This window comes from Janthinobacterium pasteuri, from assembly GCF_051380775.1.
Classification (GTDB): domain Bacteria; phylum Pseudomonadota; class Gammaproteobacteria; order Burkholderiales; family Burkholderiaceae_D; genus Janthinobacterium.
Map to the genome: position 1 here is coordinate 115,344 of NZ_JBNYXS010000011.1, position 57,333 is coordinate 172,676.

The window sequence follows — 57,333 nt, forward strand, 5'->3', positions numbered from 1 at the left end:
ATGGGCGATTTTCTTGCCATCGCGATAGGCTTCGCAATTGACGACGGCGGCGTGGGTACTCAGGTCCATGGTGATTTTCTGATATGGGCGGCAATGCCGGGCGGCCAGTATAGCGGAGACCATGATAACCATGCCAGCCGAGTGAGCGCATGGACATGCGGGTACGCCAATACAAAAATTTGAAACAAGGATAATCGGGATTGAACGACCTCGGCGGCCTATACCGTCGACATGACCGCATTCAAGGCGCGCCGCAATTCTTTCAGCCGGGGCGGCTTGCCCAGCACGCAGTTGACGTGTTCGGGGTAGTCACTGTCGGCCGCCAGGCGCTGGCCCCAGCCCGTAAGCATGATGATGGGCGTGGCCGGCGAGCACTGACGCACCGCGCTGGCCACCTTGCGCCCGTCCACGTGGGGCATGCCCAGGTCCGTGATGACCACCGCAAAGTGCGCGTGCCGGTCGCGCGCGGCGAGGAAGCAATCGATGCCGGCCTGGCCCCCGTCGGCGGACACCACCTCGTGGCCGTCGATTTCCAGGATGTCGCGCAGGGATTTGAGCACCATCGGGTCGTCGTCCACCACGAGGATGCGCAGGCGCGGCGGCACTGCGTGGGCCGCCTCGGGCGCGATCTCCCCTTCGCCCGCCGCGCAGGCAGGAAAAGCCAGACGCACCGCCGTGCCCTGCCCCGGCGCCGTGAGGATGTCGATGCTGGCACCATGGCGTTCCATCATGCCGTACACCATGGCCAGGCCCAGGCCCGTGCCCCGCTCGCCCTTGGTGGTGAAAAACGGTTCCAGGCAGCGCCGGCGCGTATTGTCGTCCATGCCGATGCCCGTGTCGCCCACCTCGATCTGCACCTGGCGCGCCGCCTGGCCGGGCATGCCGATACAGCTGGTGCACACGGTCAGGGTGCCGCCATCCGGCATGGCGTCGACGGCGTTGAAGACCAGATTGGTCAGTGCTTCGCGCAGTTCACCCACGCTGCCGGGCAGCATGGGCAGAGCGTCCGCCAGCTCCGTGCGCAGGGCGATGACGATGCCGCGCTGCTGCGGCATGTCGCTCCAGCGCGCGCGCGTCAGGTCCAGCACCTGCTGCACCACCAGGTTGGCATTGATGGGGGACAGCGCCAGTTGCGGTTCGCGCTGGCGGTAGAATTCGCGCATGCGCGCCACGGTGGCGGCCACGTCGTCGATGGCGCGCTCGATCACTTCCAGACAATGCCGGCCCTGCGGACTGAGACTGGTTTCCGTCTCCAGCAAGGACTCTGTGTACAGGGCCACGGGCGAAATGGCGTTATTGATGTCGTGCGCGATGCCGCTGGCCATCTGTCCCAGCGCGCGCAGGCGCTCCTGCTGCATTACCGATTGCTGCGTCTGGCGCAAATCGTCATACGCGCGCTGCAGCGCGCCGTAGAGCTGTACCTGGTTGGCGGCCAGCGCCACGTGTTCGCTCAGCTGGCTGAGGAATTCACATTCGCCGCTGGTAAAGCTGTGTGCGGCATGGCGCGCCACGATCAGGATGCCGAAGACCGTGTTTTCGGCCAGCAGAGGCGCCATGACGAGGGCGCGCAGCCCTCCTTGCGCCAGCCGCTGCGGAAACGGAAACGCCACCTCGGCGATGTCGGCTTCATACACGAGCTTGCCGCGCACGCAGCTCGACAGGCCATTCTCGTCGATGGGGATGTGCGCGTGTTCGCTCATCATGAACGACTGCGCCAGCGCTTCGCTGCGCACGCCCACGCACGTCACCTGCAGCGCGTACTGGGATGGCTCGTACAGGCAGATGCAGCTGAAATCGATGGGCAGCTGGTCTTCCAGGCTGCGCACCACCACCTGGAAAATGCTGCGCAAGTCCTGCCGCTCGCCGATCGAGCGCGTGATCTGCTGCAGCAGGTTCAGGCGTTCGAGCTGCTCATGCACCTTGCGCTCGGCCAGCTGGCGCTCGGCAATCTGCGTTTCCAGGGCGGCATTCGTGTACGCCAGCTCGTCGCGCGAGACGGTGGTGCGGCGCAGCTTTTCCGTCATGCCGTCGAAGGCGCGCGCCAGGTCGCCGATTTCATTCCTGGTGTGCACGCCGAGCGCAAAATCGAGCTTGCCGGCGCCGACGATCAAGGTACCCTGGCGCAGCTTTTCCAGCGGTCCCGTGACGCTGCTCACCGTGAAATAAATCAGGCCGGCCACCAAAGCGATAATCATGCCGCCAAACAGCATCACGGCCACGTTGGCCCGCTGCTGCGCATCGAGCACGCCTTGCCGGCTCAATTCGGACAACAGCATTGCGTCCGAGATCATGCCCTGCACCTTGCCCATGATCTGGCCGGACAGGCGCGACTCCAGCTCGCCGAGCACCTCGCGCCGCTGCGGGTCCTGTCCCAGTTCGCGGTGATTCGCCACAAACAGCTCGAACAGAGCGCCCACGCCGGCCAGGTCGCCCTGCAATTTGCGCAGCAGCGCGCGCTCCTCGCCGGTGCTGAAGGCGGGCGTGGCCAGCAGGCCCGTGGCCAGCGATTCACTGCGCAGCTGCCACTGGGCACGCGTGCGTGCGCCATGGTGCAGCGCATATTCGATCGACAGGTAGCGCAGCGACGTGACCGCTTGCAGGATATCGCCGGCGGCCTTGTTCTTCGCCAGTTCGCGCTGCATCGCCATGGTGGTGGAGAACAGCACGGCGACGATGATGGCTACCAGCACCACGCAAAACAATTGGGCCAGCTTGAAGCGCGTTACGATTTTCACGGTGGCTTTCTCAATGAATGACCGTCACGGCCGAAGGCGCCACGGCTTCCAGGCCATCGAGGTAGACGGCATCGAGGAAGTTCGGCATGTCGCCGTTCCCGGCCAGGCGGTTCTTGATGGCCCAGCGCGCCTCGTCTTCCAGCGCCAGCAGCAAGCCCTGGTCGAGCACGATACCAAACTGATAACCGTGCCAGGCCGCCTGCAGGCGCGCCGCCTCGCTGGCCGACGCCGTGGAAAACAGGGCGCGCGCGGCGTCGGGCTCGTCGCGGCAAAAACGCGCGCCGGCGAGCAGCGCGCGCAGCACCTTGCGTATCGTCGCCGGATGACTGCGCACATAGTCGCCCGTGCCGGCCACATTGAACAGGCCCGCATACACGTCCTCGCCATAGAAGATGGCCGCCTTGCCCCCGATGGCATGCGTCATGCCCGTCAGGAACGGTTCCCAGCCGGCCGCCGCGTCGACCTCGCCCCTGGCCAGCGCCCCGGCCAGCTGGTCCGGCGTGTAGTTGCGCAAGGTAACTTCAGCGGGCATCAGCTTCTGGCGGTTCAAAAAAGCGTCCAGCGTGAACTGGCCGGAGGTACCCAAAGTGACGCCGATGCGCTTGCCCTTCAGGCTGGCGGGGGTGGACACGCCGCGGTCCAGGCGCCCCACGATACCGTGGTCACGCTCGGCCTCGAAGATGCTGGCGATGATGACGACGGACTGGTTCTGCAGGCTGGCCAGCACCACGGGAATGTCGGACACGGTTCCCAGGTCGGCCCTGCCCTGCAGCACGGCTTGCATCGACGCCTTGCCCGACGAATACGGCTGCAGCAGCGCATGGATGCCTTCGCGCGCGAAATAGCCCTGCCCGTGCGCGGCCAGGACGGGGCAGCTGCCCACGTATTCCGCATTCACGGCAAAGCGCAGCTCTTCCACGGGGCCGGTCGGCGCAGCGGAACGGGCATTGAGCCGCCAGAGGGCTGCACCGGCCAGCGCCAGCAACAGCGCGAAGGACGCCAGCCAGATCGCCCGGCGCACCGGCGCTGTGCCGTTCATGCGCTACGCTGCGCTGTGGCCGACTCCAGCGCGCTGTTGATGGCCTCGGAAAACGCCGCCACGTCGATCGGCTTGGTCAGGTAGCGGTAGAAGCCCGCCGCCAGCCCCTGGCGGATATCGCCCGGCCCGGCCACGGCCGTCAGCGCGATGACGGGAATATGCGCGGTGCGGGCATCGGCGCGCAGCAGCTGCATGACTTGCGTGCCGCTGATGTCGGGCAGGTCGCTATCCATCAGTATCAGCTGCGGCAGGTGGCGGCGTGCCAGGTCCAGGCCAGTCTGGCCGTCGCCGGCCGACAGCAGGTCGAGGTCGGGGCGAAAATGGATCAGGCCCGCCACCAGCGCCAGATTCAGGGGATTGTCTTCCACATACAGCAGCGTCTTGCGGTCCGGCAGCCGTAGCGTATCTGCGGGCCGGGCAATGGCGGACCGGCGCGCACTTTCCTGCGGCGGCTGGCGCGCCGGGCAACTGGCGATATCGAGCCAGAAGGTGCTGCCGCGTCCGGGCGTGCTGTCCACGCCCAGCCTGGCCTGCATGGCTTCGGCCAGACGCTTGCTGACCACCAGCCCCAGGCCCGTTCCCTCTTCGTCGCGCGCATCGCGTCCCAGGCGGTTGTACGGCTGGAACAGCGCCTCCAGCTGCGCGCTACTCATGCCGCCGCCCGTGTCACGAACGGACAGGCGCAACTGCCACGCATCGACGGGCTGGCAATCGACATGGATCTCGCCCTGCTCCCGGTTGTATTTGACGGCGTTCGACAGCAAATTGAGCAGCACCTGCTTGAGGCGCGTGCGGTCGGCCAGCACGTGCAGGCCGCCCGCTTCCACGAACGTCAAGGTGATGCCGCGCTTGTGCGCCAGCGGTTCCATCATTTGCCAGCATTCGTGGTAAATGTCGGCCAGCCCCACGGGTTCCATGGACAGCGACATATTACCCGACTCGATCCTGGCGATATCGAGGATGTCGTTGATCAGAGTCAACAGATGCCGGCCCGCGCCGAAGATGTGCGAGGCAAAGGTTTTCTTTTCCTGCGCCGTCGAGGGGATGGAGTCGGACATCAGCATCTGCGAAAAGCCCAGGATGGCGTTGAGCGGCGTGCGCAGCTCGTGACTCATGCTGGACAGGAAATTGGTCTTTTCCTGGTTCGCCCGCTCGGCTACTTCGCGGGCCAGCTGCAAATCCTTGTTCATGGCGTCGAGTTCGGCCGTGTGCTGGCGCAGCAGCAATTCCAGGCGCGCATTGGCGATGCGCAGCTGGCGCGTTTCCAGCGCCCGCGCCAGTATCAGCAGGATGCCCGACACCTTGAACGGCTTGACGACATAGTCGAGCGCGCCCGCCTTCATGGCCTGCACGGCCGAGGCGATCGTGCCTTCGCCCGTCATGATGATGCAAGCCAGGTGCGGATCGATCAGGCGCGCCGCTTCCACCACGGCGATGCCGTTCATGCCCGGCATCATCAGGTCGACCAGCAGCAGATCGAACGATTCGTTGGCCAGCAGCGATAGCGCCGCCTCGCCCGAAGCCAGGCCCGTCGTGTCGTAGGCCTGCCCGCGCAGGGTGTCGCACAGCGCGCGCACATGCGCCAGCTCGTCATCGACGATCAGTATCCGCGGCGGCATTGATGAGCTGTTCATGCATTCTCCTGGCGGCATGACCTTGCGGACCGGGAACTTGCCCCGCAACATGCGTTCCGAGCATAGCACTTGAAAATTACTAAAAATGCACGCTTTGTCACGCGTCACGACGCTAGGCCATCACTGGCAGCCCCCGCAGCAACTTGTCCAGGGTCAGCGGATAGTCGCGCACCCTCACCCGCGTCGCGTTATACACGGCATTGGCAATGGCCGCCGCCACGCCGCAGATGCCCAGCTCGCCCACGCCCTTGGCTTTCATGGGCGAGGACATGGGGTCCGTTTCGTCCAGGAAAATGACGTCCTGGTGCGGAATGTCGGCGTGCACGGGCACTTCGTAGCCGGCCAGGTCGTGGTTGACGAAAAAGCCGCGGCGCCGGTCGAGCGCCAGTTCTTCCATCAGAGCCGCGCCCACGCCCATGGTCATGGCGCCGATCACCTGGCTGCGCGCCGCTTTCGGGTTCAGGATGCGGCCCGCCGCGCACACGGCCAGCATGCGGCGCACGCGCACTTCGCCCGTGTCGCCGTCCACGCCGACCTCGACGAAATGCGCGCCAAATGTCGATTGCTGGAATTTTTTGTCGAGGTCGCCGTATTCCATGTGGTCTTCCGCCACGACATCGCCATGGAAGGCGGCAGCAGCAAGTGGCACGCTGCGCTCGCCCTGGCTCACTTGTCCATCAGAAAAGCGTGCTTCCTTTTCATCAAAGCCCAGCTTGCCGGCGATGGCCTGGCGCAGGCGCACGCAGGCCGCGTACACGCCGGCCGTGGAACTGTTGCCACCCCACTGCCCGCCCGAACCGGCAGAGACGGGAAAATCCGAGTCGCCCAGGCGCACGACGACACGGTTCAAGGTCACGCCCAGCATTTCTGCCGCCGTCTGGGCGATGATCGTGTAGCTGCCCGTGCCGATATCCGTCATGTCCGTTTCCACCGTGATCATGCCCTTGCCATCGAGGCGCACGCGGGCGGCGGACTGCATGACGACGTTGTTGCGGAAGGCGGCCGCCACCCCCATGCCCACCAGCCAGCGGCCCTCGCGCCGCATGCCCGGCTGCGCTTGGCGCTCCTTCCAGCCGAATTCCACGGCGCCCGTGCGCAGGCAATCGATCAGGCGGCGCTGGGAAAACGGTCTGCCCGGTTTTTCCGGATCGACCTTGGTGTCGTTGAGGATGCGCAAGACGATGGGGTCCATTTTCAGCTTTTCCGCCATCTCGTCCATGGCGATTTCCAGCGCCATCAAGCCCGGCGCCTCGCCCGGCGCGCGCATGGCGTTGCCTTCCGGCAAATCGAGCACGGCCAGGCGCATGGCCGTCATGCGGTTCGGCCCTGCGTACAGCAGGCGCGTCTGCATCACGGCCGTTTCCGGCTGGCCGCCTTTCAAGTCGCCCGACCACGATTCGTGGCCGATGGCCGTGATCTTGCCGTCGCGCGTGGCGCCGATGCGCAAGCGCTGGATGGTGGCGGGCCGGTGCGTGGTGTTGTTGAACATCAAGGGACGCGTCAGGGCCACCTTGACGGGGCGCCGCACCGCGCGCGCGCCCAGCGCGGCCAGCAGGGCATCGGCGCGCACGAACAGCTTGCCGCCGAAGCCGCCGCCGATATACGGCGAGACGATGCGCACCTGCTCTTTCGGCAGCCCCAGAGTGCGGGCCAGGTCGCCCCTGCCCCAGTCCACCATCTGGTTCGCCGTCCAGACCGTCAGCTTGCCGCCCTCCCAGGCGGCAATCGAGGCGTGCGGCTCCATCATGGCGTGCGACTGGTCAGGCGTCGTATAGCTGGCGTCCAGGCGCACGGGGGCATTCGCATAGGCGAGCGCAAAATTGCCCGTCTTGCTGTCTGGCTTGCCGTCCTTCGGCTTGGTGGCGCTGCCCTTGGCCTTGGCCAGGTCGAAGGCGCCCGGCTGCTCGACATACTGAACGTCGAGCAACTGCGCGGCCGAGCGGGCTTGCTCGAAGGTTTCCGCCACCACCAGCGCGATGGCCTGGTGGTAATGCTCAATCTCCGGGCCGCCCAGCAGCTTCGCCGTGTTCATCTTGCCTTTGCCCAGCTTGCCCGCCGAACCGGCCGTCACCACGGCCAGTACCCCCGGTGCACGCCGCGCGGCGCTGGTATCGAGCGAGGCGATGCGGCCCCTGGCAATCGCCGCGCCCACCACGTAGCCGTAGGCGGCATGCGGCGCGGCGGCGTTTTGCTCATACGCGTACGGCGCCGTGCCCGTGGTTTTCAGGGGGCCGTCGATGCGGTCCGTGGGACGGCCCACGACTTTCAACTGGTCGATGGGGTTGGTGGTAGCAGGTGTCGTGAATTTCATGGCCTTAGCCTTTCTTCGCTTGTGCTTCAGCCATCACGGCAGCGATCGTGCGCTGCGCCAGGGTCACCTTGAAGGCGTTGTCGGCGGTGGGGTGCGCGCCGGCCAGCAGGCGTTCGCTCACGGCGGCGGCCCCATCGGGCATCGCTTGCTCTGCAGGAGCGATTCTCCACGGCTGCGGCGCCACGCCGCCCAGGGCCAGCCTGCCCGTGCCGTTGGGTAAAATAATCGCTGCGACGGACACCAGCGCGAACGCATACGAGGCGCGGTCGCGTACCTTGCGGTAGACGTGCGTGCCGCCGATCGGTTTGGGCAAGGTCACGCTGGTGATCAGTTCGCCTGGCTGCAGTACAGTTTCCAGCTGCGGCGTGTTGCCCGGCAAACGGTAAAAATCGGCGATGGGGATGGTGCGCACGGCGCCGTCGGCCCGCACCGTATCGATACTGGCATCGAGCACGCGCATGGCCACGGCCATGTCGCTGGGGTGCGTGGCGATGCAGGCAGCGCTGCCGCCCAGGATGGCCAGGGGCCGGCTGAAGCCGCCAATTGCCGGGCAGCCGCTGCCCGGCACGCGCTTGTTGCACGCCTGGTTCGTGTCATAAAAATACGGGCAGCGCGTGCGCTGCAGCAGGTTGCCCGCCGTCGTTGCCTTGTTGCGCAATTGCGCCGAAGCACCGGCCAGCAAGGCGCGCGATAGCACCGCGTAATCGCGGCGCACCGTGGCATGCGCCGCCAGCGCCGTATTGCGCACGAGGGCGCCGATGCGCAAGCCGCCGTCGGCCGTCGTCTCCACTTTATCCAGCGCGAGGCCATTCACGTCGATCAAATGCGCGGGCGTTTCAATCTCCAGTTTCATCAGATCGAGCAAATTCGTGCCGCCGGCGATGAACCTGGCGCCTGGCGTGCGCAAGGCGGCGGCCGCCGCTTCGGCCGGCGTGGCAGCCTTCTGGTAACTGAACACTCTCATGCCGGCCTCCCCGCCACCTCGGAAATCGCCTCGATGATGTTGGAATACGCGCCGCAGCGGCAAAGATTGCCGCTCATGCGTTCGCGCAACTCTTCCGGCGTCGCCTGCGGGGCAGCGTTCAAGTCCGCGCTGACGTGGCTGGGGATGCCCTCGCGAATCTCTCCCAGCGCGGCGACGGCAGAGCAGATTTGCCCCGGTGTGCAATAACCACATTGATAGCCGTCATGCGCAATGAAGGCGGCCTGCATCGGGTGCAGCTTGTCGGGCGTGCCGAGTCCCTCGATGGTGGTGATGCGGGCGCCCTCATGCATCACGGCCAGGCTCAGGCAGGCGTTGATGCGCTGGCCGTCCAGCATGACGGTACAGGCGCCGCACTGGCCGTGGTCGCAGCCCTTTTTAGTTCCCGTCAGGTGCAGGTGTTCGCGCAAGGCGTCGAGCAAGGTGGTGCGCGTATCGAGTTCCAGACTGTGTCGCCGCCCGTTGACGTCCAGGCTGACGTGCATCAGCACGGGCGGCGGCGAGGCACCGGCCTGGCTGGCCGCAGTTACGGCTTCCGCCGCTCCCGCCACGCCGGGCACTGCCACCGCCGTGGCCGACAGCGCGCCGGCGATCAGCAAGCCGCGCCTGCCGGCATTGATGTGATTACACTCTGTCATGTCGTGCTTCCTCCTGGCTGTGGACTGGCTGGGTGGGCGCATGCAAGCCCGAGTGCCAGTCTGGCGGCAGGAGATTTACGCGTCTGTACGCGAACGAACGTTCAGCCTCAGGCTGCGCCGGGTCGTGCCGACGCCGCCCTGCGCCGCGTAACCGGTGTGACGGGCGCAATGGTCGAGCGCCTGGCGCAAGGCCGTATCGACATTACGCAATGACATGCCGTGCCGCTCGGCCACTTCCTGGCGGGTCAGCTCATCCACGCGCAGCGCTTCGAGCACTTGCCGGTGGCGCCGCGGCAACAAGTCGACAGCCTGCGCCAGCCGGCGCACGTCCGCCTGCAGTTCGGCCAGGCGTTCCGGCCCCGCCGCCGTATCGGCCAGGAAATCGACCAGGCCAGCGGCGCCATCCCCATCGCCCTCGTCCGCATACAGCCAGGCGCGGTTGCGGCGCAGGCTGTCCATGGCCGCATTGCACGCCACGCGGAACACATAGGCGACGGGGCTGTGCGCCAGCGCCGCGCCACCCCATGCCGTGCACGCGCCCAGGCGCAGCCAGGCGTCGTGCAGGCTGTCGCTGGCCAGCTCGGCGCAACCCAGGTGGCGCGTCAGGCGCCGGTGCAAGCCCCGGTAATTGCTTTCCAGCACAGCCTGCATCTGCCTGCCCTGCCCCGGCAACGACGCTGGCGCTGGCGCCATGTCGTTGGCCGCCCGCAGACGGGGCCGGATGGCGGGCCCGTACCAGGCCATGCCAGCCGCGCGCAAGGGCAAGGGTTCGGCCATGCGGGCCATCATGGCGACAACCTGCTGCGCTCTTGCGCCGTCAACTGGCGCGTGGCCGATTCCGGCAGCGGGCCCAGGCCCAGCACGCGCACGGCGCTGCGCGGGTTGTAGTCGGCTGCCTCGATGCGCGCGCCGTCCCGCGGCATCGCTTGCGCGCTGTCGGGCGGTGCGTCACTGCCAAAGCCCAGCACGCGCACCGTGAACACGGATGGCTGCGCCGAACGGGTGGCGGCGCGCTCGCGTTGCACCACCTCCTGCGCCGCCGCCGTGGCCTGCGTGGCGGCCGCGCTGGCATTCGTCATGGCGGCCACGTTCACGGACGCCACCGTCGGCATGCCCTTCGCTTCGCCCTTGACCTGGATGTTCGCCGCGTTCATCACCGTCAGCGCGGCCAGGTTGACGTTGCCCGAGACGCGGATGCCCGCCTCGCCAGCGTCGATGGTGCCCAGCGGCGCCAGCAAGTCCACGTCGCCGGCCGGCACTTCCGCGATCGGCGCCAGGGTGGCGATACCGGCGCCCGTGCTGGGCACGTCGGACGACAGGGTCACGTTGCCCCAGTTGTCATACACGCGCTTGGGCGGCGTGTAGACGATGGTCGACTTCGAACCGCGCCCCGCGTTGATGTCGCCCTGCGACGACCAGCCGAGGATATCGCCGCCAAACGTCGTCATGACGCGGCTCTGGCCCAGCAGGATGCTGCCGTGCGAGAACAGCTCGATATTGCCGCCTCCCTTGGTGATGACACCCGAGGTCGACGGCGGTGCTTCGCCTTCGATGCCGAACACCTGCTTGCCGCCCGGCGTCAGCAGCTCAATATCGCCGCCGAAGTTGGTATGCACGTAAGCGCTGCGGGGAACGATGCGGTCGTATTTTCCCGAGCCCGAGTTGAAGAGAGCAAACGTGCCTCGATACATGACGATGTCGCCAGCATAGGAAATTGCCTTGCCGCTGGCGTCCGTGGCCGGCGCCAGGCCCGCGATGGCGTTGCGGCTGCGCAGGAAGCTGCCATAGCGCGAACTGTCCGCATCGTTGTACTCGCGCCCGCCCGCCTTCAGTTCCGCAAAATACACATTGCGGGCGAACACGCGCTGTTGCGGCTCCGGCAATGCCAGGTAGTAGGCCAGCGCCTCGGCGGCCGTGCCCTTGAAACCGTAGCGCTCACCGAGCCAGCTCGCCAGTTCGCCCTCGTACGATTTCACCACCTTGCCTGCCTGGTCGGCCAGCGGCACACCCGTCTGCGCCACGTTCGCCGGGTCCAGATAGGGCTTGACGAAGCGCAAGTAGTCGAGACCGGCCGCGCCCACGCCCGCCTGCATGGCGATGCCGGCACCCGGACGCTTGTCGCCCGCCACGACGGGGCCGAGGCTGACGACGCTGCCCTTGTCCTGCATCAGGATATTGCGCCCGGCGCTGATATCGAGCGTGCCGGGGCCGGCCACGTTGAAGGAACTGTTCAGGATGTCGCGCCCGGCCGAGACCACTGATACGTCATATGCATTGTTGTGCACGAACAGATTGCTGAAATTCCTGAATCCGACGCCGCTACTGCCCGTGCCTTCGATGGCTTCCAGCTGCGCCGTGCCGCTGCCGACGATATCGCGCCCCGCCTTCATCCACACGGGTTGCCCGCCTTCATACCAGGTGACGCCCGCACGCCTGGCATCGTAAAATTCCAGGATGCGCCCGCTGTTCACGCCCACCAGGTCGCCCGTGACGGCATAGATGCGGGCCGCCTGCGTACCGCTGTTGGCGGGGCCGGCCGAGGAATTGGGGCCGAAGGCAAACAGCGGGAAGTTCCATTTCGTTGCCGGTGTCCCCGTGCTCGAGACATTCGCAGCCAGGGGATTGCTCACGTAAGGATTAATATCCCAGCCCGTGAAGCCTGGCTTGAACGGCGTCACCATGCTCTCGGCGGCGGCGCCGGACTGGCTGACGGCATAGCCGCCCGCGTAGATGGAATCACTGGCCAGCCATTGCAGCTGGGCGTTGGGCGACGGTGCCAGCAGCAAAGGATCCGCGTAGCCGGACGCGGCGCCCCAATCGACGATCGTCTTGCCATAGTACAGGCTGCCATTCGCGGCCGCGACCCGCACGATGGAGGGATAGACGATCGCCAGGTCGGTATCCGTGCCAACCGGGCCCGTCAGCGGCGTCATGTTGCCGCCGGCGGAAAACAGGTCGAGCGCCGTGCGCGGCGTCCACAGGCTGAACCAGCTGTAGCCGTAGCCCTGCTCGCCCGCCGCGCCGGTGAACGGCGTGGCATTGAACGGGGTCACGCGGCCGGGGTCGGCCACGTCCTGCAGCACCTGGTCGCCCATTGTTGCCACGCTGAACGTGGCGTCGCCAGGCACCAGGGTCATGCCGCCGCGCGCGGTGGCGCGCGTGGCGCGGAAAGCATCGTAGGCGCGCGCTTCGAGCGGCACGTGATCGGTTGCCTGGGTGCCGTATTGCAGCGCCAGGCTGCCCAATTGCGTGGCCGACGCTTCCACATGGCCGCGCAAATCGACCAGCGCGCCATTCAAGTGCTTGAGGTTTGCCATGCCGGCCGGATTGAGGGCGCCGCCCACGCGCAGGTCCAGGTCGCCGCCGCCGGTCTGCAGCAGGCTGCCATCGGCCAGCACGCGGCCCGTGCCGCCCACGGCCAACAGCAAGCCCTGCGACCTGGGATTGATGCTGCCGTTATACGTATTGCCAGTCAGCGGCGCCAGCACGCCAGCGTCGCCCGCCACCTCGGCGCGCACATTGCCGCCGCCCAGGGTACCGAAGCCCGTAAAGCCCAGTACGGTATCGGCCAGGGTATCGCGGCCCACATAGCTGCCGAAATTGATCCACCACGCTGTCGGCTGCGCCGCACCGCCCGTGGCCACGCCACCGCTGCCCTGGCGCCACAGCCAGTTGCCCACGGCCACCGAATCGGCCATGCCATCCTTGCTCACGGGACGCTGGTTGCTGGCGGCCGCCGCGTCGATCAGCGAGCCGCTCAAGTCGCCCGCCACCTGCAGCAGCACGTTGCCGCCCTGCGCGGGATACCAGGCGCGGTAAATACTCTCGGCGCCGCCGTCGACCAGGCGTTCATGCGCGCCATCAAGGTTGCCCAGCACCTTGCCGTCCGCATTGCGCGCGCGCGGCAAGTTATACGGGTCGCCTGCCGCCGTCGCCATGGACGACATGCCTGCCGTGTACACGCCATACAGGCTGTCCATGCGCAGGTCGCCGCCGCTGACCAGGTCCAGGTCGCCCGTGCCCGTGCGCAACACGCTGTAGCGCAGGCTGCTCGCCTTATAGTCAAACGTGGGGTTCGACGTGCCGCACCAGGTGGGGTTCTCCTCGCATACAGTTGGCCAGCCTATTGCCACGGGGTCGAGCAAGTCGCCCGCCTTCACGCCGGGGTCGGCAAACTCATCCGCGCCGACCTTGGTCCACACATACGCCACCTTCAGTACGCACATGGTCGGATCGCCAGCACAAAAGTCCACGATATTGGTACCGAAGTTGCTGAGGAACTCGTCGGTGATGATTTCACCGGCCACGATGCCCTCGATGCCCAGATCCGCAGCCGCCTGGCTCCAGTATTGCACACCCTTCGGCGGTACCAGCACGCCATACATGCCGTAATGGCTGTCGGCCAGGCGCAGGGTGCCGTGGGCGGGATGGGCCTGCACGCTGCGCGTGTCGGCCGCGTCCAGGTCGGCGCCGGCCACCAGGCGCATGCCCCACGACTGCGAACCCTCGGCCAGCATGGGCGCGATGGCCCACAGCTTGCCCTGGCTGCCCGCCACTTCCGGACGCAGCTGGATCGACTCCACATTGGGCAGCAGCTTGACGTCCGTACCGGACGGTATCAGCGCACCCACGGCCAGCGCCAGGCTGCCATTGAGTGCGAACACCGAGAGTTCGCCCGCCACGCCAGGCAGCGGCACGCCCTTGGGCCAGGTCATGGCGCGTACCTTGGCCGTTTGCGCCAGCACGCTGCCCGCATCGAGGCGCATGCCAGCTGTCAAGACCTGTGCCGTGGCCAGCAGGGTACCGGCCGCGTGGACGATATTGCCGGCGCCGTCGCGCACGGCGGCCGCCAGCACCGTACCCGCCGGCAAGGTGACGGCCTGGTCCAGGGTCACGGCCACGGGCAGGCGCGTATTCGCGCTCAGATGGAAGCCCTTGACGGGCAAGTCGTAATTGAGCGCGATGCCGCCCGGGAACAGCGTGCCATCGGCCACGGTCACGCCCTTGCCCGGCACGATGACATCGCTGCCGTTGATGTCGCGTCCCGGCAGCAAGATCCAGCCTTTGTCATCCTTGGTGGCGGGCGGCGGCGCGAAGCCGTCATTGATGCTGCCGTAGATGCTCAGGTCACCGCCGGCGCGCAGCAGCAGGCTGCCCACCTCGCCCGAACCGCGTACACCCGTCTGCTGGAAGCGCGGATTCAGGCTGGCGTAGCGCAGGCCCGACAAGTCCAGGTCGCCCTGCACCACCAGGTCGCCGTCCGGCGTCTTGCTGACGATATCGACGCCGGGACGCAAATGCAGCGCATCGGCATACGCGGCCGTCGTCAAGCCTGCCAGTTTGCCGTTGCGCAAGTTCGTATTGGCCAGCGCCGCATCGATGAAGGCCGTGCTGTCGGCATGCTTGCTGTCGAGGTAAGCCTGGTTGACCACCTGGTAGGGGCGACCGCTGACCGACAGGTCTTGCACCAGCACGCCATTGGCGTCGGCAACCATGGCGTAGGCGGCGTCGTCATAGCGCTGCATGGCGTTGACGGCGATGGATTTCGCGCCGCGCACGGTGAAACCGCCGCCTGCCGCGATGGCGATGTCGCCAAAGGTGGCGGCGTCAACGTCCGTGCGCGCGCCGCCGCTGCCCAGGCGCGGCGCGCTCAGTTCCAGCGTGCCGCGCGCCGCGCCATCGTGTTCGCCCTTGCCCTTGCCTGCCAAGGCCGCCGTGCCGTGGCGCACGTCGATCTGCGCGCCGCCGGCCAGGTCCAGCAAGCCCTCGCCCGCGTTCAGTTCCACCGTGGCCCGGTTCGGACTGTCGATGATCTTGCCATAGCTGTCGACGCGCAAGAGCGTGCCATGCGCGTCGAGCACGGCATTGCCGGCCAAGGTGACGCCGCGCTTGCCGGCCAGGCGGATGCTGCCCACGCGCTCGCCGCTGGCATCGATCACGCCTGCGACGGTGAGGCGGCCATTGTCGACGGACACCTGCACGTCGCCCGCCTTGAGTTCATTGCCGATGCTCAGGTCGCCCTGTTTCAGCTGGAAGCTGCGCCCGCCCGTCACCGCGCCTTCCGTGAGGCGCTTGTTCAGCGAGGCGAACTGGCTATCCAGCGTGCCGCCCGCACCCAGGGTTTGCGCACGCACCTCCACGCTGCCCTTCTTGTATGGCACGAAGGTACCGCCTGCATCATAGCTGCCGCTGGCGCCACCGAGTATCTTGCCTTGCAAATCGACCATGCCGGCCGCGCCGTCCAGCGCCACGGCCTTCAGGCTGCCGGCGCGATTGTTCTCGGCCGACAGGTCGATCACGCTGCCCGCAGCCTGGCGGATATCGCCGGCGCGGCTGTCCAGGGTCACGTCGCCGCCCCAGCTGTATTTATCCACGTCGAAGAAGCTGCTCTTGCGGCCCGCCATGTCGATGCGCGCGCCGTCGGCCACGCTGATGTCGTGCTGTGCATTGATGGTAAGCTTGCCACTCGGCAACACCACGGCCGTCGCCACGCTCACGCTCTCGCCGTTCAAGGCCAGCTGCGCGCCCAGCGCGGCGCTATTTTTGGCTGGAATCGCTGCCGCCGCGCCGGCCGGCGCCGTCACTGTGAGCGCACCGCCCGCCGTGTAACTGTGTGCGGAACCGGCCTCGCCCGTCAGCAGCGGCGTGCTGATGTTCAGCTTGGCCCCGCTGTACTGGAAACCCTTGCCTGCCTCGAACGCGCCCTGCGCCTGGTAGACGGACAGGCTACCCTTGTGGTTGGCCGTGACCTGGCCCGACGCTTTCAGGTTGACTGCGCCAAAACCCAGCGCCAGGCGGTCGAACGCGGCGACACCGGCCGGCTGCGTGAAAGGGCCGAAGCCGAAATCGATGCGTTCCGCTTCCAGGTTCAGGGTGCCGCTGCCCGTGCCGGCACCGCGCGCAATCACGTTGCCGGCCGGCGACAGGGCACCACCCCAGATCAGGTTTGCCGTGCGGATGGTGGCTACCGTACTGGCATCGCCCTGGCCATACATGGCCGGCGTGGTCAGCACCAGGCGCTCCAGCGTGGACTTGCCGCTGCTCTTGTCGTAGGTGTCGAGCACCACGTCGCCATAGAAATTGACGCTGTCGGCCGCACTTAGCACCAGCGCCTGCAGCGCCGGCGCGCCCGCGCTGGTGTCGCCCCGCAGCAGGCGGTCCAATACGCCCTGGTTCATGGCCAGGCCGCCGGAACGCGTGCCGCTGGCCTGGGCCGCCGCCAGCGCTTCGCTGCTGCCCATGTTGATGGCGCCCACGGCCAGGCCCAGGTTGCGCGTGCCGTAGCGCGCCGTGTCGTCCAGCGCAAAGCTGCCGTTGGTCGACAGCAGCAAGGTGCCTTCCGAGTACAGGCTCGCTGTACTGGTGCCGGCGCAAGCGTCGCCGCACATGCCGATGCGGATGCCGCCACGCGCCGAACCGCCGACCGGCGCCACATTCATCAAGCCGTTCGAAGCGGCCACCATATGCACGTCCGCGCGGCCCTTCTTGTAGATGAAGCCATCGTTGGCGTCATACGCCGCCTTGCCGCGCCCCAGGGTGTTGATACCGGCGCCGGCGGCGATATCGATCAAGCCATCGCCCAATTCGTAATTGCCAGGGTCCTGGGCCACCAGGAATACTTCGGGCGCCGACAGCACGGCCCCCGCCCGCAGGTAGATGGCGCGCGCCGAACTGGCGGCGAAGCTCACGTAGTTGCCGCCCTGGCCATACTCAACAGAAGGCGCATTGCCCAGCACCATGCGGGCAGCGCCGATATTGTTCAGGCTTGAGGCGCGCACGCTGACCTGCCCGGCGCCTTTGGTAGCGGGCGCGCCGTCGGCAAGGATTTCAATGTCGCCTTTGGCGGTATCGTTCGACATCAGCAGCACGGTGCCGCCGTAGCCGCCCTCGGCCGCGGCGAACTTGCCACTGCCCTGGAACAGGAACGTGTCCGGGCCGCCGCCCTGCGCCAGGGTCAGCTTGAGCGTCTTCGCGTCGGCTGGCAGCAGCGCGCGGGGAATGCCGCGCGTTTGCGCATCGGCCAGCGCGAACGCGGCATAGCCGGTTTCGTTGTACTGCGAATACGTGCGCAAGACCTTCGCCGGCGTGAGTATCAGCTGGCTGGCCAGCGGCGCGCGGATGTCCGTGCCGGCAATCGACAGGGTGCCGGGCGCGGCCCAGGAACCGTTACGCATCTGCTGCGCCAGCGTGCCGGCGCTGCCCTGGCCCGCCAGGCCGTTGAGTTCAACGCGGAAGGCGTCCGGCAGCAAGGCATAGGTCGACGGCATCAGGGTATAGGTGCCGGCGGGCAGACCCGGCACGCCGGCACCTAGCGTCACCTGCCGGCCGATGGCCGCATCGGTGCCGCCCGAAGGCGCCTGCGGCGCCTGCACGCCCGGCACGATGGCGTACACAGGGTTGCTCGCCAGTCCCGGCAAGACAAAACCACCATTCGCGCCCACCTGCACCAGCGGATGGTAGCGCGCGTCGGTCGAGCCGCCGCGGCCCGCGATGAAGCCGGCGCCCATCAGTTCGCCGCCGCCGGAAAGATCCAGCAGCGCACCCGGCCGCACGTCCACGGCCACGCCGGCCATGTCCACGCCGATGCGCAGGCCGCCCTGCGAATTGATGCCGCCCACGCCCATCAAGGTGGCCGGCTTGCCGTTGACGTTCCAGGTCTGGCCATCGACGGTGCCGCCATACGGCATGACCAGGCCGGCGCCGCTGACCGAGGTGATGCTGTTGGCCAGCAGATTGACGCTCAGGCTCTTGTCGTTATCATAGCGAGCCGCGCCGATCGCCAGGCGGCCCAGCGGCGCGCGCACCACGCCGCCCTGCTCGATGTGCGCGGCCTCCAGTTCCAGCGAGCCGAAGGCGGAATACGGCATGGCCGGTACGCTGTCGGTCGTGCGGGCGATGTTCAGGCTGTGCGCGGGATCGTAGCCAATCTTGCCATTGAGGTTGCCATAACCGGCCCGCACGGCGGCGCCGGCGCCCGTCTCCGGATACAGCTGGGCCGCGCTGAGGGTCATGTCGCCAGGCGTGGACAGCACTGTCGTCGCCTGGTTGCCATCCCAGCCCAGCGGGGACAGCAGGAAGCGCAGGTCGCCACGGCTGGTCAGGCGCACGTCGTCGGCCAGGATGGAGACGATACCGCGCACGTCGATCAGGTCGCCCGCGATGCTGACCGCGCTGGCCACCGGCGACGCTCCCGCGCTGCCCGGCGTGACATAGAAATCCTTGCCCGCCGGCTTGATGCTGGCCAGGCGCACATACGGCGCCGCGATGCTGACTTTCGCGCCGGGCTTGCTGCCGGGTGTCAGCACGGGCGCACCATACAGCTGGAAACTTTGCTGCAGGTGCAGCGACACGTCGCCATCGAAGGAGGCGGCGCCCAGCAGGGCCAGGTTGCCGAAGCCGCCCGCCTCCAATTGCTCCACGGAAAAACGCCCGTGGCCGTACTGCAGCGCCTGCGCCGCGTCCTGCGCACTGACGCCATCGGCCAAGTCGCTGGCAACCTTGCGCTGCGTCAACGCCAACTGGCGCCCCTGCAGCACCTTGTCCGTCGCCAGCGTTTTCAGGTAGACGGGGGTACCGCTGGCCACGGACAGGCTGCCGCCCGCCGCGCCCGTGCCGCCAGCCCGGGCCAGCAACTGGCCATCGAGGTACAAGCCATTGTTCGACGCCAGCGCGATGCTGCCGCCGGCGCTGGCTACGTCGATGGCGGCGCCGTTCACGTCGAGCACGGCGTGCGCGCCGGAAGCGTCGAGCACGGCGCCGTCGCGCACGACGACAAACAGACTGGCCGCCGACGTGCTGCCCTGCGCATGGTCGATATCTCCGCCGATGACGATGCTGCCGCCATCGACCACCTTGCCGTAGCGCCGGCCCTGCACGTCGGTGGCCGAGACGGCGCGTGACGCCACGTCGAGCACGGCGTTCTCGCCTATCCAGATGGAACGGCCATGGCCGGCCGCTTCCACCGCCTCGGACACATTCACGTCGACGTCCACGCCGCCCAGGCTGATCTTGCCGCCCCAGGCGTTCAGGCGCCCTTCCACCGTCAGCTGGCCCACGCTGGCCAGTTTGATGGACTGGCCCGCATCGACATTCACCACGGCATTCTTGCCCACCAGCAGTTCGGCGCTGGCCATGTCGGCCGCGCCGGACTGGATATCGCCCACCTGCAGGACCAGGCTGGCGCCTTTGCGCTGCGTCAAGGTACTCTTGACCGCGTTTTCCGTGTATTGATCCGGCGTCCACTGGACCAGTTTTTCATTGTCCACCACGCGCAGCACGGGCATGCGCACGTCGACCTGCGTGCCGTCCGCCACCGTCACGCCTTGCTTGCCGACCAGGCTGTAGCTGGAAAAACCCTTGTCAAAGAAGGCGCCGTCCAGCTGCAAGGTGCCGGCCGCAGGCTTGTCAGCTTGGCCAATGACAATCCTGTTAGCCTGCAGCTCCAGCTTGCCGCCGCCCTGCACGCCATGGCCGCGCACTTGCGCACCGTCGCCCAGCGCCAGGTCGGCCTTGGGCCCATAACTGGCCAGGGTCACATTGCCGCCCTTGCCGCCCTGCTGTTTCGCCTGCGCCAGGATGGCCGCACCGGAGCTGACGTCGATCAGGCTGCCGCTGCCGATGCGCACGTCGCCAACCGCGCGCAGGGACACGCTGCCGCCGTTCAGGTAAGGCAGGCCGGCGGCGGCCAGCGGGTCGCGCAGCACATTGGCCAGCAAGCCGCTGGTGTCCAGGGTCACGCCATCGGCTATCACCAGCTTGCCCAAAGGCGCGCCCGGATTGACCAGGGTATCGACCATGCCCAGCGCGCCGATCTGGTTCAGCACATTGCCGCCCGCAATGCTGCCGCCATGGCTGCGCAGGCTGGCGTTCACCGCCACGTCCTTGCCGAACAGGGTGATATTGCCGCCGTCGGCCACCTGCAGCGCGCCGTCGACCGTGATCGATCCTGTCGCGGCGATGCGGATGGCGCCCAGTTGCAGCTCATTGAGCAAGCTGGTATCGAGCAGCAGCTTGCCCTGGCGCTCTGGTGCCAGCGCGCCTGCCACGTCGAGGCCGGCGGCGATGCCGTCCTGCACGCGCGTCAGGCGCACCTGGTCCATGACGGCCGACAGCACATGCTGCAGCACGCCCGTGCGCTTGTCGAACATCGGCTGATATTGGCCCACGATCAGCTGGCCCCGCTGCGCGGCCGCCAGCTGCGACTGCTGGTAACCGTCGAGCAGGGCTTGTGGCGCCTGCGTCTGGCGCTCGCCCTGGAAGACGTCGCCCGCAATCCCACCCTCCAGTACGGCCGAGCCGGTGGCGATCACCAGCTTGCCCGCGTCGCGGCCCACCGTGTAGCCGTTTTCCAGGCGCTGTTGCGCGGCGATCAGGGGATTGGCGTAGAAGGCGCTGGCCTCCTTGCCCCAGCGCGCGTGTTCTTCCTCGTAACCCTTGTACACGCCAAGGTAAGCCAGGTCGGCGGGCGCGCTGCCCGCGTCATACAGCTTGCCGTCCGCGCCTTTCAGCCAGGTCTGGCGCAGCGCGCCCGTCTGCACGTCCAGGGTGCCACCCGACAGATTGATGCCGGAGCCAGCCTGCGTGACGACATCCTTGCCGCCGAAGGTCACGGTACCACCCTGCGCCATCCATTCGCTGACGGAATGGCCTTGCGTGCCCAGGTAGCCGGCTACTTCCAGCAAGCCGCCCGCCGTGTACCAGCGATCGCTGTCGTAGCCGTTCGTGCCCTTCGGGACGAACACCAGTTTGCGGCGGTCGACCCAGATATTGCTGTTGATCAAGGCCTTGCCGTCGCGGTTGACGGGCGCATCGCGCTGCTCGCTGCCCTGCACATTGATCTCGACATTGTTCGCCGCCATCGCCACCTTGACGCCCACGGCGCCGGAGACGTCGAGCTGCGCTCCATCGCGCACGAGGCTGCGGCTGCTGGCATTGACGGCGATCTGGCCCCCCGTGGCCAGGGTCAGGGAATCGCCGAGAAATTCCACCGTGCCGGCGCTGCCGATCTCGATGCGCGACTGGTCGCGGCGGTCGTTGACGGCGACAATATTGTCCGTGGACGTCACGACCGGGCCGCGCATGGCGTCGCGCTGGCTGTCGAGCGCCGTGGTCTTGCCATCGTCCTCGACCAGGATGGCCGTGGTGGCGCCCCGTCCCACGGTGACAGCCGCGTCGCTGCCCAGCGCGTTCAGGTGAATGGTGCCGCGCGTGGCCGTGGTGGTGGACGCGAGCAGCACGCCGTCCTGCTGCACCGTGCGCCCGGCCAGGGTGATGTTGCCTTCGCGCGCCTGGATCAGGCCCGTGTTGACGACCTTGCCCGCCGTGCTGCCAGCCGCGAACTGCGGCGTGACTTCGCTGCCGCGCGTGGTCGACAACGGGTTGCCATCCGTGCCCACGCCTTTTTTAATGGCAAAACTGTCGCCCGCGGCCAGCAGGGCCTGCCCCTTGGGCGTGCTGATTTCGCCCCCGTTGTGCACCTCTTTACCCAGCAGCATTACGTAACCACCGCCTTCCGTGCTGCCCTTGGGCGCATTGCTGGCGATGCGCGCGCCCGCCTGCACCTGCACCTTGCCGGCCGCATCGGTAAACGTCGTGCCGCCGGCCGTGCCGGGGCTGTAGATGCCGTTTTTCTGGAATTGTGTGTCGCTGATGCGGGCCGCGGCGGCCACCAGGCTGCGCGTATCGACCTGGCTCGTGCCGGTAAACACGATGCCGTTGCGGTTGACGAGCAGCACCGTGCCATCGGCCTTGATCTGGCCCTGAATCTGGCTGGGACGTGCTTGCGGATCGTTGACCCGGTTCAATACGGCCCAGTCTTTTTGCTGCTGGAAGGTCAGGGTCGTGTCCTTGCCAACGTTAAACGTTTCCCAGTTCAGGATGGCCTTGTCCGCCGTCTGCTGCACTACCACGGCCGTCTTGCCGTTCGCCACTGTCTGCACGGGCGCCTGGGCATTCAGCCATCCTGCCGTCAGGCTGTTGGTGTCGACCTGCAAGCCACCCTGCGCAAGGCCATTTGGCGCGCTGGCGCCGCTGACGGCTTGCTGGCGCGCCTGCGCCTGCGATGCTTGCTGCGCGGCGATGGCGCGCGCGGCCAGGTTCAGGTTGTTGATCGAGCGCTGCAGTTGCTGATTAGCCTGCTGTTGCTGGCCCTCGGGCCGGCTGCCCAGCGGCAGCGGCTGGCCATTCGGCAGGCGGCCCGAGCTGGCCGCCGTATTTTGCGCCGCGCCCTTGGCCGCGAACCAGCCGCCGCTGAATGCCTGCTGCGCGCGCGCCGGCGTAGTGAAGGCGCCCGCCATCAGCATGGTGGTCAGTGCGTAAGCGAGCGGCGTGAGCCGCAAGCGGCTGCCCAGCGTGGAGGACCGCTGCGCGCCCGTGTCAACGTTTGGGACTGGGCGCTGGGCAGTGTGAAGCTTGGTCATGGCAATGGTTTCCTGGCTAGAGAGTAGGGAACGGAGCCTGGCGGTGGCGCAGGCATCCATGCCTCCATGACGTAGCTCGATGGCGGAAGGGATAATGTTTTTTGAAAAATATTTTTGGCCAGCCCCCGCGAAGAAATCCGGAATCAGCTCAGTAAGACGATGCCACCTGGCAAGCTGGTCATTTGCGCCCCATACAGGTCGCGTATCATCGCCAGCGCGCCATCGGTTTGCCCGATGGAAAAACGCATGCGCACCAGGCGGCGACCCAGTTCGGGATTGCGTAGCAGCACCCGGCCCGGACGGTAGCGGTTGATTTCATCGACCACGTCAGCCAGCGGCTTGCCGACAAACGATAGCGCGCCCGTGCGCCAGGCGCTCGCTTCTCCCTTTGGTGCGGCCGTGGCAGCCTGCGCGACCTGATCGTCATACACCAATTGCTGCCCTGCATCGAGGGTCTGGCGGCGCTGCTGCCAGAGCACGTCCACGGCGCCCGCCAGGCAGGTGACGCAGACGGCGTCGTCCGTGTGGCGCACATTGAAGCGGGCCGACTGCGCCAGCAAGCGCCCTGCCCCCGCCAGCACCGTCACGGGCTGGCGCGCGCCGCTGGCGAGGATTTCCGCCTCGCCGCCCAGCAGTTCGATCGCTTCGGGCGCCCGCACATTGATGCGCGTCTGCGTATTCATTTGTACCGTCATCTGCTGTGACAGCGCCACTTGCCGCTGCTCGCCCGTGCCCGTGCGATAGTCGGCGCTTAACTCTTGCAGCGACGGCCAGGCGCCCAGCGGCGGACGCAAGGCCAGCACGGCCACGCCGGCCGCTAGCGCACCGCCGAGAAAAGCCCGCCGTCCCGGCCTGGGGGGGAACGCCAGCACGTTCGCCCGCTGTGGCGCAGCGGCGGCGCGGCTCAAGGCGGGGGGTAGCGCCTGCCACAGCTGTTGCAGTTCGCGCCAGGCGCGCGCATGCGCGGGGCTGCGTGCGCACCAGGCGCGCAAGGCGTCGGCGTCGGCTTGCGTAAAATCGTCGGAACGCAGCCGTACCCACCAGGCAGCGGCTTGCTGGCCGATGGCAGCATCGCCGTCGGCAGTATCGAAAGTGTCGCGTGGATCGCGGTCAGGAGCAGTCATGAGATTCATCAATATTTACGGCGGCCCGACACATCGCTGCGCTGGGCGGCCTCGGCGTCGGCCATGCACGTTTTACAGTGTTGCATGGCGGCCTGCAATTCTTTCTTCACCATCGCCACCGAAATGCCGAAGCGCTCGGCGATCTCCGCGTTGAGCATGCCGTCGATGCGCGCCGCCGTCAGGATGGCGCGGCGGCGCGGCGACAGGCCCGCCAGCGCCACGTCGAGCGCCTGCACGTCGAGCCGCGCCGAGACGATGCGCGCCGGGTCGCTGATGTCGTCCCCGGCCTCGTCAGCCATATGCATCAGCTCTTCGCGCTCGCGCTCGGTGACGATGATGCGGTCGCGGCGGTAGGCATCGGTGGCGATATTGGCCGCCATGCGCAGCAGATAGGCGTCGGGGTTGTGGACGGGCGCCGCGGCGGGGCCAGGCGCCACCATCGCTTCGAGGCGTAGCCAGGTTTCCTGCAGCGCATCGGCCGCACTGTGCTTGCAGCCGACCACCCTTTCGAGGCGCCAGCGCAGCACGGCGTAGCGCGAACTGAGATGGCGTTTCAGCTTGGTGCGCAGGTCGGGCATGCTCATGGGATAGCCCTGCCCGGCGCACTGGCGGCGCAATCGACTTCGCTGCCCGGCCCTTGCGGCAGCAACAGGATGGAGACGGGCTGCGGCATCGACGGCAGCGGCGGCGCGCCCACGCGCATGCCCAGCACCACGCGCGCGATGGCCGTGTCGCGCGCGCGCAAGCCAGTGCTGTCGAGCAGGTGCACGCGGTCCACCACGCCGGCGCGGTTCAAATACAGCTGCAGCGCCAGGCGGTAGCCGCCGGGACGCGTCTGCGCCGCGCGGCATAGCAGCCCCAGCAAAACGTGCTGCAAGCGGCTCACATAGGCCGCATGGTCGCCGCCGCCCTGCGTGGCGCCGGGGATGTCGGCGGCGGCCACGACGGCGGCCTGCGGCAGGTCCGCTGCCGCTGCAGCCGGAGTGCCAGCCGGGGCATACACGATGACGGCTTGCGCGTCGGACAGGCGCGATTGCAGGCCCGTGCCTTCCAGCAAGGCTTGCAGGGCCGCGCCCGCTGCATACGCGCCGCGCACGGCGGCCGACTGGCGCTGCGCGTAGCGCTGATCCATCAGCACGGCGATGCCCGTGCGGCGGCTGTACAGGTCGAGCGCATCGCCAAGGTTTTGCGCGGCAATATCGAATTGCAGCACGGGCCCCTCGGCCGGCTGGGCCCGCGCCGGCCCCACCGCGGTCAGGAAACCCAGCAGCACCAGGTATCCCGCCAGCGCAAGCACATGGACGGATGCCGGGCTGCCTGTCATATCGCTATCGTGTCGCTATCGTCTGAGGGTGGAACTGCGTGGAAATGGGGTATTGCCAAGTAATAATTCTTGCGTCAACTGCAATAGCCTACACAGCAAACATGACGGCTTCGTGACATCCTTGCCATCCATATATTTCGCCATGCGGGACGTCTGGTGCGGCAACTATTTCGGCTACACTGGCTGTTACTTTCCCTTTCTGACGCCTGATGATCGAAAAGAATCTGCCCGAGCTGGTCATGCTGAAGCGCCTCATCGACGAGGGCGGCAACCACCTGGAAGTGGCCGCGCCCTGCAGCATCGCCATGGATGGGCGCGAATTCCCCGTGTACTCCATCGCCTTGGGCAATCCTGGCCCCGACGTGCCCGTGCTGGGTTTTTTCGGCGGCATCCACGGCCTCGAACGCATCGGCACGCAAGTGCTCCTGTCTTTCCTGGAAAGCCTGATCGCCCGCCTGCGCTGGGACGCCACCCTGCACCAGCAGCTGGAAAGCATGCGCCTCGTGTTCATGCCGCTGGTCAACCCGGGCGGCATGTGGCAAGCCACGCGCTGCAACCCGCGCGGCGTGGACCTGATGCGCAACGCACCGCTGAGCGCACGCGAAAAAGTGCCATTCATGCTGGGCGGACAGCGCTACAGCGCCCGCCTGCCCTGGTACCGGGGCGCAGCCGATGCGCCGATGGAGCGGGAAAGCCAGGCCGTGTGCGACCTGGTCGAGCGCGAGCTGCTGTCACGCCAGTTCAGCATCGCCCTCGATTGCCATTCCGGCTTCGGCTTGCGCGACCGCATCTGGTTTCCCCATGCGCATACCAAGGTGCCAATCGAGCACCTGGCCGAGATCGGCGCGCTGGAAGAGCTGTTCAGCCAGAGCTACCCCAACCACAACTATGTGTTCGAGCCGCAAAGCCGGCAATACCGCACGCATGGCGACCTGTGGGATTATTTGTATCTGAACGGCACCAGCTACAGCGGGCGCGTGTTCCTGCCGCTGACCCTGGAAATGGGCTCGTGGCTGTGGGTCAAGAAAAACCCGCGCCAGCTATTCAACCGGGTCAGCATCTTCAACCCCACGGCCGCGCACCGCTTGCAGCGCGTGCTGCGGCGGCACCTGGTATGGTTCGATTTCCTCATGCGCGCCGCCAGCAGCCACGGCCGCTGGATGCCGGAAGGCTTGCTGCGCAAGGCGCAGCGCCGGCGCGCGCTGGCGCAATGGTATGAGTCATGACGCGGCCCACCTGGATTTTATTGCGCGGCCTGATGCGCGAACAGCGCCACTGGGGTGACTTCCCTGCCACCCTGGCGCGCGCCCTGCCCGGCGCCCACATTGTCACGCCCGACTTGCCGGGCAATGGCACGCGCCACGCGCAGGACAGCGCCACCCGTGTGGCAGACATGGTGACAGCCTGCCGCCAGGACCTGGCGGCGCGGGGCATTGCAGCACCGTACCACTTGCTGGCCCTGTCGCTGGGTGGCATGGTGGCCGTGGAATGGGCCAGCCGCTACCCGCAGGAAATCACCCGCTGCGTGCTGCTCAACACCAGCATGCGGCCGTTCAATCCGTTTTACCGGCGCCTGCGCTGGCAAAACTACGGCGCCCTGCTGCGCCAGCTGCTGCTGGGCGACCAGCGCAGCCAGGAAGCGTTGATCTTGCGCCTGACGAGCCGCCGGCATGCACAGGGCAACCCCGCCCTGCTGGCCGACTGGTGTGCATATCAGCAAGAATATCCCGTCAGCCGCCGCAACGCGCTGCGCCAGTTGCTGTCGGCCGCCCGCTACCGCGCCCCACTCATCCGCCCCGCCATGCCCGTGCTGGTCATGGCCGGCGCGCAAGACCAGCTGGTCGACCACCGCTGCTCGCAGCAGCTGGCGCGCGCCTGGCAGGCCGATTGTCTGATCCACCGCGACGCGGGGCACGACTTGCCGCTGGACGAGGGGGAATGGGTGGCGCAATCGGTGGCGCGCTGGCTGGGGGTGGACGCGGCAGAGCATGACAAGACAATCACGACACAATCATTATGCCAATAGCAAACCTGACAGACCATACAGAGCAACTGACAGCGCTGGTAGAGGCTGGCGTACAGGAACACATTTTTCCAGGCGCGGCCTGGGCCGTGGGCAGCGTCCACCACAGCGTGGCGGGCGCGGCCGGACGGCTAACGCCCGAGGCCGCCAGTGCCGCGATGCGAGTCGACACTTTGTTCGACATCGCTTCGCTGACCAAGATTATCGGCGTGTGGTCGCTGATGGGCTGGCTGGTACGCGAAAATCGCCTGCGCCTGGACAGCCGCCTGGCCGACGTGCTGCCCGGCACGGCAGGATACGCGCTGGCACCCGTCACCATTTTCCAGCTACTCACCCATACGGCCGGCTTGCCGCTGCGCGCACGCCTGCGCGCCAGCTATGGCGAGGTGTACGACGATATCGTACGCGGCGTACTGCGCGAGCCGCTGGAAGGCATACCAGGTCAAGCTGTCGAATACACGGACCGCGCGGCCCTGATCCTCGGCCTGGTCATCGAGCGGCTGCTGGGCCTGCCACTGGACCATGCGCTTGAAGAACACATTTTGCGACCACTGGGCATGGCCGCCACGGGCTTTGGCCCGCTGGCACCTGCACATGGCAAGCAGGTCGCGCCCACCGAGTATTGCGAGCAGGCGGGCGCACACCTTTCCGGCGTGACACATGATTTCTCGACCCGGCTGCTGGGCGGCGTGTGCGGCATCTCCGGGCTGTTTTCAAACGTACCCGACCTGCAGCGCCTCCTGCGGGCGATGCTGGCGCCTGACCTGCATGGCGATGTATTTGATGCCGACTGGGTGCATACCTCGCTGACGGTGCAGACCGGTGCCCTGACTCCGTCGCGCGGCTTGTTCTGGCACCCGGCGGCAGGCACAGGGCCGCAAGACGACGTCTGGTGCCACCTGGGTTTCACCGGCACGGCCATGTGGCTCAGCCCCCGGCGCGGCCGCTATGCGGTGCTGCTGACGAACAAGCTATATTACACGCGCGATTTCGCCAGGATCAACGCGCTGCGGGGCGACTTCATGCGCTGCGCGTTTGATCTCTGAGTCTTACAGCCGCAAGCTCATAACGATGGCCAGCAGCAGCGCGCCGGCCGCAGCCAATAGTGCACTATTAAAACTGTGCGACTGCGCATACAGGTTGCCCGCCAGCACGGGGCCGATGATCTGGCCCACGCCATACACCACCGTCATGATGGCCATCATATTTGTTCCTGCCTTGACGGCTGCCCGCTGCGCGGCCGGCATGGCGATGGTCACCGTGCCGACAAACGTGCCGCCGACGAGGATGGCGCTGAGCAGATAGCCGGTGGCCGAGGGCGCCAGCACGGGCAAAGCCACGCCCAGCGCCTGCAGCAGCAAGTTCAGCCTGAGTGCCTGACGCGTGCCCAGGCGCTCGTGCAGCCGGTGCCACAGGAAACACGACGGCACCGCGCCCAGGCCGAACACGGCCCACACATGGGCGGAATTGAGCCCGGGCAAGGCAGCGCCCACCAGCACGGGCAAATACGTGGCCGTGACGATGTAACCGAGTCCCGCCAGTCCGTAGATCAGCACCAGCGGCCACGGCGCCACCGGCACCAAGGTCAATGCAACGGCATGCGGCGGCGCGTCCAGCGTCGCCTGGCCGCTCGCGGCGATGGCGGGCGCGGCCGCCAGCCCCAGCAGCACGGTGACGCCGGACAGCAGCAGCCACATGCCGGCGCTGTGCCAGCCCAGGTGCGATGCCAGCACCAGCAATTCGGCCGACACGGCGATGCCCGCGCCCACGCCCGCATACAGCAGCGGCGCACCGCGACCATGCCGGCGCTGTTCCAGCAGCCACAGCGAGGCGGCCACCATGGCCAGGGCGCTGAAAACGCCCGCCACGCACCGCACCGTCACGATGAGCCAGACCGGCATAGTCAAGGCCAGCACGCCAAGGCATAGCGCCGTACCGGCCACCGACCACAGGCACAGCCGGTGCGCGCTGTGAGCGCGCGCGCGCATGGCCAGGATGGCGCCCAGCAAATAACCGGCATAGTTGGCCGAGGCGGCCAGGCTGCCATCGCGCAAGCTCAAGACGCCTTCGCCGAGCATATGCGGGTAGATGGCCGTGAAGGCGAAGCGGCCGAAGCCCATGCCGATGGCGAGGATGGCCGCTGCGGCGATGGCTGCACGCAGCCTGGCCGGCGCGCTCACGGCGCCACCTCGCGTAGCTGCGCCAGCAAGTGTTGAAAGGCGGGCACGTCGAATCCCGCACGCCACACCAGCAAGGTGTCGACTTGTCCTGCGGACAGCATTTTCAAGGTGGCCGGCGCCTCGGACAGCGCCAGCACGCTGGCCGGCAGCAGGGTCACGCAGGCGCCGGCCGCCACGCAAGCGATCATGGTGTGATACGAACTCATTTCCTGCACCCGCCACTGCGTGCTGCCGGCCACGCCCAGCAACTCTTCGGCGATGCCGCGGTAAGTGCAGCCCTGCGGAAACGCCGCCAGCGAGCGCGTGCGCACTTCAGCGGCGCGTTGCGCCTGCGCTTCGCTGGCCGGCAGCAGCAAACACAGTTCCTCGCGCCACACGGCTGTCGAAGCCAGGCCCAGCTCCGCCAAGGCAGCGGCGCCGCCGAACGATGGCGGCAAGGCGACGAAAGCACAGTCGAGCAAGCCGGTGCGCACCTGCTCGATCAGGGGGCGCGATGGCCCCGTGTTCAGCGCCAGCCGCGTCGCCGGATACCGGGCGTGATACGCGGCCAGCAACGCCGGCAGGCGGCTGGCCGCCGTACTTTCCATGCTGCCGATGCGCAAGGTGCCACCTTCGCGCCCGCCCGTGACGACATGCCTGGCCTCTTCCGCCAGCGCCAGCAGACGTTGCGCATACTCGAGAAAGCGCTCGCCGGCCGCCGTCAGGGCCATGCGCTTGTTCGTGCGCACGAACAGTGCGGCGCCAATATCGGCTTCCAACTGCTGGATGCGCGTGGTGACGCTGGAAGGCGCGCGGCCCAGCCTGGCTGCGGCCTGGGTGACGCTCAGTTCACTGGCTACGGCACAAAAAATCGTCAATGACTGCATATCCATCATGTTCTTTCATGCGAAATGATTGTGCTATTATATTCTCAAAATACGAATACAAATAGGCGTACGACACAGCACCCTCAACGTCATGAAGGAAACATCATGAGCTCCTCCCAGCGCTTCCTCGACCGCCTCGGCCTGCAATTGCCCATCATCCAGGCACCGATGGCTGGCGTTTCCACGCCGCGCCTGGCCGCCGCCGTCTCGAACGCGGGCGGCCTGGGCTCCTTGGGCATCGGCGCCGGCAGCGTGGCGCAGGCGCGCCAGATGATCGAAGACACGCGCGCGCTGACGGACCGCCCCTTCAATATCAATGTGTTTTGCCATGCGCCTGCGGCAAGGGATGCGCGGCGCGAAGCGGCCTGGCTGGCCCATCTGGCGCCCCTGTTTGCGGAGCTGGGCGCGGCCGTGCCGGCAGAATTGGAAGAAATCTACCCGACGTTTCTCGGCGACGATCAGGCATTCTCCCTCTTGCTGGAACAGCGCCCTGCCGTCGTCAGCTTTCATTTCGGCTTGCCGACGCAGCAGCAGATTGCCGCCCTGCGCCAGGCCGGCATCTACACCATGGCCACGGCCACCAGCGTGCGCGAAGCAATCCTGATCGAACAGGCAGGGGTCGACGCCATCGTGGCGCAAGGCGTGGAAGCGGGCGGGCATCGCGGCGTCTTCGATCCGCAAGCGCCGGACGAGCGCCACAGCACCAGCGTGCTGCTGCGCCTGCTGGCGAACCGCACTGCCCTGCCCCTCATCGCCGCCGGCGGCATCATGGATGGCCAAGGCATCCGCGCCGCGCTGGACCTGGGCGCCGCCGCCGCCCAGTTGGGCACGGCATTCGTGCTATGCCCGGAATCGGCGGCCAACGCGGGCTACCGCGCCAACCTGAAAAGCGAACGGGCGGCCACCACCCGCCTGACCAACGTGCTCTCGGGCCGCCTGGCGCGCGGCATGGTGAACCGCCTGATCGAACATGGCGAAGCGCCAGGCAGCCCGCCACCGGCCGACTACCCCGTCGCCTACGATGCCGCCAAACAATTGAACGCAGCGGCTAGCCAGCACGGCAACAGCGAATTCGCCGCGCAATGGGCCGGCCAGGGCGCGCCGCTGGCGCGGGAATTGGGGGCGGCGCAGTTGATAGCCACCCTGGCCAGGGAAATGGCAGCCTGATTTCAGGACGCCGCGGACATGAAGCGCCCCCATTGACACGTAAGCCACAAGCAGCACGGCATAGAGAGATAAAAAGTTGACTCTACGCTGCAAGCGCATTGCAGTGTCCGCTTTCGCCCCGTAGCGGCCGTTCGATCTTGCGACAAAGCTTGGTAGCTGCAAAGTTCTAAACTGCATCGGAAGCATCGTCAATCACCTTGATCATGTGTCTGCCATACGATGTATCGGGACAGCAAGCACGAAGTTCCTCAAGGAGTTTGTGCTTGGTGTCCGGCATTGCAGTAGTAATGATCAGCTTGACAAAGGAGTGAAGGGTGTTCGACTCGGCACGGCCGATGAATGTACTGATCAAGGGTGTGATGAGATCAACGAAATCGAATGCAGCAATAATTTTCGCTGCGACGACCCGCTCCCTCCATCCTTCACTGGAAGTGAGAAGCTCGCAGATTTTCCAGGCGTCGGAAATTGCCACCAGTTGTTCAATCTTGCTGGCCGAACTCGCCCATCTTTCCGTGTACAGAGCGGATACAAGCTCATGAATTTTTGGATCAGATGCCGGGCGGTACGTCATTTGTCATTCTCAACATTTGTAAAGAGATAGGTCTGCTCCTGGCCGGTTGCCATCGTTTGCAGGTTACACCCCTTAACGGTCATTCACGAACGGCATTGACGACGCCTGCTGGTTGAGCTTGCATTCCTCAATCAGTATGGTTATACATCAGGGTACGTACACCATGTACACAGTCATGACGTAGCCGTCGCTAATTTCTGATATACGTACCTGCAGTACGAGATCACTGCTGCCTTCTTCTGCCGTCCAGAGATCTATAAGGGCATCCCAGCGATCCCCCATCCAGATGCACACTGATGTATTCCAGGATTCCTTGGGAAGCTGAATCAGCGTCGCCCCGTAGTTTTTGATGTATCTCTCGATTTGCGCAGCGGTCTCTTCTAATACTGGAGCGACCCCAGGCACGCCATCGCTCAGACAGTAGTCATGGCGCACGAATGCATCAACGATTTGTGTTAGCACTGGGCGCCAGGCTGAAGGGATTAGTCCTTCCTCTTCGGTATCTTTTGTGATCGGAACTTCACTTCGCTCGTTGAGTATCTTCATTCCCCAATCCTTGAAAACGAAAAACTATTCTGCTCGCTGAGCGGCTGCTTCTGGCCGAATGCGGCATATCAAGGCCAAACTAGCTCCCCCTTCAGTTTGGGTGCAAAAGTCGAAGAAAAGACCAGTTTAAGAAAATCATCGCCAATTGCACAGCCTCCTCACGGCTTTTGGCAACAGCTACCTTGAATGCCTCCTTCTGGATCGGTGCCCATTCGATCTTCAAAGAGTTAAGTTCTTCCACGCTAACCTTGTGATCTTCCCGGTGCGCATACCCATTGCGAATACCATTCAAAGCTTTTGCAGCGCCAACATATGCAGAAGGCAAAGTGCCCAATGCATCGGCCAGATCGACCTTCATTTCAAACGTAATGCGATGTCTATCCAACAGCTTCTCTGGCCTTGCAAGGTTCTTTGCTATTAGGGCCTCAATAGTCCGCTCAATAAGTAGATGGCCGCGCAAAACGGACGAAAGCTCTGGAGAGGCGAAAACAAGCATCTCCATGCCGTACTGATCAAGTGCCTCATGCGAAGCCGTTTCAAAGTTAACGGCTCGTGCAGCTTTCGATTTTTGCATTGCAACTACACTCCTCAATTCTTTTCGACCGTCGGCTTCTGGCCGTATCCTGCCTAAGTGACTCAGACGTTGACGTCACGCCAACGTCGCAACCAAATATATTTGTTCTTCCACAGGGTGATGTAAAAGATCGCGGAGAATGGTGACGCGTTCGGGCCGCATTCAAGTATCACAGGGTCGGCAAGACGAACGTCAAGCTCAAATTTTTTCGAATGACACCAATCGATTTGCATCTGCACAGTGTGCTTCCAGGGAGGGACATCGAACGCAACCTCCGAGCCATTGGCCACTCTGGCAATTTCTCGCCCGTCCAGAAGAACAATGTATTTGCGACCTATATCTTGCCAAATTGCCTTGATTCGTCAAACAATAATTTTTGTCATTTCAAATGTATTCAAAATTGATTTGGTCAGCTGAACTGCTTGGCCGTCGACGGCTCATGAGCATAACGAATTGCCAAGGACAAAAAGTCACGCATTGTCACGCCAACGCGAATGGCCGCTACGGTTCGCCTGCTATCTGCAACGAGTCAGGCGTGGATTGAAAGAAATTCATGCATCAATTCAAATGCATGAAATATTCCCAGGAGGCCGGCACACTGGGATGCATGCGCCTACGGCAGTCGGTGCCGCAAAGTCGGCTCGATATTGCGCGCGTGCAGCCAGCGCACGATGTCTTCCAGGGTGGCATCCTGCAACAGCAGGCCTGGCGCAGTGGCGGACGTAGCCACTGGCAATGCGGCAACGACGGGAGCGGGTGCGACATCAAGCAGACCCGCATGTCGCTGCAACTTCGCCAGCGCCTGCGCGAACTGGGCCGGGTTGATGCTGCGCAAGCTTTCCAGGAATCCCAGCTGGGCGGCTGGCGGCGGCGGCATGTCCAGGCCCGCTTCGTCGACGAAGGCGGCGCCCATGCTGGGGTGGATGAAAGCGGCCCAGTTTCCCGTCGGCTGCAAACATGGCGGCAGCGCCACCTGCTCCACGTAAGCGGGTGGTGCTGCGGCGAGGATGTCGGTCGAGGCGGGTAAAAAAATGGTGCGCAGCAACTGTACGAACTGGCGCGCCTGGGCGACCGGTACGGGCGTGGCCAGCGACAGCCATAACTGGAAAGCCGTGCCCGAGATGCTGACGGCGGGCGCCGGCAAGTCCAGCTCGTGCTGCACGGCATTGGCGATCGTGCACAGCGCGCTCCAGTGCGCTTCGCCGCCACCCTTGCCGCCAAACTCCAGCACCAGCGCGCGCGTCAGGCCGCGATGGCCGCGATCCTGTACCAGTTCTACGGCCACCGTCTGCTCGCCCGACAGATGGCGCGCCAGCACGGCCGGCGTCAGCGGCTGCTGTTGGCCACCCGCCTCCAGATAGTGTTGCTGTTCATCGAACAGATACAGACGGGTGAGTTCGGAAATCAGTTTATGCATGGACAGCCTCGTAATAACGTTGAGCAAGACTTGCCAACTTGCCCAGATTATAGCCTCCCTGCCCCCCGAACCTCAGCAGACCGGATGCCCGGCGTCCCGCCTCGCCCGCCCTGCGCCAAACACCAGCCAGCTGGCGGCGGCGAACAGGCAGGCGGCCACGCCGCCGTACAGCATCACCGCGCCAAAGCCTTGTGCCAGGGCAAGTTTTGCCACACCAGCCGGCAATGCGCTGGAGCCCTTGCCTGCCGACAAATTCTCCGCCATGGCGCGCAAGGCGGCCGCGTCCAGTCCGCCGGGCAGATGCGGCCGCAGCGCGGACTGCAGGGCTTCGACGAGGATAAAGCCCATCAGCGCGATATTGATGGACAGGCTGACCATGCGCGCGCTGATGTCGATGCTGGAAGCCATGCCGGCCCGCTCGCCGGGCACGGCGCCCGTCGTCGTGTTGGTGACGGGTGTATTCGTCAAGCCCAGGCCCGTGCCCGCCAGCAGGCAGCCGGGCAAGATCGTCAGCCAGCTGGCGGCATCCACACTGCTGCCCCACAGCATCAGCAGAAAACCCAGGCCGATGGCCAGCAAGCCGGCAGGAATGACCGTATCGGCCTGGTAGCGCAGCGCCAGCCGTTCGGCCAGGGGCGGCACGAGCAAGGTGGGCAAGGTGTAGGCCAGCAAGGTCAGGCCGGTGCCCAGGCTGCTGTAGCCGAGGCCATGTTGCACGTACAGGGGCAGATAAATCATGAGCGGCCAGAAACTGCAGTTCATGCCCGCCGAACCGAGCAGTGCTCCCGAAAAACGGCGAATGCGAAATACGCTGAAGTCGATCATCGGTTCAGGCTGGCGCCGCTCGATCATGACAAACAGCATCAGGCTGAGCAGCGCCACGGCCAGGCTGGCCAGCGTGAGCGGGTCCGTGAAACCCAGCGCCGGCCCCTGCGTGAGGCACCATGCCAGGCTGAACACGGCCAGCGACAGGGTGGCGATACCCGCCACGTCCAGCTTGCGCCGCTGCGGATCGCGCGATTCGCTCACGCCCAGCGCCACCAGCAGCAGGGCCGCCAGCGCCAGCGGCCCATGCACGAGAAATACCCATTGCCAGTTTGACAGAGCCACGATGGCTGCGCCGATGATAGGGCCAAAGCCCAGGCCCAGGCCAAACACGATGCCCCAGGCGCCAAACGCCCGGCCCCGCGCGGCGCCGGCCGGAAATTGCTGCGACAGCACGGCCACCTGGCAAATCAACATGGCGCCGCCGGCCATGCCCTGCAGCGCGCGCGCGCCGATCAGCACGCCGGTGCTGCCGGCCCAGCCGCATGCCAGCGAACTGAGGCCGAACAGCGCCAGGCTGGCGAGCAGCAAGCGCTTGCGGCCATAGCGGTCGGCCAGGGTGCCCGTTGCCATCAGCACGGTGGTGCAAGCCAGGGTGTAGGCGTTCATGATCCATTGCAAGTCCTTGAAATCGCCATGCAGCACCGTTTCCAGGGTGGGCAGGATGACGGGCACGCTGGAAATTTCCAGGCCGAACATGAGCGAGGCCAGGCACACGGCGGCCAGGGTCAGTGCGTTTTGTTGCGAATTAGTTAGGTGCATCGAAGCCTTGATGTCGAAAGTCATAGGGGCGCGTGCTGCCGGCGCGCTGCGAACCAGCATTCTAGAAAACCGCAACTCATGAAGGAAATGATAAAATTTTATACAATTCATTCATTTTCATCATGAGTCACGGGAATCCCATGGACTTCGATACCGCCCTGCTGCGCGCCTTTGTGGCCGTCCAGGACACGGGCGGCTTTACGCGCGCCGCCGAACGGCTGCACCTGAGCCAGTCGGCCATCAGCCACCAGATCCGCCGCCTGGAAGAACAGGCAGGCACGGCATTGCTTCTACGCACGACGCGCAGCCTGCGCCTGACGGAAGATGGCGAGGATTTCCTGCGCCACGCGCGGCAGATCCTGGCGGCCCAGGATGCGCTGTCGCGGCGCTTCCAGCGTTCCTCGATCGCCGGCGCCGTGCGTTTTGGCGTACCGGAAAATTTTATGGGTGCGCGCCTGCCGGCCCTGCTGGCACAGTTTGCGCACCTGTTTCCCGCCGTGCGCATGGATGTAACAGTCGGCACCTATCTTGACTTGCAGAAACTGGTCGCCGCCGATGCGCTGGACCTGGCCGTCGTCATGGCCCTGGCCGGCGGGCAAGATGAGGATGCCGTGCTGCGCCGCACGCGCTTCGTCTGGGCGGCCGCGCACGATTTCCGGCATGACGGCACTCAGCCCCTGCCGCTGGCGTTTTCGCCGGCGCCGTGCATGCACCGGCAAGTGGGCGTCGATGCCCTCGATAGCGCACGCCTCGACTGGCGCGTGGCGTTCACCTCGCCCAGCCAGCAGGGCTTGCGCGCGGCCGTGCTGGCCGGGCTGGCGATCACAGCCCTGCCACAGGGCGACCTGGAGCCGGGCATGGTGGTTATCGATGGCCAGCATGGCTTGCCAACCTTGCCCGCCGCACAGTTCCAGCTCGTCTGGCCCGCCGCCAGCAGCACGGCGGCGGCCGAAGCGTTCGGGCAATTGCTGCGTGAATGGTCAGCCGCTGCGGCGATATGACAGTAGCAGCAAAGGCAGCTTGATGAACAATCTCACCGTCCACGACAGCCACCGTGCCAGTCGTGCGGCTCCTGTGATCGCCACCCTAGCCACAGGAGGAAGGATAGGGCTTGGACGTGACCCCGACTTTCTTTACGCGTCGCTTGCTCGAGCAACGTACTGACGCGCAAACGACACACGACGTGCACAGTCACCACACGAACACGCGTTTACCGTGTGGCGATGCAGGTCTATAGTGGCTTCTTTCCCACCTGTTCAAGGATCGCCATGAAACTCTTTTACTCGCCGGGCGCCTGCTCCCAGGCACCGCACATCATCCTGCGCGAAACGGGCACGCCGTTTACCCTGATCAAGGTCGACCTCGGCCAGCACCAGACGCAGGAAGGCGGCAATTACTACGAACTCAACCCAAAGGGACAAGTGCCGCTGCTGGCGCTCGACGATGGGACGACATTGAGCGAAGGCCCCGTCATCGCCCAGTACATCGCCGAACTGGCGGGCAGGCAGGACTTGCTGCCCCCCGTGGGCAACTCTGCCCGCTACAAGGTGCTGGAATGGCAGAACTACATCACCTCCGAGCTGCACAAATCGTTCAGTCCCCTGTTCGATCCCCGCTACGACGCCGCCACCAAGACCTTGTTCGTTGAGCAACTTGGCAAGAAATTCAAATGGGTGGACAGCCGCCTGGAAGGACATGCCTACCTGACCGGCGACACCTTCACCGTGGCCGATGCCTACCTGTTCGTCATCACGGGCTGGGCGCCGCGCGTGGGCGTGGATTTGTCGGGCCTGGCAAATGTGCAGGCCTTCCTTGCAAGAATGGCCCAGCGCGACAGCGTCAAGGCTGCTTGGGAAGCGGAAGGACTGACCAAGGCGGCTTAACCGCCGTGGCACGGTGCACGGTTCAGGTTTTTTCCGACTTGCCGTGCATCACCATGATGGTTTGCTGCATCAGCGCGCACAGGTTTTCCCGGCCATCCTTGACGGCGAACACTTCGGCCTGCGTGACGATCAGGGCGCGGCCCGGACGCACCACCTTGCCGCGCGCGATCAGTTTCTCGCCATCGGCGGGCGCCACCAGATTCATCTTGTATTCCACGGTCAGCACGGAAGCACCGTCCGGCACCATGTTCATGGCCGCGTAACCGGCGGCCGAGTCGGCGATCATGCGCCACCACGCCCATGGGGACCGTTCCCCTGCCCTGCCCGCGCCAGCAAGCCGGGCACGAGATGCAGCAGGTCGCCTTGCGGCCGCTGCACGCTCAGCACGCCGGGCAACAGCCCTATGCGGGGCTTTGCCGTCCCATGCACCACTGTGCGAAAATGCCCGCCTTCGCCATTGCCGGATTCTGCCCATGCCGCACGCTGTCATCGATACCCTTTCCGAGCGCGACGCGCGCCGCATCGCCCGCCATGCGCCGGCAGCCGACGCCGCCCGCTTTTTGCATCCGGCCCAGCAAGCCTTGCTGCACCGGCGCGGCTGGCTGACGATGCTGGCGCCGCGCAGCGCGGGCGGCGCCGAGCTGCCCTTGCCACACGTGGTGCGCCTGGAAGAAGCCGTGGCCGCCGTCGACGGCAGCATGGGCTGGGTATTGACCCTGTGCGCGGGCGCGGGCTGGTTCGCTGGCTTTCTGGCCCCTGACATGGCACGCAGCATCATCGGCACGCCCCGTGTCTGCCTGGGTGGCAGCGGCGCGACCACGGGCTACGCGGAGGAAGAAGGCGACGGCTACCGCATCACGGGCAACTGGGATTACGCCAGCGGCGCGCCCATGGTCACCCACTTCACCCTGAACGCCCGGCTGCAGCGCGATGGCCAGCCCCTGCTCGATGCAGAAGGCAGGCCGCGCATCCGCGCCTTCCTGGTCCCCGCCGCGCTGGTGCAACTGGTGCCATCGTGGAACAGCATCGGCATGCGCGCCAGCGCCTCGCACAGCTACCGCATCGACGGTGCCTGGCTCGGCAAGGAACATGGTTTTACGCTCAGTGCCGACACCGCGACGGCCGACGGCCCCCTGTACCGCTACCCCTTCTATTCATTGGCTTACGTGACCCTGGCCGCCAACGTGGCCGGCATGGCTGCGCATTTCATGCAACTGGCAGAGGAATGCATGCGCCACCGGCGCCATGCGCGCGCCGGCTTGCCGCTGCTGGAGGTGCCGGAAGTGGCCAACATGCTGCAAGACAGGAAAGATGCGTTCACCGCCGCCCGCACCCGCTACTACACCGTGCTGGACGACAGCTGGGCGCAGGTGACGGCGGGCGCGGCGCTGGACGATGACGCCATGCAGGCCGTGCAAACCGCTTCGCTGGCCCTGGTGGCCGTCTGCCGGGCGGCCGTCGATGGCTTGTATCCCTACTGCGGCCTGTACGCGGCCCGCGAAGACAGTAGCATCAACCGCGTCTGGCGCGATTTTCACACTGCCAGCCAGCACTCATTGCTGCTGCCTTGACATTGCCGACCTCGGCAACGCCGCGCAACAGCTTGCCCCCGGGCAAGCGCATGACTGAAAAGGCTGGCGGGCGCCATGCGGGCCGGATTGCCTGATAAGATGGGGCATTGCTACTTCTCGCTTCCCCTATCCATGCACGTCAACACGCTCAGCAGCCTGGCGCAACTTTTGGCCAGTGCCGAAACGGAAACCCTGGCCTTTCCCACCAGCATCAATACGGCCCTGCTCCTGCAAAAGGAACTGGCCAACCCGGATTGTCACTCGTCCGACATCAGCCGCCTGTTGCTGTGCGAACCGACCTTGTCGGCACGCGCCGTGGCGCTGGCCAATTCGGCCATGTTCGCGTCCGGCCAGGCGCCTGCCATCACCAGCGTGCGCGCTGCCGTCGAACGGCTGGGCCACCGCAACCTGTATGCGCTGGCGACGGCGGCCGTCATCCGCCAGCTGAACGCGGGCATCCGCGACGAAGCCTTGCGCGCCCGCGCCACCCAGCTGTGGGCGCACACCGTGCATGTGGCGGCGCTGTCGCATGCGCTGGCCGGCGCCGTCACGCACACGGATGCTGATACGGCGCTGTTCGCCGGCATCGTGCATGAAGTGGCCGGCTTTTACATGCTGGCCCAGGCTGACAAGACCCCGGGCCTGTACGCCCAGCTGGAAACGCAGATGGCGTCCACGCTGGAAGTGATCGGCCGCGCGCTGATGCGCCAGCTGGGCGTGCCGCTGCCCGTCGCCGATGCCGTCAATGCCTTGCCCGGCTCGACCATCATGCTGCCGCCCGAAGGCTTGCGCGACACCCTGCTGCTGGCCAAGGCGCTGGCGCCCGTTGCCTCGCCGCTGCCGCAGGCCAGCGTTACCGTCAACGCGGCGCTGCAAGCCTATCTGGAGAACGATCCCGTGCTGCAGGCGCTGCGCACGCAGCCGTCGGCCGAAGCAAAGGGCCTGATCGAGGTACTGCTCAGCTGACAGCCGATCTGCTATGATGGCGCAGGCCGGGATGGGCCTGGCCCGCTTTCATTGATGTGCACTGGAAAACTGCCTTGACTACCTCCTTACGCATGCTCGGCCTGGCCGCAGCTCTGACCATGGCGTGCAACGCCAACGCCGACAGCTTCGTTTCATCGGCCTCCAGCGCCGGATCGCAGTCGAGCGGCAGCATTTCCGATTCGCTCAATGGTTCGAGCAACAGCTCGTCGCGCGACAACAAGGTGGCCAATGGCCCCTACCGCATTATCGACGTGGCCGCCATGCCGGGCCGCGACGGCATGACGCGCCTGACCATGCAGGCCGATGCCACGGCAACGCCGCTGGTGCTGGACTTGCCGCAAGCGGCCCTCGACAAGCAGCAGTTGGCGCAGGGCGACGTGGTGCATGCGCAAAACCGCGCCTACGGTATCGAATTTTCGCGCAACGACACGCGCGCCGCCTTTTTCCTCGTGCTGGACGACGACTGGTACGGCGAAATGGCCACGCGTCCCGTCAGCCTTTGATCCCTCGTTTGACCGCGCGTCACCTGGCGTGGCTGCTGACCAGCTGCGCTGCGCTGGTCCTGGCTGGCACCGCCCAGGCAGGAACTTCGCTCGCCTCATCGCGCTTTTGCGACCGCGCGCAGGAACTCACGGCCACGGAACAGGATCGCCTGTTGCGCTTTGCCGCCGTGGTGCGCGAGGAACTGGCCGCCAGCGAAGGCAGCGTGGCGCTGATCAGCCGCTCCGGCCTGGATCTGGCCCGCTTCGGCATCCGCTATTCGCACGCCGCGCTGGCCTGGCGTCATGACGATGACAAGGGCTGGTCCGCGCGCCAGCTGTACTACGCCTGCGACGAAGGCCGCCCGCGCATCTTCGACCAGGGTACGGCCGGTTTCGCCATGGGCACGGAAAACCCGGCTCTGGGCTACATCTCGCTCGTGAAACTGCCAGCGGAAACCGTGCCGCCCCTGCGCCGCGCCCTGCTCGACCCCGTACGGGTGCAGCAATTGCTGGCGGGCCGCTACAGCGCCAACGCCTATGCGTTCAGCCTGAAATACCAGAATTGCAATCAGTGGGTAGTGGAATTGCTGGCCGCAGCCTGGGGCGAACTGGCCGCGGCCAGCGACTTGCGCGCCCGCGCCCAGGACTGGCTGCGCGCCGCCCAATATGCGCCCGCCCCCGTCGACGTGGGTGCACGCTGGCTGATGCTCGGTTCGATTTTCGTCCCCCTGGTACATATGGACGACCATCCGCCCGAAGCCATCGGCACGATGCAGCTGGCAGTGAGCCTGCCGGCCAGCCTGGAAGCGTTCGCGCGCCAGCGCCTGCCCGCCAGCGAGCGCGTGGAAATCTGCCACGACGGCAAGCAGGTGGTGGTGCACCGGGGCTGGGATGCGATCGCCGACGGTTGCGTGCCCGGGGCAAGCGACCGGATCATCGCCCTCGATTAGTCAGGTATCCGCGTCGAGCGCTTCGCCAATCGCGTAAAAGCGCCCGCCCGCGATGTAGTGCAGGCTGCGCCAGGCTGGATCGGCCTCCTCGAAATGCCAGTGCCCGTCGCGAAACACGCGCGTATCGGCCCAGGCGCCCACCACCTCTCCGATGAACAGGTCATACGCAGCCTGGTTGTGCGGCTCGGCGATCAAACGGCAGGCCAGCCAGGCGGAGCAGCCGGAGACGAACGGTAAATCAAAGCCGTCCATGTGAAACAGCTGCACGCCGGCACGCGCCAGTTTATCGGGCTGCGCGTCCAGGCTGTGCGTGCCCACGGCATGCGTCAGCTGCAGCTGCGCCGCCGTCGGCACCTGGATGACAAACGTCCCGCTGCCCTCGACCAGCGCGCGCGTGCGCGTGGCCTTGTCCAGCACCACGGTCAGTTTCGGTGGCGCAAAATCGAGGGCGCAGGCCCAGGCGGCGGCCATCACGTTGTCGACGCCGGCATGGCGCGCCGAGACCAGGATGGAAGGGCCGTGATTGAGCAGGCGATACGCCTTTTCCAGCGGCACGGCGGCGATATGACCACGTTCAGGCTCCTCGTTTTTCAGGGACAGGAGCATATCCCACTGGTCAATGCCGGGCCCGAAGCCGTCCGGCGTCACTTTGACTGTCTCAAAACCGAAGCGCGCATAAAAACCCTGCGTGTGCTGGCTGGTATTCATGCTCACGCTGGCGACTCCCGGCACGGCACGGATGGCGTCCAGGCGCGCCTGCGTCAGCGCGCGGCCCAGTCCCTGCCCATGCAGATCCTGCGCCACCATGCCCCAGCACAGGCTGGCAACGCCGCCGCCCGCTTCCAGCGCATGGCCGCCGCAGGCGACGATGCGCGCGTCACCATCGACGATGCGCTCGATGACCAGATACGGGTGCGTCAATGTATCGAGCCAGGCGGCAAAGCCGGCGCGCTCCGAGAGGTCGAAAAAACGCGGCGTATTGCCATCGAAGAGGGCCAGGCAGCTATCGCGGTCACTGGCCCGGTAAGGACGTACTGTCTGCATTGTTATCCTTTCAAAAACAGGCGGGGAAATTAGTCGGCTCCGCCCTTCACAGCAGATGTTCCGACGTCACCACATGCACGCCTGGCGCAGCGGCGATGGCCGCCTCCAGCAAGGCTCGGGCGATGCGCGGTGCGGGATTGATGCGCCAGCGGCGCGGCAGCACGGGACCGAGCACACGCAGCAGGTGCAACGCGGCGCCCTCGCCCGCCCGGGCCACGTCGCGCTCGCCGCCGATCAGGCCGGGTCGCACGTGCGTGAGCGATTCAAAACCCAGCGTTTCCAGATCGCGTTCCAGCTCGCCCTTGACGCGGTTGTAGAAGAGGCGCGAAGCGGCGTTGGCGCCGGCGGCGGAATTGAGCGCATACGTGCGCGTGCCGGCCGCCAGCGCCAGGCGCGCCACGGCCAGCGGATAGTCATGGTCGACGCGCATGAACATCTGCTGCGTACCCGCCACCTTCATGGTCGTGCCCAGGGCGCAGATGACGGCATCCGCCTGCCACCAGGGTGCATCGGGCGGCAAGTGATCGAAGTCGACGAGGGGCGCTTCCAGTTTGGCATGCGCGGCCAAGGCCTTGCGCGCCGGCGCCACCACCTTGCTGACGCGTGCGTCCATCAGCGCCAGGCGCAGCACTTCACGGCCCACCAGGCCGGTGGCGCCTATCAGTATCAATTTCATTTCTTCTCCCCGCAGACATTGGACGCCACACGATACAGCATTGGGCGCCCAGGCAGCGTATCAAGCGCCAGCGTGCGTGTGATAGATCTTGCTGACGATAGTCCATTCACCTTGCACCTTGAGCAAGTTGAAAAAGTCGGTGAAGCGGAAACCCGAGATATCGTCCGTATCGACGCGCGCGCTGGCGGCCGTGCCCACGATATCGACGCGCACGATGGCGGCCTTTGCCTGCGGCGATGGCCGGAAGGCGCTGTCGATGATCTCGAACAGGCCTTCGATGGGCCCGCCCGTCAGTTTATCGTCGCCGTCGATGCCGAAAATGGTGGCCTGGCTGCTGAAAGCCGGGCGCATGATGCTGCTGTCAGCCTGCGCCCCGCCCGCATTATATTGATTCAGCACGGCGACGATGGCCTGGTAATCCTGCACATAAGTGGTGTTGTTCATGTTGCGCTCCTTGGGTGGGTGAAAAAGAAATCAGGACAGGCTTGCGGGCCAGTCGGTGTAGCCATGGGCGCCACCACCGTAATACGCCTCGCGCGGCGCCACGGCCAGCGCCACCCCACGGCGCAGGCGCGCCACGAGGTCCGGGTTGGCGATGAAGGGACGGCCAAACGCCACCGCATCGACCTTGCCCTCTGTGCGGCGCGCCAGCGCCAGTGGCAAGTCGTAATGGTTGTTGCCGATATACGGGCCGTTGAACAGCGCACGCAACGCATCGAGGTCGACGCCTGCCGGCACATCGCGTGAAGTCGCCGTGGCGCCTTCCACAAAGTGCAGATAGGCCAGTCCATGGCGATTCAACTGTTCGATCAGATAGCCATAGGTGGCCATCACGTCGCTGTCGACGGGCGTGTTGCCGGCGTCGGGCGTGACGGGAGGCAGGCGGATGCCGACCCGCGACGCGCCCCAGACGTTCACCACGGCTTGCGTCACTTCCAGGGGCAGCCGCGCACGGTTTTCGATGCTGCCGCCATAAGAGTCCGTGCGCCGGTTGGTCGAATCGCGCAGGAACTGGTCGAGCAGGTAGCTATTGGCCGAATGCACCTCGACGCCATCGAAACCGGCGCGCAGCGCGCATTCGGCCGCATGCGCATACTGCGCGACGATGCCGGCCATTTCCTGCGTGTCCAGCGCGCGCGGCATGGACACGGCTTGCATGCCGCTGGCGGTATAGGTGCAGCCCTCAGCCCGGATGGCGGAAGGCGCCACAGGCGCCGCGCCATCAGGCTGCAGACCGGCATGTGAAAACCGTCCCACATGCCACAGTTGACAGACAATCTTGCCGCCGGCCGCATGCACGGCATCGGTAACCAGCTTCCAGCCAGCCACCTGCGCGTCCGTCCAGATCCCTGGCGTCATGGCGTAGCCGCGCCCCTGGGCTGAGATATTCGTCGCTTCGCTGATGATCAGGCCGGCGCCGGCGCGCTGGGCGTAATACTCGGCATGCAAGCCATGCGGCACGCCGTCGTCGTCCATGCGGCTGCGCGTGAGCGGCGCCATGACGATGCGGTTGGCCAAGGCCAGCGCACCCAGATTGACGGGAGAGAACAAATCGCTTTCATGCTGCTCGGTCATCGTATTGCTTTCATGTCGTATGAGAAAAAACCGGAAATAACTGACCGGTCGTCTAGTTTGTAGTTAAAAAAAACGGCTACGACAGCAGCCGTTGTGTCGTCGACATTGCCGAGTCGAATGGCCCGCCGCTCTTGGCGACCTTGACCATCAGGGAAGCACCCAGCCACAACTGGTAAAGGGATTCCGCCAGCGTGCGCGCCGGCGTTGTCGTCGCCACGGAACCGTCGAAATGGCCCGCTTCCACGCACTGCGTCAGGCGTTCCAGGATGGCGCCCGTGCCTTGCTGCAGCACGGCGCCCATGTCCACAGACAAGTCGCACACTTCGGCGCCCAGTTTGACCACCAGGCATTTGCCTTCCGGCGCGCTGCTAGCCTGGGTCGTGCTCCAGTAGTCAAAATAGGCCAGCAGGCGCTCACGGGCATTGCCAGGCCCCGCCAGCAAGGCGTCGACCGTTTGCAGATAGCTGCTGAAATAATCATCGAGCAAGGCTTGACCAAACTCTTCCTTCGACTTGAAATAATAGTAAAAGGAACCTTTCGGCACGCCGGCCGCCGCCACCAGTTCCGCCAGGCCCACGGCCGTATAGCCCTTCTCGGCCATCAAGGCCTTGGCGATATCGATCAGGTGCTGGCGCATGTCAGCGGAGGATTTTTTGCTCATGCGGCCAGTATAGCAATAAATATGACCGATCGTCTAGTAAACGATATTCGCCTCTGGCATCACCCCACGCGCAGCGCCAATGCCGCCAGGGTCAGCAGCAGAACGGGCACGGTCAACACGATGCCGACGCGGAAATAGTAGCCCCAGGAAATGTGGATATCCTTGCTGTCGAGCACATGCAGCCACAGCAAGGTGGCCAGGCTGCCGATGGGCGTAATCTTCGGTCCCAGGTCGCTGCCGATGACGTTCGCGTAAATCATCGCTTCGCGCACAGCTCCCTGCGCCGTCGTGGGGTCGATGGCCAGCGCGCCCACCAGCACCGTCGGCAGGTTGTTCATCACGGACGACAGCAAGGCCGTCAGCACGCCCGTGCCCATGGCTGCGCCCCACACGCCGTACTGCGCAAAGTGATTCAGCATGCCCGTCAGGTAAGCCGTCAAGCCCGCATTGCGCAAGCCATACACGACCAGGTACATGCCTAGCGAAAAGACGACGATATGCCACGGCGCATGGCGCAGCACGTGGCGCGTGGAAATCACGTGCCCCTTGCCCGCCACGCCCAGCAGCAGAGCGGCGCCCACGGCGGCAATCAGGCTGATGGGCACACCGAGGGCTTCTTGCGAGAAAAATCCCACCAGCAGCAGCGCCAGCACCAGCCAGCCGGCACGGAAGGTAGCCAGGTCGCGAATGGCGGCGTCCGGGCGTTTCAGCTGCGCCACTTCATAGTCGCGCGGAATATCCTGGCGGAAAAAGAGCAGCAAGGCCGCCAAGGTTGCCAGCACGGCGACGACGTTGACGGGCACCATCACAGACGCGTACTCGGCAAAGCCGATCTTGAAGAAATCGGCCGAGACGATATTCACCAGGTTCGACACCACCAGCGGCAGGCTGGCCGTATCGGCGATGAAACCGGCCGCCATCACGTAGGCCAGCGTGGCTTTGGTGGAGAATTTGAGCGCCCGGAGCATGGCGATGACGATGGGCGTCAGGATCAGCGCGGCGCCGTCATTGGCGAACACGGCGGATACGGCAGCGCCCAGAAAGACCAGCAAGATAAACAACTTTCGGCCACTACCGCCGCCCCAGCGCGCCACGTGCAGCGCAGCCCATTCGAAGAAGCCAGCCGCGTCCAGCAGCAGGCTGATGATAATTACCGCGACGAAGGTGCCGGTGGCGTTCCACACGATATGCCAGACGACGGGGATGTCGCCCCAGTGGATCACGCCAGCCAGCAAGGCGACGCCAGCGCCGATGACGGCGCTCCAGCCGATGCCCAGGCCGCGCGGTTGCCAGATGACGAGGATCAGGGTAGCGAGAAAGATGAGGAAAGCGGTCAGCATGCGGTGAGAGTCCCGTGCGGTGCGGCATCGCGGGCACCATGCGCCGCAGCCTGTGAATGTCAACAATAATTCCATAATACTGGAATTATTGAATGAATGCAAAGACTGCGGCGAAGCTGCCCTACTTCAGGGCGATGGCGATATCGCTCAATCCCACCGTCCCATTGCCGATGGCAGAGAGGGCCGGCGTGGCCGCGCCGCCACTCAGCACCGCCGCCCCCGTCGCCAGGTCGATGCGGTACAGCGAGCTGGGGCCGCCGGCCGCCGTGCGCAGCACAGCCAGCGCCAGCCCGTTGGCGCCGCCCGCGATATCGAAGCCCACGTCGCCCGCCACGGCGACACCGAGCGCGCCCGGCAGCCCCACATTGGCCAGGGTACCGTCATTCGGCGGGTTTTGCAGGGCGAGACTGGCGCTGGCCGTGTCGATATCGAACAGCATGGTCGTCACCGTGCCCGCAAAGCTGTTGGTATAGGCCGCTGCCGTGACGACAGGCGCCGCACCCGCGCGGTTGATGGCGCCATCGGTGGTGGTGGCGCCCGTGTCAACATTGATGCGCAGGCTTTGCCCCGTGTTACCGATCACGCGCAGGCGGTCGGCGACAGGGTTGAAATCCACGCCAAAGGCCGTGCCGGCGATGGCCGTGTACGGCGCGCTGGTGTCCGCCGCGTCGGCCGCCAGCGTCGCCTTGACGGTGACGGCGCCCGTAGCCGGGTCGATGGTGACGATACGGCCCGTCGAGGATATCCCGTACAGCAAACCATCCTTGGGACGAATGTCAAAGCCCAGCAGGCGCTCGCCCGCCGCCAGGCCCGTGACGGCCACGTTGGCATCGAGCGTGTTTGGCGTAGCGGTCTTGAAGGTGACGATGCGGCCATCGTCCGTCAAGCCGTAGGCGACGGGTGCCGCCAGAGGCGCCAAGGCGATGCCGCGCAGCTCTTCCGTCACACCGATGGCCGCTACCAGGGTCGCCGGGGCGCTGGCCGCCGCCAGGTTGACGCTGTACAGATTGCGCGTGCCGGCCACCGTCATCACGGCGTAGCCCGTATTCGTGCGCGCATCGATGTCGAAACCGGCCACCGCCGTGGCGGCCACGCCCAGCGGCACGGCGCTGGCCAGGGTGCCGTTGTTCGGCGGATTTTGCGTGTACAGCGTGGCGTTGACCCCATCGATAACAAATAAAGTGGTGCTGGCCGTGCCGGCGAAACTGTTGGTATAGGCGGCGGCCGTGATGGCGGTGCTGGCCACGCCGCCATTGATGTTGCCATCCGTGGTGGTGGCGCCCGTATCGACATTGATGCGCAGGCTCTGGCCCGTGTTGCTAACGATGCGCAGGCGGTCGGCGACGGGGTTGAAATCGACGCCAAATTCCGTGCCGGCCAGCGCGGTGTAGGGCGCCGTGGTGTCGGCCGCATCGGCCGCCAGGCTGGCTTTCACGGTGGCGGCGCCCGTGCTGCCATTCAAGGTGTAGATGCGGCCCGTGCTGCCGACGCCATACAGTTGGCCATCGGCGGGCCGGAAATCGATGCCCAGCAGGTTTTCCCCCGCCTGCAAGCCCGTCACGGTGACAGCGCTGCGAATGGTGCCCGGCGCGGCGCGGTCGAACGACAACAGTTTATTGCTGGCCGTTAGCACAAACACGTCGCCCGTGACGACCACTGGCGGCGGTGGCGGCGGGGGCGCGACGACGACATTGTCGTGGCTGTCGCCGCCCCCGCATGCGGACAGGGCAATGGCGACGGCGGAAGCGAGCAACAGCTTGGCAAATGGCAAGGATGGTAGCGTGGACATGAGCGTGACTCCGGTAAGTGAGTGAATGGAAGTGCCGCCCAAGCCGCTATTGCAGCGAGCGCACCCCGGTACTACCCGCCATGCGCGCTTTTGGATGCAGCGGTGGAAAAAAAATGTCTGCACCGCCGTTTGTGATTGTCTTTAAGCAACTTAATCGATGTATAGTCGCAGGCAGGATTGAAACAGGAGGCAGGACAGTGGCGCGCATCTTTCAGACCAACAACATGGGCGAAGCCGACTTGCGGGTGGCCATCGTGCCGCGCGGCAACGCCGACTTGTTCGTACACCGCGTTGCCAGCCTGGGCCTGGCGCATGGTGACGCGCAATGGTTCATCACCCGTGAGCGCCAGGATGCCACGGCCAGCGTGTATTTCACCTCGCAAGGCTTTGCGCAGCTGACCATCTGTTTTGTCGACCAGGCCAGCGAAGCAGGCTGGGCCAGGCCACATCGGTACAAGGGCTGCCTGTCGCACGGCGACGCCTGACATCAGGCGGAGGAGCGCGTCATGGATTTGATTTTGCTGGAACCCGGCAACCCTGACCTCGTATTCGGCAAGGCGCCGAACGACGCCATCTGGGGCGATGGCGCCACATTCCAGGATTGAACGAACTACATCGCACTGCTTCCGCTGCACCAGGGCCAGGGCATAATGCAGCCATTAACGACAGGCGTCAGCAACGCGGCGCACACTTCGCCCACCGTCATCACCATCGCCTTGCGCGACGGCCAGATCAGCGAAACCCAGTTGCAAACCCATCCCAAAACGCTGCCTGGATCGCTCGCTCGTACTGCAAGCGCATATTCGGCCTGCAAAATATCGGGACGGCGCGCCGGCAAGTCCGTTGGCAGCGGCGCGGCAAGGTGAACATCGCCACCAAGTTCGGCTTCAAGATCCTGCCCCACGGCCAGGGTGTGGGACGCATGGCGGGCGTGGACAGCCGCCCGGAGCACATCGTCCAGACCTTGGAAGCATCGCTGGCCAGGCTGGGCATCGAGTTTATCGACCTGCAGGATCAACACCGCGTGGACCCCGCCGTGCCCAACGAAGACGTGGGGGGGGCGCCATGGCGAATCTGGTGCGGGCGGGCCAGGCGCGCCACCTGGGGCTGTCGGAAGTGTCGGCCGCCACCCTGCGCCGCACCCACGTCGTGCATCCGATTGCGGCGGTGCAATCCGAATACTCGCTGTGGAGCCGCGACGTGAAAGCCGAGGTGCTGCCCGCCAGCGTGCAGGGCGCGCGCTACCCGAAGGTTGAGCTTGCCATGCTTGACCTGTAGACAACGGCGCCTGGCTGCGCTAACTTGAGTACGCAATACAGGTTCTTTTTGCCCGCCGCACTTGAAATGCCTGAATCCGCTATCATTTCCAATCTGAACTATTCATTATGAGAGGGATTTATATGTCCGATTTGCTCGAAACACTGCAATGGCGCTACGCCACCAAGAAGATGGACCCCACTAAAACGGTGCCGCAAGACAAGGTCGAGCGCATCCTGGAAGCCGTGCGCCTGACGGCCAGCTCCAGCGGACTGCACCCGTATGAAGTATTCGTCGTGACGAATCCGGCCCTGCGCGAGCAGATCAAGCCGCATGCGTGGAACCAGTCGCAAGTGACGGACGCTTCGCACCTGCTGGTGTTTGCTGCCTGGGACAATTACACGGTAGAACGCATCAACGCGCGCTTTGACCTGGTCAACACCGTGCGCGGCTTCAAGAATGAAGGCTGGGAAGCCTACCGCCAGCAAATCCTGGCCACGTATCCGCAGCGCGATGCGGAAACCAACTACCAGCACGCGGCGCGCCAGGCGTATATCGGCGTGGGCACGGCCCTGATCGCCGCGGCGCAGGAAAAAGTCGATTCGACGCCGATGGAAGGCTTTGATCCGGCCAAGGTCGATGAAATCCTGGGCTTGCGCGAAAAAGGCCTGCGCTCCGTCGTCATGCTGCCGCTCGGCTACCGCGCCGACGAGGGCGACTGGCTGGTGGACTTGAAAAAAGTGCGCCCTGCGCGCGAGCAGTTCATCACCGAGCTGGCGTAAGCTCCTGGCCCGTGACTGAAAAGCGGATGCTGGCGACGGCATCCGCTTTTTTTACATTCAGGCCGCTTGCGGGAAGCGCACCGTCACCTGCAAGCCCCGCCCCGCCGCGCCATCTTCCAGCGCGGCCTGCAAATCGACCCTGCCGCCCTGCTGCGTGTAGCGCAAGGCGTTGTCGATCAGGTTACTCAGCAACACTTGCAAGCCCTCTGGGTCGGCCTGCGCCAGCACCCTGGCCGGCAACGTATCCACCACGCTCAGGTCGATTGCGCAGCTGTCGGCCAGCGCGCTGTGCTCGGCCACGGCCGCTTCCAGCTGGCTTCTTCCAACAGCGAGCGGAACAGCGAAATGCCCGCGCACGTATGGTACGCAGTACCTCCATACCCTCCTAGCCGGGCAAGCCCAGGTCCAGCAGTATCAAATCGTAGGCGACCCCGGCCAGCGCCAGCTCCGCATCGTTGCCATCGCGGCAGCCTGGCCGACTTCGACGATCTGGCCGTCGACGTGTGAGCGGCGCCGGGGCCCGCGCTTTAGCTGGCGCTGAAATCGAAGTCTCACAGGCCCCGGTTGCGGTTCAACGCAAGGTCCACTTCGGAGGCCGTGGCCGGTACCACGGACTGCATCGTGGCCGAGTGAGCATCGACATGCTGCATGCTCAAGACGGGCCTGGCGTTGACGTACCAGTTGCGGTGTCAGACTGGCCTGTGGTTGCAGGGACTGGCACTCCGACATCATCTTCATGTTGTCGTCGGCACCATCGCTGCACACGTTGATCGGGACTTGATGATCGTAGACGAACGATTCTGTGGTCCCAGGCACGCCCTTCAACACTTGCCCGGCATGCATCTGGTCATTGCTCTGCGGGTTCAAGAAAAACAGCGCCGGACGACGAGTCCGCGATTTCCTCTGGCGCTGGTCATCACGGCAAACGATGCGGCGAAGCTCGCCGGGCAATGCCCCCAACAGGCCCTGGCGGGTGCAGGGCCTGTGCGGGGTGTTATCGAACGATTACTGCGCCAGATAGCGTTCCGAACGGGGACCGTACAGCAAGCCATTCGGCACTCCGGCCGACAGCAGCCGCGCATTCGCCGTGCCGGCGATAGGATGGCTGGCATCGGTGCTGGTGTTGATGATCTGCTTGACCGCCGCCGTCACCAGCATGCCGACCAGGCCGCCGCCACCGCTGTTGTTGCCTTCGTTGCTCGAAGCGCTGGCAGCACCCTGCCACAGCAAGGCGCCCGTCTTCAGGTCCACCAGCTTGGCATCGACCGAGACCACCGTCACGCTGTCGATCACGGCGTAGGTCGTGCCGTACCTGGAGATCGTCACGTACAGACCCGCATCGGCGCCAAAGATCTCGTTGAGCTTTTTCGCATCGACACCGTGGATATCGGCAGCGTTCGTCAAGCCGTTCTGCTTGAAGGTTTCACCGACCACGGCCACCGGCAGCACGTAGTAGCCCGCTTCAGCCAGCGGATAGGTCACTTGCGCGTAGACGCTGTTGCCGGCATTGACTTCCGGCGAATTGTTCAACGGCGGCAAGACCACGATGGAACGTGGCTTGGCCGCCTTGAAGGCCGTATAGTCATACGCGGCCTGCTTGGTGGCGCAACCGACCATGAAGATGGCAGGACCCAGGCACAGGGCCATTTTCAACATGCGCGACATCATAATTTCTCGCCTTTTTTCAATTTACCCAACAGGAAGTCCATGTACGGCGTCGATTCCGGGAAAAGCTTTTTCTCGTCTTCGAATTGCGCGGCAACCTGCTCCGGCTTGCCCGCGATCGAGTACAGCATGCCCAGGTGGGCATGGAAACCCGGCGGCGCATGGTTGCCCTTCGCAGCGATCACTTGCAAGTCTTTTTCCATGGCAGCCATCTGCTGCTCCGGACTTTCACCCTTCAGGTATTCGTACACTTGCGGCTGGTAGCCTTCCCATTGGTACAGGGTCTTCGATTGCGTGGCGCAACCGGTCAGTGCGGCACAGGCGAGCAAGGCCAGCAGGGCTGCGCCCTTATTCATCATTGTCTGTTTCATGGGATACCTTATTGTTTGCGCAGTGCGCCCGCTTCGACGCCAGCCACCAGGCGCTCTACCGCTTCGCGCATGGCCAGGTCCAGTACCTTGCCGTTGAGAGTGGCGTCATAGCTGGCGGTGCCGCCAAAGCCCAGGACTTCACGGTTCGACAAGCTGTATTCGCCAGCGCCGCCGGCCGAGTACACGACTTCCGAGGTGGCGATATTGACGACGTTCAAGGTGACCTTGGCATAGGCCACTTGCGTCTTGCCGCGGCCCATGATGCCGAACAATTGCTTGTCGCCCACTTCCTTGCGGCCGAATTCGGTCACGTCGCCGGTCACGACGAAGTCCGCGCCCTTGATGTTCTGGCCCTGCTTCTTGAACTCCGCTTCCTGCTTGAGCTCGGCCATGTTGTCGCGGTCGAGCACATTGAAACGGTTGGACGTCTGCAGGTGCGCAATCAAAATCGTTTTCGACTGGCTACCCAGGCGGTCGACGCCATCAGAAAAGATGCCGCGCATGAAGTTCGAGCGGTTGTCGAATTTACCGACAGCGATCAGGGTGCGTGGACCAACGTAGGGACGGGCTGCGCTGGCAACCGTGGGGACAGCCAGGGCTTGCGAGGATTCGGAAGCGCAGCCAGCCAAAGCCGCGCCAATCAGCGCTGCAATCAACAACGCGCCAGGTTTATTCTTGTTCATAGTGCCCTTATGATATGGATGATCAGGAGCAACCTGCGAAATTGATTTTAGGCAAGTTAATTTCCTAATTGCAATTATATGGTATTGCATGTCTCACAATTCTCTCCAAAAGTAACGATGACAAGGATTGCATGATTGCCAGCACTATGCAGGCACGACGCATGCTTGACTTCTCAAGTTCAATTCATTAACTTGGCAGTAAAAAACGGCGTGCGGCGATTGCCACCACCGACAGACCTTGCCCGCCGAGCTGCCCCACCCCGGCGCCAACTCCACTACGCCTTTTCACATCGATGGGTCTCAGGCCATGCCGTCACACGATCATTCCCCATCCCATCCGCTGGCCACGGCGCTGGCGCTCTCGCTGGGCGCCGCAGTCGCTCTGGGGCTATCGCGCTTTTCGTATGGCTTGCTGTTGCCGCCCATGCGCGCCGACCTGGGCTGGTCCTACCTGCTGGCTGGCACCATGAACACCTTCAATGCGCTCGGCTATTTTCTCGGCGCCCTGGCCACGCCAGCGCTGATGCGCCGCCTGGGCGTGTGGCGTTTGCTGATCATCGGTTCCGTGCTGGCCAGCATCTTCATGCTGATGTCAGGCCTCGTCAGCGACACGACCACCCTGTTCCTGCAGCGCGTGTGCGCGGGCGTGGCCAGCGCCTTCATGTTCATCGCCGGCGGCGTGCTGGCGGCGCGGCTCGGTTCCATGCACAGCCAGCACGCCGGGTTCTACATCGGCCTGTATTACGGCGGCACGGGCTTCGGCATCGCGCTGTCGGCCCTGCTGGTGCCGGCGGCGCTGACGTCCGCCCAGGAGCACGGCGCCGCGCATGCGTGGCAATGGCCATGGCTGGCACTCGGGATCGCCTGTCTGCTCGCTACCGCCATCATGGCCTTGCCGGCGAAAGCAATCGGCGAAGCGCCGCGCGCCCTCGCCACGCCGCGGCCTTTCGCCTGGCGCGATTTCTTGCCCAGCCTGGCCGGCTATTTCATGTTTGGCGTTGGCTACATCGGCTACATGACCTTCGTCATCGCCCTGCTCAAGCAGCAAGGCATGAGCGCCACCTTGATCACCGTGTTCTACACTGTATTGGGCCTGGCGGTGGTGGCGTCGTCGCGTATCTGGGCGCGCATGCTGGACCGCTACAAGGGCGGTGAATCGCTGGCAATCTTGAATGGCGTGCTGGGCGCAGTGACCATCCTGCCGGCGCTGACGAGCTTTGCGCCCGTCGTATTCCTCTCCGGGCTGGTCTTCGGCGCCGTCTTCCTGTCGGTGGTGGCATCGACCACGGCCCTGGTGCGGCATAACCTGCCCCAGCAATCCTGGACAGCAGGCATCAGCGCCTACACGACGGCATTCGCGCTGGGCCAGATCGTCGGCCCCATCGTGGTCGGCTGGATCGCCGACGGCCCCGCCGGCCTGGAACGGGGTTTGATCGCCTCGGCCATGGCTCTCTTTATCGGCGCGGCGCTGGCTTCGCGGCAAAAGGCGCTGGCGCCGGCCGCATAGCCGACTGCAGGCATTGACCACCTTCGCGGAAAGAACACGATGAACACCGATGCACGAAAAATCCCGCCAACGATGGATGCCGAAACATTGGAATTCATCCAGAGCCTGTTCGCCCTGGTACGCGAAGGCGACACGCAGCAACTGGGCGCCATGCTTGCCCAGGGCGTGCCAGTGAACTTCCGCAACGAAAAAGGCGACAGCCTGATCATGCTGGCCAGCTACCATGGCCACCTTGAAACGTCACGCCTGCTGCTCGCCGCGGGCGCCGACGCCAACGTCCCGAACGACCAGGGCCAGACGCCGCTCGCCGGGGTGGCCTACAAGGGCTACCTGGAGATCGCCGAGCTGCTGCTCAAGCATGGCGCAAAGGTAGAAGGTGCCAGCCCGGACGGCAAGACACCGTTGATGATGGCCGCCATGTTCAACCGCCTGGCCATCCTCGACCTGCTGCTGCAACACGGCGCCCGCATCGATGCCGTGGACAGCCGCGGCATGACTGCCGTTTCGCTGGCCAAGTCCATGAATGCGCAGGAAACCCTGGCCCGCCTGGTCGGCCTGGGGCAGACGACGTGAATGCGGCGGCTTGATCTGCTCCGGTGCTGCGGCACCCAGGATCAGTAACGATTTCACGGACGGAATGAAGCTTCGCCATTTCAACGAGACCTCACCATACCGATGAAAAGTCACCTATCAATTATCGCAACGAACCCTCTCTAAACATGTTGGTGCGGAGAAAAATACTACAGCGATAACTGTCAGGTTGGCGGATGGGCGCGAGGTTAAGACAATTGTAGATAAAAGCGGGAAAAATGTTGGAGGAATGATTGAAGCAAAAAATGTGGTTGATTTATCTCTGTCGCCTCAGTTTAGAGCGCAAGTGCAAATTGCACAGGAGACTGGACAGCCACTCAATCTTGTAGTTAGTCCAAGAAATAAAACCACATCCAAGAATCTTGTCGCTGAAATTAAAAAAACGGACGGGGAAATATACGCATATATTCCTGTCGCAAAAACCATTCAGAAAATATAACCATCATGAAAAAGTATATAAAAATTAATGTCAGGACAAAGAGCGAAACAGTTAATTGGCGTGTTGGGAGACATATTTTAGATAGTTTGTGTGAATCTCAAGGGAGTCTCCTTCCTGAGCAAATTTCTCATAATCCAGATAAATTTGATGCACCGTTTCTTGGAAAAAAGTGTGTTGAAAAGTTCTGGGCGACTCCTGTCACTTTGAGTTATAGCGGAGGAACGTTTGAAGTTGCGGAAACATTTGCTTGGCGGAGGAAAAAATCGGTGAAATCTTTGGGTTATGTGACGCATACAAAGAGAAATATAAAATCTCAGATTGTTCCTGGTGAAATCAGCTTTACTTCGGACTACGCATCAAAAGTAAATTTTTATGAATTATTTAAGTCGTGGTGTTGCATTCTTCCTCCGCAAATTGGCATGCTACATTTATTTGTTGAAGAAGAATTGAAAGATCTTGGCCAGTACGATAGTTTTCGTTTGGGATCTTTTAATGCGTCACTGAATCCGGAAATTTCCGGGATAGGATGGGCTATGTACTATGGCCCTGATTTTTGTAAAGATATCGATATTAAAAAATTAGAAGAATCAGGATTTTTTGTGGAAAATATTGGTGATGGATTTATTGTCAGAGTGACGCAAAACATTGCGGATGTTAATGATAATTTCGCTATTTTTTCGGAGCGACGCGAAGAAATGAGGAAATTGTTTCCTCAGAATTTTTTCAAAGGCGAAGATGATGAATGAACAGGACGAGGACCCGGTCCGTCATTCGCGAGGGCCGGAGCGAGGCCGGGGTCAGATACCGAGGCGGGGCCACGAGGCGAGGTCCGCTATTCAGACACGACCTCAGCCATGCCGATGTCCAAACCATGCCCCACATCGCCACCGCTTTTCAAGGACAGTCAGTCGTGCCGTATCGGCATTTAGTAGAGCGCAACTTGC

General features: G+C 64.8%; 47 protein-coding genes and 3 pseudogenes (1 of these 50 cut by a window edge). 18 read left to right on the forward strand and 32 right to left on the reverse strand.

Translation table 11 applies throughout. From position 1 onward, the window contains the following. The 12 genes from ACQ4WN_RS13410 to ACQ4WN_RS13465 all read right to left on the reverse strand — a co-directional run. Nucleotides 1-69 carry the start of a magnesium and cobalt transport protein CorA gene (locus ACQ4WN_RS13410; RefSeq protein ID WP_436551993.1) on the reverse strand. 918 nt of this gene lie to the left of the window's left edge, so the window shows 69 of its 987 coding nt (coding positions 1-69); its start codon is at nt 67-69; the stop codon falls past the left edge of the window. A 149-nt stretch (nt 70-218) separates the two neighbouring features. Beyond that, nucleotides 219-2,735, reverse strand: a complete 2,517-nt coding sequence (locus tag ACQ4WN_RS13415) for an ATP-binding protein (protein ID WP_436551994.1) — start codon at nt 2,733-2,735, stop codon at nt 219-221. 10 nt (nt 2,736-2,745) lie between these two features. After that, nucleotides 2,746-3,774, reverse strand: coding sequence for an ABC transporter substrate-binding protein (locus tag ACQ4WN_RS13420; protein WP_436551995.1), 1,029 nt, complete (start codon nt 3,772-3,774; stop codon nt 2,746-2,748). After that, nucleotides 3,771-5,408 (reverse strand): response regulator, encoded by a 1,638-nt coding sequence (locus tag ACQ4WN_RS13425; RefSeq protein ID WP_436551996.1) that lies wholly within the window; start codon nt 5,406-5,408, stop codon nt 3,771-3,773. Before ACQ4WN_RS13425 ends, ACQ4WN_RS13420 begins: the two co-directional genes overlap by 4 nt. Before the next feature lie 112 nt (nt 5,409-5,520). Next, nucleotides 5,521-7,719 carry an aldehyde oxidoreductase molybdenum-binding subunit PaoC gene (paoC, locus tag ACQ4WN_RS13430; protein ID WP_436551997.1) on the reverse strand — a complete coding sequence of 733 codons (2,199 nt, stop codon included), beginning with the start codon at nt 7,717-7,719 and terminating at the stop codon, nt 5,521-5,523. Between the two features lie 4 nt (nt 7,720-7,723). Then, entirely contained in the window at nt 7,724-8,683 is a 960-nt protein-coding gene (locus ACQ4WN_RS13435) for an FAD binding domain-containing protein (RefSeq protein WP_436551998.1), read from the reverse strand. Then, entirely contained in the window at nt 8,680-9,339 is a 660-nt protein-coding gene (paoA, locus tag ACQ4WN_RS13440; RefSeq protein WP_436551999.1) for an aldehyde dehydrogenase iron-sulfur subunit PaoA, read from the reverse strand. Before paoA ends, ACQ4WN_RS13435 begins: the two co-directional genes overlap by 4 nt. Before the next feature lie 75 nt (nt 9,340-9,414). Next, nucleotides 9,415-10,128 carry a sigma-70 family RNA polymerase sigma factor gene (locus ACQ4WN_RS13445; RefSeq protein ID WP_436552000.1) on the reverse strand — a complete coding sequence of 238 codons (714 nt, stop codon included), beginning with the start codon at nt 10,126-10,128 and terminating at the stop codon, nt 9,415-9,417. Next, nucleotides 10,125-22,757: a filamentous hemagglutinin family protein gene (locus ACQ4WN_RS13450; protein ID WP_436552001.1), complete on the reverse strand. Its 12,633-nt coding sequence runs from the start codon at nt 22,755-22,757 to the stop codon at nt 10,125-10,127. Before ACQ4WN_RS13450 ends, ACQ4WN_RS13445 begins: the two co-directional genes overlap by 4 nt. Before the next feature lie 143 nt (nt 22,758-22,900). Further along, nucleotides 22,901-23,881 carry a FecR family protein gene (locus ACQ4WN_RS13455; protein ID WP_436552002.1) on the reverse strand — a complete coding sequence of 327 codons (981 nt, stop codon included), beginning with the start codon at nt 23,879-23,881 and terminating at the stop codon, nt 22,901-22,903. Nucleotides 23,882-23,889: 8 nt separating this feature from the next. Further along, the gene (locus ACQ4WN_RS13460; RefSeq protein WP_436552003.1) at nt 23,890-24,465 is read right to left on the reverse strand and encodes an RNA polymerase sigma factor; all 576 of its coding nucleotides are present in this window, start codon (nt 24,463-24,465) and stop codon (nt 23,890-23,892) included. Then, nucleotides 24,462-25,205, reverse strand: coding sequence for a hypothetical protein (locus ACQ4WN_RS13465; RefSeq protein WP_436552004.1), 744 nt, complete (start codon nt 25,203-25,205; stop codon nt 24,462-24,464). Before ACQ4WN_RS13465 ends, ACQ4WN_RS13460 begins: the two co-directional genes overlap by 4 nt. 209 nt (nt 25,206-25,414) lie before the next feature. Here ACQ4WN_RS13465 and ACQ4WN_RS13470 point away from each other — a divergent pair, with 209 nt between their 5' ends. The 3 genes from ACQ4WN_RS13470 to ACQ4WN_RS13480 are packed head-to-tail and all read left to right on the forward strand — an operon-like array spanning nt 25,415 to nt 28,274. Beyond that, nucleotides 25,415-26,431, forward strand: a complete 1,017-nt coding sequence (locus tag ACQ4WN_RS13470; RefSeq protein ID WP_436552005.1) for a M14 family zinc carboxypeptidase — start codon at nt 25,415-25,417, stop codon at nt 26,429-26,431. Next, complete coding sequence (locus tag ACQ4WN_RS13475) at nt 26,428-27,231, forward strand: alpha/beta fold hydrolase (protein ID WP_436552006.1); 804 nt, start codon at nt 26,428-26,430, stop codon at nt 27,229-27,231. The genes ACQ4WN_RS13470 and ACQ4WN_RS13475 overlap by 4 nt, the downstream gene beginning before the upstream one ends. Beyond that, complete coding sequence (locus ACQ4WN_RS13480) at nt 27,222-28,274, forward strand: serine hydrolase domain-containing protein (RefSeq protein ID WP_436552007.1); 1,053 nt, start codon at nt 27,222-27,224, stop codon at nt 28,272-28,274. Before ACQ4WN_RS13475 ends, ACQ4WN_RS13480 begins: the two co-directional genes overlap by 10 nt. A gap of 3 nt (nt 28,275-28,277) precedes the next feature. Here ACQ4WN_RS13480 and ACQ4WN_RS13485 read toward each other — a convergent pair whose 3' ends face one another. Together ACQ4WN_RS13485 and ACQ4WN_RS13490 are read right to left on the reverse strand one after the other, a co-directional pair. After that, nucleotides 28,278-29,408 (reverse strand): YbfB/YjiJ family MFS transporter, encoded by a 1,131-nt coding sequence (locus ACQ4WN_RS13485; protein ID WP_436552008.1) that lies wholly within the window; start codon nt 29,406-29,408, stop codon nt 28,278-28,280. After that, the gene (locus ACQ4WN_RS13490; RefSeq protein WP_436552039.1) at nt 29,405-30,280 is read right to left on the reverse strand and encodes a LysR family transcriptional regulator; all 876 of its coding nucleotides are present in this window, start codon (nt 30,278-30,280) and stop codon (nt 29,405-29,407) included. The genes ACQ4WN_RS13485 and ACQ4WN_RS13490 overlap by 4 nt, the downstream gene beginning before the upstream one ends. A 99-nt stretch (nt 30,281-30,379) precedes the next feature. Here ACQ4WN_RS13490 and ACQ4WN_RS13495 point away from each other — a divergent pair, with 99 nt between their 5' ends. Beyond that, nucleotides 30,380-31,441, forward strand: a complete 1,062-nt coding sequence (locus ACQ4WN_RS13495; protein ID WP_436552009.1) for an NAD(P)H-dependent flavin oxidoreductase — start codon at nt 30,380-30,382, stop codon at nt 31,439-31,441. Nucleotides 31,442-31,607: 166 nt separating this feature from the next. On the opposite strand, the gene ACQ4WN_RS13500 is transcribed toward ACQ4WN_RS13495, so the two are convergent. From ACQ4WN_RS13500 to ACQ4WN_RS13520, 5 genes are all read right to left on the reverse strand, one after another. Beyond that, nucleotides 31,608-32,012, reverse strand: a complete 405-nt coding sequence (locus ACQ4WN_RS13500) for a hypothetical protein (protein ID WP_139088862.1) — start codon at nt 32,010-32,012, stop codon at nt 31,608-31,610. 147 nt (nt 32,013-32,159) lie between these two features. Then, nucleotides 32,160-32,558 (reverse strand): DUF7668 domain-containing protein, encoded by a 399-nt coding sequence (locus ACQ4WN_RS13505; RefSeq protein ID WP_436552010.1) that lies wholly within the window; start codon nt 32,556-32,558, stop codon nt 32,160-32,162. Nucleotides 32,559-32,649: 91 nt separating this feature from the next. Then, nucleotides 32,650-33,132: a hypothetical protein gene (locus ACQ4WN_RS13510; protein ID WP_436552011.1), complete on the reverse strand. Its 483-nt coding sequence runs from the start codon at nt 33,130-33,132 to the stop codon at nt 32,650-32,652. A gap of 613 nt (nt 33,133-33,745) precedes the next feature. Next, entirely contained in the window at nt 33,746-34,549 is an 804-nt protein-coding gene (locus tag ACQ4WN_RS13515; protein WP_436552012.1) for a hypothetical protein, read from the reverse strand. Nucleotides 34,550-34,621: 72 nt separating this feature from the next. Continuing rightward, the gene (locus ACQ4WN_RS13520) at nt 34,622-36,136 is read right to left on the reverse strand and encodes an MFS transporter (RefSeq protein ID WP_436552013.1); all 1,515 of its coding nucleotides are present in this window, start codon (nt 36,134-36,136) and stop codon (nt 34,622-34,624) included. A gap of 140 nt (nt 36,137-36,276) precedes the next feature. Here ACQ4WN_RS13520 and ACQ4WN_RS13525 point away from each other — a divergent pair, with 140 nt between their 5' ends. Both ACQ4WN_RS13525 and gstA read left to right on the forward strand, forming a co-directional pair. Continuing rightward, nucleotides 36,277-37,137 carry a LysR substrate-binding domain-containing protein gene (locus tag ACQ4WN_RS13525; RefSeq protein WP_436552014.1) on the forward strand — a complete coding sequence of 287 codons (861 nt, stop codon included), beginning with the start codon at nt 36,277-36,279 and terminating at the stop codon, nt 37,135-37,137. A 267-nt stretch (nt 37,138-37,404) separates the two neighbouring features. Then, the gene (gene gstA, locus ACQ4WN_RS13530) at nt 37,405-38,019 is read left to right on the forward strand and encodes a glutathione transferase GstA (protein WP_436552015.1); all 615 of its coding nucleotides are present in this window, start codon (nt 37,405-37,407) and stop codon (nt 38,017-38,019) included. Between the two features lie 22 nt (nt 38,020-38,041). Here the strand turns inward: gstA and ACQ4WN_RS13535 are convergent, their stop codons facing one another. Further along, a complete protein-coding gene (locus ACQ4WN_RS13535; protein WP_436552016.1) occupies nt 38,042-38,305 on the reverse strand; it encodes a PaaI family thioesterase in 264 nt (87 codons plus the stop codon). 187 nt (nt 38,306-38,492) lie between these two features. Here ACQ4WN_RS13535 and ACQ4WN_RS13540 point away from each other — a divergent pair, with 187 nt between their 5' ends. The 4 genes from ACQ4WN_RS13540 to ACQ4WN_RS13555 all read left to right on the forward strand — a co-directional run bounded on the left by ACQ4WN_RS13540 (nt 38,493) and on the right by ACQ4WN_RS13555 (nt 42,009). Then, the gene (locus tag ACQ4WN_RS13540; protein ID WP_436552017.1) at nt 38,493-39,590 is read left to right on the forward strand and encodes an acyl-CoA dehydrogenase family protein; all 1,098 of its coding nucleotides are present in this window, start codon (nt 38,493-38,495) and stop codon (nt 39,588-39,590) included. A 132-nt stretch (nt 39,591-39,722) separates the two neighbouring features. Beyond that, entirely contained in the window at nt 39,723-40,556 is an 834-nt protein-coding gene (locus ACQ4WN_RS13545; protein WP_436552018.1) for an HDOD domain-containing protein, read from the forward strand. 92 nt (nt 40,557-40,648) lie between these two features. Then, on the forward strand, nt 40,649-41,080 hold the full coding sequence (locus ACQ4WN_RS13550; protein ID WP_436552040.1) for a hypothetical protein: 432 nt from the start codon (nt 40,649-40,651) through the stop codon (nt 41,078-41,080). 8 nt (nt 41,081-41,088) lie between these two features. Next, on the forward strand, nt 41,089-42,009 hold the full coding sequence (locus ACQ4WN_RS13555) for a DUF2145 domain-containing protein (protein WP_436552019.1): 921 nt from the start codon (nt 41,089-41,091) through the stop codon (nt 42,007-42,009). On the opposite strand, the gene ACQ4WN_RS13560 is transcribed toward ACQ4WN_RS13555, so the two are convergent. From ACQ4WN_RS13560 to ACQ4WN_RS13595, 8 genes and pseudogenes are all read right to left on the reverse strand, one after another. Then, complete coding sequence (locus ACQ4WN_RS13560) at nt 42,010-42,615, reverse strand: flavin reductase family protein (RefSeq protein ID WP_436552041.1); 606 nt, start codon at nt 42,613-42,615, stop codon at nt 42,010-42,012. Between the two features lie 3 nt (nt 42,616-42,618). Beyond that, a pseudogene (locus ACQ4WN_RS13565) lies at nt 42,619-43,053 on the reverse strand (GNAT family N-acetyltransferase); the annotation flags it as partial. A 46-nt stretch (nt 43,054-43,099) separates the two neighbouring features. Beyond that, nucleotides 43,100-43,729, reverse strand: coding sequence for a Rossmann-fold NAD(P)-binding domain-containing protein (locus tag ACQ4WN_RS13570; protein WP_436552020.1), 630 nt, complete (start codon nt 43,727-43,729; stop codon nt 43,100-43,102). Nucleotides 43,730-43,789: 60 nt separating this feature from the next. Then, nucleotides 43,790-44,173: a nuclear transport factor 2 family protein gene (locus ACQ4WN_RS13575; RefSeq protein ID WP_436552021.1), complete on the reverse strand. Its 384-nt coding sequence runs from the start codon at nt 44,171-44,173 to the stop codon at nt 43,790-43,792. A 30-nt stretch (nt 44,174-44,203) separates the two neighbouring features. After that, nucleotides 44,204-45,304, reverse strand: coding sequence for an alkene reductase (locus ACQ4WN_RS13580; protein WP_436552022.1), 1,101 nt, complete (start codon nt 45,302-45,304; stop codon nt 44,204-44,206). A gap of 76 nt (nt 45,305-45,380) precedes the next feature. Further along, complete coding sequence (locus ACQ4WN_RS13585; RefSeq protein ID WP_436552023.1) at nt 45,381-45,965, reverse strand: TetR/AcrR family transcriptional regulator; 585 nt, start codon at nt 45,963-45,965, stop codon at nt 45,381-45,383. A gap of 59 nt (nt 45,966-46,024) precedes the next feature. Beyond that, entirely contained in the window at nt 46,025-47,305 is a 1,281-nt protein-coding gene (locus ACQ4WN_RS13590; RefSeq protein WP_436552024.1) for an arsenic transporter, read from the reverse strand. Nucleotides 47,306-47,426: 121 nt separating this feature from the next. Next, nucleotides 47,427-49,094 (reverse strand): DUF4394 domain-containing protein, encoded by a 1,668-nt coding sequence (locus ACQ4WN_RS13595; RefSeq protein WP_436552025.1) that lies wholly within the window; start codon nt 49,092-49,094, stop codon nt 47,427-47,429. Between the two features lie 197 nt (nt 49,095-49,291). Here ACQ4WN_RS13595 and ACQ4WN_RS13600 point away from each other — a divergent pair, with 197 nt between their 5' ends. From ACQ4WN_RS13600 to ACQ4WN_RS13615, 4 genes and pseudogenes are all read left to right on the forward strand, one after another. Beyond that, nucleotides 49,292-49,579, forward strand: a complete 288-nt coding sequence (locus ACQ4WN_RS13600) for a 7(1) septoil knot domain-containing protein (RefSeq protein WP_436552026.1) — start codon at nt 49,292-49,294, stop codon at nt 49,577-49,579. 377 nt (nt 49,580-49,956) lie between these two features. Next, nucleotides 49,957-50,088 (forward strand): annotated as a pseudogene (locus ACQ4WN_RS13605) (aldo/keto reductase); the annotation flags it as partial. 71 nt (nt 50,089-50,159) lie between these two features. Continuing rightward, nucleotides 50,160-50,372: an aldo/keto reductase gene (locus ACQ4WN_RS13610; protein ID WP_436552027.1), complete on the forward strand. Its 213-nt coding sequence runs from the start codon at nt 50,160-50,162 to the stop codon at nt 50,370-50,372. A gap of 122 nt (nt 50,373-50,494) precedes the next feature. Continuing rightward, entirely contained in the window at nt 50,495-51,133 is a 639-nt protein-coding gene (locus ACQ4WN_RS13615; RefSeq protein ID WP_219890033.1) for an NAD(P)H-dependent oxidoreductase, read from the forward strand. Nucleotides 51,134-51,190: 57 nt separating this feature from the next. Here ACQ4WN_RS13615 and ACQ4WN_RS13620 read toward each other — a convergent pair whose 3' ends face one another. The 4 genes from ACQ4WN_RS13620 to ACQ4WN_RS13635 form a co-directional block, all read right to left on the reverse strand. Then, nucleotides 51,191-51,433 (reverse strand): hypothetical protein, encoded by a 243-nt coding sequence (locus ACQ4WN_RS13620; protein ID WP_436552028.1) that lies wholly within the window; start codon nt 51,431-51,433, stop codon nt 51,191-51,193. 705 nt (nt 51,434-52,138) lie between these two features. After that, nucleotides 52,139-52,801, reverse strand: a complete 663-nt coding sequence (locus ACQ4WN_RS13625; protein WP_436552029.1) for a DUF799 domain-containing protein — start codon at nt 52,799-52,801, stop codon at nt 52,139-52,141. After that, nucleotides 52,798-53,157 carry a DUF4810 domain-containing protein gene (locus ACQ4WN_RS13630; RefSeq protein ID WP_230516614.1) on the reverse strand — a complete coding sequence of 120 codons (360 nt, stop codon included), beginning with the start codon at nt 53,155-53,157 and terminating at the stop codon, nt 52,798-52,800. Before ACQ4WN_RS13630 ends, ACQ4WN_RS13625 begins: the two co-directional genes overlap by 4 nt. Nucleotides 53,158-53,177: 20 nt before the next feature. After that, a complete protein-coding gene (locus ACQ4WN_RS13635) occupies nt 53,178-53,852 on the reverse strand; it encodes a CsgG/HfaB family protein (RefSeq protein ID WP_071077629.1) in 675 nt (224 codons plus the stop codon). 307 nt (nt 53,853-54,159) lie between these two features. On the opposite strand from ACQ4WN_RS13635, the gene ACQ4WN_RS13640 reads away from it, so the two are divergent. The 4 genes and pseudogenes from ACQ4WN_RS13640 (at nt 54,160) to ACQ4WN_RS13655 (ending at nt 57,135) form a co-directional block, all read left to right on the forward strand. Beyond that, nucleotides 54,160-55,359 (forward strand): YbfB/YjiJ family MFS transporter, encoded by a 1,200-nt coding sequence (locus ACQ4WN_RS13640; RefSeq protein WP_436552030.1) that lies wholly within the window; start codon nt 54,160-54,162, stop codon nt 55,357-55,359. A gap of 39 nt (nt 55,360-55,398) precedes the next feature. Further along, nucleotides 55,399-55,932: an ankyrin repeat domain-containing protein gene (locus ACQ4WN_RS13645; protein WP_436552031.1), complete on the forward strand. Its 534-nt coding sequence runs from the start codon at nt 55,399-55,401 to the stop codon at nt 55,930-55,932. A 172-nt stretch (nt 55,933-56,104) separates the two neighbouring features. Next, nucleotides 56,105-56,389, forward strand: a pseudogene (locus ACQ4WN_RS13650) (putative toxin); the annotation flags it as partial. A 5-nt stretch (nt 56,390-56,394) separates the two neighbouring features. Next, complete coding sequence (locus tag ACQ4WN_RS13655) at nt 56,395-57,135, forward strand: hypothetical protein (protein ID WP_436552032.1); 741 nt, start codon at nt 56,395-56,397, stop codon at nt 57,133-57,135. Nucleotides 57,136-57,333: the final 198 nt, after the last annotated feature.

Excerpts from the sequence above, each read along its gene's own strand:
- ACQ4WN_RS13420 (WP_436551995.1), bottom strand. The coding sequence starts at position 3,774 with ATGAACGGCACAGCGCCGGTGCGCCGGGCGATCTGGCTGGCGTCCTTC.
- ACQ4WN_RS13425 (WP_436551996.1), bottom strand. The coding sequence starts at position 5,408 with ATGAACAGCTCATCAATGCCGCCGCGGATACTGATCGTCGATGACGAG.
- paoC (WP_436551997.1), bottom strand. The coding sequence starts at position 7,719 with ATGAAATTCACGACACCTGCTACCACCAACCCCATCGACCAGTTGAAA.
- ACQ4WN_RS13435 (WP_436551998.1), bottom strand. The coding sequence starts at position 8,683 with ATGAGAGTGTTCAGTTACCAGAAGGCTGCCACGCCGGCCGAAGCGGCG.
- paoA (WP_436551999.1), bottom strand. The coding sequence starts at position 9,339 with ATGACAGAGTGTAATCACATCAATGCCGGCAGGCGCGGCTTGCTGATC.
- ACQ4WN_RS13445 (WP_436552000.1), bottom strand. The coding sequence starts at position 10,128 with ATGATGGCCCGCATGGCCGAACCCTTGCCCTTGCGCGCGGCTGGCATG.
- ACQ4WN_RS13450 (WP_436552001.1), bottom strand. The coding sequence starts at position 22,757 with ATGACCAAGCTTCACACTGCCCAGCGCCCAGTCCCAAACGTTGACACG.
- ACQ4WN_RS13455 (WP_436552002.1), bottom strand. The coding sequence starts at position 23,881 with ATGACTGCTCCTGACCGCGATCCACGCGACACTTTCGATACTGCCGAC.
- ACQ4WN_RS13460 (WP_436552003.1), bottom strand. The coding sequence starts at position 24,465 with ATGAGCATGCCCGACCTGCGCACCAAGCTGAAACGCCATCTCAGTTCG.
- ACQ4WN_RS13465 (WP_436552004.1), bottom strand. The coding sequence starts at position 25,205 with ATGACAGGCAGCCCGGCATCCGTCCATGTGCTTGCGCTGGCGGGATAC.
- ACQ4WN_RS13470 (WP_436552005.1), top strand. The coding sequence starts at position 25,415 with ATGATCGAAAAGAATCTGCCCGAGCTGGTCATGCTGAAGCGCCTCATC.
- ACQ4WN_RS13475 (WP_436552006.1), top strand. The coding sequence starts at position 26,428 with ATGACGCGGCCCACCTGGATTTTATTGCGCGGCCTGATGCGCGAACAG.
- ACQ4WN_RS13480 (WP_436552007.1), top strand. The coding sequence starts at position 27,222 with ATGCCAATAGCAAACCTGACAGACCATACAGAGCAACTGACAGCGCTG.
- ACQ4WN_RS13490 (WP_436552039.1), bottom strand. The coding sequence starts at position 30,280 with ATGGATATGCAGTCATTGACGATTTTTTGTGCCGTAGCCAGTGAACTG.
- ACQ4WN_RS13495 (WP_436552009.1), top strand. The coding sequence starts at position 30,380 with ATGAGCTCCTCCCAGCGCTTCCTCGACCGCCTCGGCCTGCAATTGCCC.
- ACQ4WN_RS13500 (WP_139088862.1), bottom strand. The coding sequence starts at position 32,012 with ATGACGTACCGCCCGGCATCTGATCCAAAAATTCATGAGCTTGTATCC.
- ACQ4WN_RS13505 (WP_436552010.1), bottom strand. The coding sequence starts at position 32,558 with ATGAAGATACTCAACGAGCGAAGTGAAGTTCCGATCACAAAAGATACC.
- ACQ4WN_RS13510 (WP_436552011.1), bottom strand. The coding sequence starts at position 33,132 with ATGCAAAAATCGAAAGCTGCACGAGCCGTTAACTTTGAAACGGCTTCG.
- ACQ4WN_RS13515 (WP_436552012.1), bottom strand. The coding sequence starts at position 34,549 with ATGCATAAACTGATTTCCGAACTCACCCGTCTGTATCTGTTCGATGAA.
- ACQ4WN_RS13520 (WP_436552013.1), bottom strand. The coding sequence starts at position 36,136 with ATGCACCTAACTAATTCGCAACAAAACGCACTGACCCTGGCCGCCGTG.
- ACQ4WN_RS13525 (WP_436552014.1), top strand. The coding sequence starts at position 36,277 with ATGGACTTCGATACCGCCCTGCTGCGCGCCTTTGTGGCCGTCCAGGAC.
- gstA (WP_436552015.1), top strand. The coding sequence starts at position 37,405 with ATGAAACTCTTTTACTCGCCGGGCGCCTGCTCCCAGGCACCGCACATC.
- ACQ4WN_RS13535 (WP_436552016.1), bottom strand. The coding sequence starts at position 38,305 with ATGATCGCCGACTCGGCCGCCGGTTACGCGGCCATGAACATGGTGCCG.
- ACQ4WN_RS13540 (WP_436552017.1), top strand. The coding sequence starts at position 38,493 with ATGCCGCACGCTGTCATCGATACCCTTTCCGAGCGCGACGCGCGCCGC.
- ACQ4WN_RS13545 (WP_436552018.1), top strand. The coding sequence starts at position 39,723 with ATGCACGTCAACACGCTCAGCAGCCTGGCGCAACTTTTGGCCAGTGCC.
- ACQ4WN_RS13550 (WP_436552040.1), top strand. The coding sequence starts at position 40,649 with ATGCTCGGCCTGGCCGCAGCTCTGACCATGGCGTGCAACGCCAACGCC.
- ACQ4WN_RS13560 (WP_436552041.1), bottom strand. The coding sequence starts at position 42,615 with ATGCTCCTGTCCCTGAAAAACGAGGAGCCTGAACGTGGTCATATCGCC.
- ACQ4WN_RS13570 (WP_436552020.1), bottom strand. The coding sequence starts at position 43,729 with ATGAAATTGATACTGATAGGCGCCACCGGCCTGGTGGGCCGTGAAGTG.
- ACQ4WN_RS13575 (WP_436552021.1), bottom strand. The coding sequence starts at position 44,173 with ATGAACAACACCACTTATGTGCAGGATTACCAGGCCATCGTCGCCGTG.
- ACQ4WN_RS13580 (WP_436552022.1), bottom strand. The coding sequence starts at position 45,304 with ATGACCGAGCAGCATGAAAGCGATTTGTTCTCTCCCGTCAATCTGGGT.
- ACQ4WN_RS13585 (WP_436552023.1), bottom strand. The coding sequence starts at position 45,965 with ATGAGCAAAAAATCCTCCGCTGACATGCGCCAGCACCTGATCGATATC.
- ACQ4WN_RS13590 (WP_436552024.1), bottom strand. The coding sequence starts at position 47,305 with ATGCTGACCGCTTTCCTCATCTTTCTCGCTACCCTGATCCTCGTCATC.
- ACQ4WN_RS13595 (WP_436552025.1), bottom strand. The coding sequence starts at position 49,094 with ATGTCCACGCTACCATCCTTGCCATTTGCCAAGCTGTTGCTCGCTTCC.
- ACQ4WN_RS13610 (WP_436552027.1), top strand. The coding sequence starts at position 50,160 with ATGGCGAATCTGGTGCGGGCGGGCCAGGCGCGCCACCTGGGGCTGTCG.
- ACQ4WN_RS13615 (WP_219890033.1), top strand. The coding sequence starts at position 50,495 with ATGTCCGATTTGCTCGAAACACTGCAATGGCGCTACGCCACCAAGAAG.
- ACQ4WN_RS13625 (WP_436552029.1), bottom strand. The coding sequence starts at position 52,801 with ATGATGTCGCGCATGTTGAAAATGGCCCTGTGCCTGGGTCCTGCCATC.
- ACQ4WN_RS13630 (WP_230516614.1), bottom strand. The coding sequence starts at position 53,157 with ATGATGAATAAGGGCGCAGCCCTGCTGGCCTTGCTCGCCTGTGCCGCA.
- ACQ4WN_RS13635 (WP_071077629.1), bottom strand. The coding sequence starts at position 53,852 with ATGAACAAGAATAAACCTGGCGCGTTGTTGATTGCAGCGCTGATTGGC.
- ACQ4WN_RS13640 (WP_436552030.1), top strand. The coding sequence starts at position 54,160 with ATGCCGTCACACGATCATTCCCCATCCCATCCGCTGGCCACGGCGCTG.
- ACQ4WN_RS13645 (WP_436552031.1), top strand. The coding sequence starts at position 55,399 with ATGAACACCGATGCACGAAAAATCCCGCCAACGATGGATGCCGAAACA.
- ACQ4WN_RS13655 (WP_436552032.1), top strand. The coding sequence starts at position 56,395 with ATGAAAAAGTATATAAAAATTAATGTCAGGACAAAGAGCGAAACAGTT.